This is a genomic window from Pseudonocardia sp. OZ21 (genome assembly GCF_059359135.1).
Genome location: NZ_JCADBN010000008.1, coordinates 1 through 57671, shown reverse-complemented (window position 1 = coordinate 57671; position 57671 = coordinate 1). Strand labels below are relative to the sequence as shown.

Here is a 57671-nt window from a genome sequence, read left to right as displayed (position 1 = left end):
CCGACGACGGGGACCGCAGGGGTGACGGCGCTGCGGTGCTCGTGGCCCACACCACCGCCGACGCCGCCCGGCGGTACGAGACGGACCCCGCCGGTGCCGTCGCGCCGGTACTCGGGGTCGTCCGTGAGCTGCTCGACGTGCCCACGGCACCCTCCTGGACCGCCGTGCACCGCTGGGACCACGCAGCGCCGGCTGCTGCCCGTGACCAGCCCTTCCACCTCGGTGACGACGGCATCGCCGTCGCGGGCGACTCCTGGGGCAGCTCGCGGGTGGAGACGGCGTGGCGGTCCGGGACGCTGCTGGGGCGGGCGGTGGCCGCTCGGCTGGGCGCCTCCCGTCGCTGAGCCGCGGCAGGAGGAGCGGATCCCCCGGTCGACTGACTAGCGTCACCCTCATGGCCGTTACCTCCGACGCGTCCGCCCCGACCGATCCCGTCGTCGCCGACCTGCTCGCGGCGCTTCCCGCCGACCGCGTGCTCCTGGATCCCGACGTCCTGGCCACCTACGAGCACGACGAGGCGGAGTGGGCGGAGTTCGGGCGGGCCGCCGCGGTGGTCCGGCCGCGCACCACGGCGGAGGTCGCCGCGGTGGTGGCCGCGTGCGCCCGGCACGCTCGCCCGCTCGTGCCGCGCGGTGCTGGCACGGGCCTGTCCGGCGGCGCCAACGCGGTGGACGGATGCGTGGTGCTGTCCACGGAGCGGATGCGCGAGATCGTCGAGATCAACGCGGCGGAGCGGCTCGCCGTGGTGCAGCCGGGGGTCGTGAACGACGACCTGCGCGCGGCCGTCGCCGAACACGGTCTGTGGTACCCGCCCGACCCGGCGAGCTCCCCGTGGTCGACGGTCGGCGGCAACGTCGCCACCAACGCGGGCGGCCTGTGCTGCGTGAAGTACGGGGTGACGCGCGACTACGTGCTCGCGCTGGAGCTCGTCACGGCGGCGGGCGAGGTGGTGCGCGTCGGCCGCCGCACCGCGAAGGGCGTGGCCGGGTACGACCTGGCCGGGCTGATGGTCGGATCAGAGGGCACACTCGGCGTGATCACCGAGGTCACCGTGAAGCTGCGGCCGTTGCGCACGAGCCCGCGGCGCACGGTCGTCGGGTTCTTCGACACTCTCGCCGCGGCGGGCGACGCCGTCTCCCGGGTCACCGCGCGCGGCGTGCAGCCCGCGGCGTTCGAGCTGATCGACCGGGTCTGCCTGCACGCGGTCAACTCGTGGAAGCACGCCGGGCTCCCGGAGGACGCCGCGGCGCTGCTGCTCGCCCAGACCGACCTCCCCGATCCGGCGGGCCAGCAGGAGGCCGAGGCCATCCACGCGGAGTTCGTGGCGGCAGGGGCGAGCGACGCGATGCTGTCCACCGACGAGGTGGAGGCCGACGCGCTGTTCGAGGCCCGCAGGCTCGCCTACCCCGCGATGGAGCAGCTCGGTGGGGCCGTCCTCACCGAGGACGTCTGCCTGCCGCGTGGCGAGCTCGCGGAGATGCTCACCCGCATCGAGCAGATCGCGGCCCGGCACGACACGCCGATCGCCACCGTGGCGCACGCGGGCGACGGCAACCTGCACCCGATGCTGCTCACCAGGCACGGTGACGAGGCCGCGAAGGTGCGGGCGCAGGCGGCGTTCGAGGACATCGTGGACGCCGCGCTGGACCTCGGTGGCACCGTCACCGGGGAGCACGGCGTCGGGCTGCTGAAGCTGTCCGGCATGCGCCGTGAGCTCGGCCCCGAGGTCGTCGCGATGCAGCGGGCGATCAAGGCGGCCCTCGACCCGCAGGGAATTCTCAATCCGGGCAAGGTGGTCGGGTGACCCGTCTCCTTCCCCACCTTCACGACCCGCAGGACCGTCCCGCGTTGCGCTTCGGCGTCGGTGACTCGAGCCTCGCCCTGAGCTACCCGGAGCTGGCTGCTGCCGCCGGTTGCCTCGCCGGTTCCCTGGTCGGGCGCAGCCGGGTGGCAGTGCACGCCACGCCGACCCTCCACACCGCGGTCGGGGTGACCGCGGCCCTGCTGGCAGGCGTCACCGCCGTGCCGCTGAACCCGAAGCTGGGGGAGCGGGAGCTCGGGCACGTCCTCACCGACTCCGCGCCCGAACTCGTGCTGACCGCTCCCGACGCCCAGCTCCCCGGGCCCCTCGCGGCACTTCCCCGGCTCGACGTCGACCTGGCCGGCTCCGGCGCGGTGCCTGCCGAGGAGCCGCCGGCGGGTGCGCCCGCGCTCGTGATCTACACCTCGGGCACGACCGGTCCGCCGAAGGGAGCCGTGCTCTCCCGCGGCGCCGTCGCGTACAACCTCGACGCGCTGGCCGACGCCTGGGCCTGGACGACCGAGGACCGGCTGGTGCACGCGCTGCCCCTGTTCCACGTGCACGGCCTGGTGCTCGGGGTGCTCGGGCCGCTGCGCCGGGGCGGGAGCGTGCACCACATCGGCACGCTGGACGCGCCCACCCTGGCCGGGGCAGGCGCCACGATGGTCTTCGGGGTGCCGACGCAGTACCACCGGCTGGCCGACCAGCTCGAGGCGGACCCGGATGCCGGTGCCGCGATCGGCCGGGCGCGGCTGCTGGTGTCCGGCTCCGCGGCGCTCACCGCCGTCGACCACGCCCGGCTGCGACGCACCACCGGGCTCGCGGTCCGCGAACGCTACGGGCTCACCGAGACCCTGATCCTCACCGCCGCCCGCGCGGAGGACGAGCCGGAGCCCGCCACGGTCGGGCGGCCGCTGCGGGGCACCGAGGTGCGCTTGACGCCGCTGGCCGGCGAGCAGGGTGACGGTCTGGGCTCCGTCGAGGTGCGCGGGCCGGGGCTGTTCGACGGCTACCTCAACCGGCCCGACGCCACGGCCGCCGCGCACACCGCGGACGGCTGGTTCGTCACCGGTGACATCGGGCGCTGGACGGCGAGCGGCACCCTGGCTCTCGTGGGACGCAGCGCCACCGACCTGATCAAGTCGGGCGGCTACAAGATCGGCGCGGGGGAGATCGAGAACGCGCTGCTCGAGCACGCGGGCGTCGCCGAGGCGGCGGTCGTCGGAATGCCCGATGACGACCTGGGAGAGCGGATCGTGGCGTTCGTCGTGCCGGCCGGCGTCGCGCCTGCCGAGCGGGAACTCGTCGACCACGTCGCCGCTCTGCTCGCTCCCCACAAAAGGCCTCGCGAGGTACGGTTCTGCGAGGCGCTGCCCCGCAATGACATGGGCAAGGTGATGAAGGCCCGGCTCCCGCGGGACTGAGGCGCCGCTTGGTGCGGCCGAGTGATCCTGGCCGCAGACGGCACCACGGACCGATTGACGAAACGTCACTGGGGGCACCCGATCGAATGACGGACACGACGACGCGCACCTGGAACCGCACCTACCGCGGACCCGCAGGCACGGGAGCCCCTCGCCTGGCAGCACTTCTCGGCGTCCATCGAGACGATGCCGCGCCTGCGCTGGTGCTCGAGACGGAGCGGTTCGACACCGACGACCATCGACTGAGCGCGGCCGGCATCAAACTCACCCTGCACCGCGGCGGGGAGGGCCAGGACCAGTGGCACCTCGACCTGCCGGACGGTGACGAGGCCGAGCAACTGCGTGTCCCGCTGGCCTCCGACGCCGGGGCCGCCCCCGAGGTGCCGGGTGAGCTGCAGGAACTGATCCGCGGGGTCGTGCGTGACCGCGCGGTCCGGCCGGCCGGCCGGATCCGTCGCGTCCGCGCGGAGACCCGTCTGCACGGCGACGCCGACCGGCTGCTCGCCGTGGTCGTCCACGACGACGTCACGCTCGCCACCCTTGGCCGTGCCACGGAGGTCGAGGCCTGGACCGAGGTGGAGCTGCATCGCGCGGAGGCCGACAACGCGCTCGTGACCGAGCTCGAGAAACGCTTCGCCGAGAGCGGGCTGCGGCCCGCCGCGCCCGCTGCCGAGGACGAGCTCGAACGCCTGCTCCGTCCGGCGCCGAAGGTCCGCAAGCGGCGCAGCGGTCCGCGCGGCTCGGCGGGAGCGGTGTTGCTGGAGTACCTCGCCGCCCAGGCCGACCGCCTGGCCGCCGAGGAGCTCCGGGTGCGCCGCGGCGGACCCGACTCCGTGCACCAGTTGCGCGTCGCGTCCCGTCGGATGCGCAGTGCGCTGCAGGCCTACCGCCCGCTGCTCGACCGCAAGCGCACCGACCCGATCGTCGACGGACTCCGGGAGCTGGGCCAGGAGCTCGCCCCGGCCCGGGACGCCGAGGTACTGCACGAGCGGATCTCCGACGGGCTCGCCGGGCTTCCGCCCGAGCTGCTGCTCGGACCGGCGCAGGCGCAGATGACGCGCCACTTCGCCCGCGTCGAGGCCGAGGCCACGGCCGCCGTTCTCACCGCGTTGGACGGTGAGCGCTACGCCACGCTGCGCATGGCCATCGACGCGCTGCTGGAGCGGCCCCCGCTCACGAAGCGCGCCGCCCGGCCCGCCCGCAAGGAGCTGCCCGCGCTGGTGGCGCGCACCGCCCAACGGCTGGAGGAAGCGGTCGGCATCGCCACCGACCCCACGGCGCCTGCCGACCACCGCGACGCCGCGGTGCACACCGCCCGAAAGGCGGGCAAGCGCCTCCGGTACGCCACGGAGGTGGCCGAGCCGGTAGCGGGGAAGGACGCCCAGCGGTTCGCGAAGTCGCTCAAGGGCTTCCAGGCGGCACTCGGTGAGCACCAGGACACCGTGGTCGCCCGCGAGGCGCTGCGTGAGCTGGGCTCCGTGGCCCACCCGGCCGGGGAGAACGGCTTCAGCTTCGGACTGCTCTACGGGCGCGACGCCGCCCGCGCCGAGCAGATCGAGCGCGAGCTCCCGGAGCTGTGGGCGACCGCCTGGTCGCGCCGCAACCGCCGCTGGCTCCGCTGACGTCCCCACCCGCCCCTCACAGGGAGGGTGACTCGCGCGCCCCAGACCGGGCGACTCGCGCGCCCAGATCGGGCGACTCGCGCGCCCAGATCGGGCGACTCGCGGGCCCGGGACGGGCGACTCGCGCACGCGGAACGGGCGACTCGCGGGGTGGCCGGTTCGGGTGCTCCGCGAGTCGCCCGTTTCCATCCCGCGAGTCGCCTCTTTGCGTTCCGCGAGTCGCCCGGGATCCGGGCACGAGTCGCCCGGGTCCGCGAGTGACGGGGGACGGGGGTTCCGCCTCGTGCGACGATCGCCGCTGTGAGCGAACCCCGGGACGCCGTGGCCGACCTGCGACGGATCGCCTTCCTGCTCGAGCGCGCACACGAGTCCACCTACCGCGTGCGGGCGTTCCGTACCGCGGCCGCGGTGCTGGGCGGACGGGACGCCGACGAGGTCGCCGGCCTCGTCCGGTCCGGTGAGCTGGTTCGGCTCAAGGGCGTGGGTGAGGTGACCGCGCGCTGCGTCACGGAGTCGGTGGCGGGGGAGGAGCCGGTGTACCTGCGCAGGCTGGAGGCCACGGAGGGCACGCCGCTCGACGAGGCCGCCACGGCGCTGCGGTCGGCCATCCGCGGGGACTGCCACAGCCACACCGATGCCTCCGACGGCGGCTCCCCGCTGCGGGAGATGGTGCAGACGGCGCGGGAGCTGGGCCACGACTACCTGGTGATCACCGATCACTCGCCCCGGCTCACGGTCGCCAACGGGTTGTCGGCCGACCGCCTGCGTGCCCAGCTCGCCCAGGTCGCGGAGCTCAACGTCGAGCTCGGCGACGGCTTCCGCGTGCTCACGGGGATCGAGGTCGACATCAATGAGGACGGCTCACTCGACCAGGACGAGGACCTGCTCGCCGAGCTGGATGTCGTCGTCGCGTCGGTGCACTCGAAGCTGCGGATGCCCCGGATCGAGATGACCGAGCGGATGCTCACGGCGGTCGCGAACCCGCTCGTCGACGTGCTCGGGCACTGCACGGGCCGGATGGTCACGGGCACCCGCAAGCGGCCGGAGTCGGAGTTCGACGCGGGCGAGGTGTTCGCCGCCTGCGCGGAGTACGGCGTTGCGGTGGAGGTGAACTCGCGACCCGAACGGCTCGACCCCCCGAAGCGGCTGCTGCGGCTGGCCGTCGAGGCGGGCTGCTCGTTCACCATCGACACCGACGCCCACGCGCCGGGGCAGCTCGACTGGCTGGGCAACGGGTGCGAGCGCGCGGCCGCCTGCGGGGTGCCGTCGGACCGGGTGCTGAACACCTGGCCCGCCGAGCGGTTGCTGGCGCGCACCCGCTGATCGGGGCCGTGCGCCGGCGGATGCTGCTCTCCGGTGTGACGCAAATCGACCCGACCGAGTGGTCGCCCTGTGCACCGGCGCGACTACCGGGGAGGATGATCGTCTACATCATCAGGGGAGGGGTGGCAGGCCGCCACGGCCGACCGATAGGTTTTCCGCCCCGGTCCGGTGACCCTGATGGCGAATGTGGACGACGTCGGAGAGGCTGGCACGGGACAGCACGACCACCCACCGGAGTGCGCGCTCGCCGCGCGCTCCAGGTCGGACCCTCGGGTAGAGCCGGGGACCACGAGCCGTGGGCGGCGGGGGGCGAAAGGATCTGGGGCCGTCACCCGCCGCCCACGTACCACGAGTCATACCTGCCGGGCGAGCAGATCGTCGGCGGAGGGCGGGTCGGCGCCGCGGCGGGAGCAGGTGATCGCCGCGGCGGTGACGGCCTCGTCGAGCAGTGTGTCGAGCGTGTCGGCGCTTATCGCCCGGAGCTCGGCCCGAGCGGGCGCGCCGAGCAGCCCCCGCCGGTGAAGCCCCGCGAGCAGGGTGGCGGAGAACGTGTCGCCCGCCCCCACCGTGTCGATGACGTCGACCGTGACGCCCGGGCGTCGTGACCGCACGCCGGCCGCGGTGCCGGCGAGCGCGCCCCCGGCGCCGAGGGTGACGGTGACGAGGGCGGGTCCGCGGCCGAGCCAGTCCTCCAGCACGGCCTCCGGCGTGGAGCCGGGGACGAGCCACTCGAGATCCTCGGAGCTCACCTTGACCACGTCGGCCACGGCGAGCAGGTCGTGGGCGCCGGCGAGCACGTCGCGCGGGTCGCCCATGAGCAGCGGACGGCAGTTGGGGTCGTAGCTGATCGTGGCGGTGGCCGCGGAGCGGGTGAGCAGCTCGCGCAGGACGCGCGCGCCGGGCGGCGTGGTCAGGGCGAGCGACCCGGAGTGCAGCGCGACGACGGGCCCGTCGAGTGCGCCGGCGAGCTCGTCGGGTGTCCACTGCCAGTCGGCCGTGCCCGCGATGCGGAAGTCATAGCTCGGCACGCCGTGGGCGTCGACGGCGACCATCGCGAGCGACGTCTGCTCCTGCGCGCGCACCGCGTGGTCGAGCTCCACCCCGTTGCCGGTGAGGTGCTCGCGGACGCGGCGGCCGAGCATGTCGTCGGCGATGCGGGCCAGCAGCCGGGACGGCACGCCCAGCCGGGACAGGGCCACGGCGACGTTGGCGGGGCTCCCGCCCGGCGCAGGCTCGAGGTAGTCACCGACGGGTGCCGGGACGAGGTCGACGAGCGCCTCACCCGCCACGGCGACGATGCCGGTCTCGCTGGGTGGACTGATGACGGCTCCCATCGTCGGGGCGGATCCGCGCCCGCCGCCGATCATGCTGACGGGTGAACGACGATCTGCGCCACTGCGCGCTGTCGATCCGGTGATCAGCCCGGCGGTCTCGCGGCGGTGGAGGCGCGCACCACGAGCTGGGGGCGCAGCCGCTCGGACTCCACCTGCTCACCCCGCAGCAGCCGGGTCAGCAGCTCGACCCCGCGCCGGCCCACCTCCCGCATGGGGGAACGCACGGTGGTCAACGGCACCGGCAGCTCGGCCGCCAGCGGGGTGTCGTTGAAGCCGGCCACGGAGATGTCCGTCCCCGCCGGCAGGCCGCGGTCCCGCAGTGCGCCGAGTACGCCGATCGCGGCGAAGTCGTTCACCGCGAAGATCGCGCTCGGCGGCGGCCCGCAGGCCAGCAGCTGTTCCGCCGCCGCGCGGCCGCCCGGCGCGTCGAACCCGGACGGGACGATCCGCCGGGCAGGGATCTCGATGCCGGCGTCGGCGTAGGCGGCGACGAAACCTGCGGTGCGGTCGATCCCGGTACTCGCGTAGGGCTCGCCGGCGACGACAGCGACGTCCCGGTGCCCGAGCGCGAGCAGGTGCTCGCCGACCATCCGGCCGCCGAGATGGTCGTCGCAGGTCACCGACGGCAGGTCGCCGGCGCGTCGGCTCACGAGGACGAAGGGCACGCCCCGCGCGGTGACCTCGGCCAGGAACCGCGCGTCGGCGTAGGCGTCGCCGAAGATCATCCCGTCCACCCGGCGGGAGAGCACCATCTCGGTGCGGCTGCGCTGGGTCGCCGGATCGTCGCGCGTGTTCGTGACGAAGGTGGACAGCCCGTGGTCGGCCGCGGCCTCCTCGATGCCCTCGTAGATCAGCGCGAGAACGATGTCGCTCAGCCGTGGGACGAGTACGCCGATCAGGTTGCTGCGCCTGGTCCGCAGGCCCGTGGCGTGCGGGTTGGGCCGGTAGCCGAGCTCGTCGGCCAGCCGGCGAATCCGTTCGACCGTGGCCGGGGAAGCCGCCCGCCCGCTTTCGCCGGACGTTCCGTGCAGAGCCCGCGAAACGGTCGACACATGCAGTCCGAGTTGATCAGCGATCATCCGCAGCGTGACCGGAGATGATCTGTTCGCGCTCATCGACCGCCGTCCCCCGATTTTTTGCGACCGAAACGACAGACCATTGACATCCTCCGTCGCGGGTTGGAACGTTACCCGAACGTTTGGGTCGCGAACGTCCCTCGTCGCCGCCCATGAGAACCGGAAGGACCGATTTATGCCCAAGGAAATATTCGTCGCTTTCGGTGTGGATGTGGACGCTGTGGCCGGGTGGCTCGGCTCCTACGGCGGGGAGGACTCACCGTGCGACATTTCGCGCGGCATGTTCGCCGGAGAGGTGGGGGTGCCACGGCTGCTGCGAATGTTCGAGCGCAGGAACCTGCGCACCACGTTCTTCGTCCCCGGGCACTCGCTCGAGACCTTCCCCGACCAGACCAGGATGATCGTGGACGCCGGGCACGAGGTGGGGGCGCACGGCTACTCGCACGAGAACCCGATCGCCATGACGCGCGACCAGGAGAGCGCGATCCTGGACCGCAGCATCGAGCTCATCGAGAAGCTCGCCGGCAACCGCCCGACCGGCTACGTGGCGCCGTGGTGGGAGTTCTCCCCGGTCACCAACGAGCTGCTGCTCGAGCGGGGCGTCAAGTACGACCACTCGCTGATGCACAACGACTTCTCCCCGTACTACGTGCGGGTCGGCGACAGCTGGACGAAGATCGACTACTCGAAGCCGGCCGAGGAGTGGATGAAGCCACTGGTGCGCGGCGAGGAGACCGGCCTCGTCGAGATCCCCGCGAACTGGTACCTCGACGACCTGCCTCCGATGATGTTCGTCAAGGCGAGCGCCAACAGCCACGGATTCGTCAACCCGAGGCAGCTCGAGGAGATGTGGCGCGACCAGTTCGACTGGGTGTACCGGGAGATGGACTACGCGACGTTCACGATCACGATCCACCCCGACGTCTCCGGGCGACCGCAGACGCTGCTGATGCTGGAACGGTTGATCGAGCACATCAACGGGCACGACGGGGTGCGCTGGGCCACGTTCAACGAGATTGCCGATGACTTTCTGAATCGTTTCCCACGGTCCTGAAAGTCCGTTCTCCCCGGTTCCGACAAATTCTGAAGAGGGCACCGCCATGTCCGCTGTACCCGAGACGGGCACCACACGCGCGACCAATACGTTTCGGCGGGTAGGGGTTCGAGCCACCCGTAAGGCGACGATCATCGCCTTCTTCGCCTGGCTGTTCGCCGTCTTCGACTACATCATGTTCGGCACCTTGCTGCCGCAGATCGCCAGCAGTTTCGGGTGGTCCGACGCCACGGCATCGCTGGTCTCCACCCTCGTGACCGTGACCACCGCGGTCGTCGCACTGGCCGTCGGCCCCATCGTCGACCGCATCGGGCGTCGCAAGGGGATGATCCTCACCGTGTCGGGCACGGCGGTCGCGTCGGCCCTCTCGGCGGTGACGCCGGGCGCGGGCTATCTCATCGGGGTGCGGTCGCTCGGGGGCCTCGGGTTGTCCGAGCAGGCCGTCAACGCCACCTACCTCAACGAGATCTACGCGGTCACCGACGACGAGGTGATCAAGAGGCGGCGCGGGCTGGTGTACAGCCTGGTGCAGGGTGGCTGGCCGCTCGGCGTGCTCCTGGCCTCGGCGTGGGTCGCCATCTTCCTGCCGTTGATCGGCTGGCGGGGCTGCTTCCTGCTCGCGGTGTTCCCCGCGCTTCTGATCGCCCTGATGCGCCGAGGGCTGCGCGAGAGCCCGCAGTTCGAGCTGGAGATGGAGCTGCGCACACTGCGCAAGAAGGGCAGGGCCGCCGAGGCCACCGCGCTCGCCCGCTCCTACGGCGTCGCCGAGGAGGACTCCGCCCCGATGACGGCGATCTTCCGCGGTCAGGCCCTGCGCAACACACTGGTCCTGGGCCTTGCGATCTTCATCAACTGGTTCGGGATCCAGGTGTTCAGTGTCCTGGGTACCACCGTGCTCACGCACGGCAAGCACGTCAGCTTCACCAACTCGCTGCTGCTCCTCATCGTCATCAACGCTGTGGGCTATGTGGGCTACGTCGCGCACGGCTGGATCGGCGACAAGCTGGGCCGCCGCAACGTGATCGCATTCGGCTGGCTCCTCTCCGGGGTGCTGTTCGCGCTGATGCTGACGGTCGCAACCAGCACGCTCAGCGTCGTGATGCTCTACTCGCTCGGCATGTTCTTCCTGGTCGGCCCGTACTCGGCGCTGCTGTTCTACATGGGCGAGTGCTACGACACCCGCTGCCGGGCCTCGGGCATCGGTTTCCTCAATGCGCTGTCCCAGCCGGGCGCGATCCTGGCCGGCGTGCTCGTCACCTCGATGCTCGCGACCGGCGCCGACTGGGGCCACGCCGCGCTCGTCGTCGGTGCCGTGGGCACGTTCGTCTCGGGGTTCGTCATGTTCGGCGCCCGCAAGGTGTCGGTACTGCAGGGCTGATCGGAGAGAGGAGCACGATGTCCGAGGTTGCGATCATCACGGGTGCAGCGAGCGGGATCGGTCGCGCGCTGGCCGTGTCCTACGCGGAGGCGGGGGTGCGCACGGTGGTCGGCACCTTCCCCGGCGACCCGCACGACCCGCACGAGACCGCGAGGGCGGTGGCCGAGGCGGGCGGCGAGTGCGTCGTCCACGAGGTGGACGTGCGCGATCCGCAGCAGGTCGACGCGTTCGCCCAGCGTGCCGTCGACGAGTGGGGACGGCTCGACATCGCGGTGGCGGCCGCAGGCGTGCTGCGCCGCGCGGCGCTGGCGGACCTGACCGACGACGCGTGGGACGACATGCTGTCGGTCGACCTCACCGGGGTGCTGCGCACGTTCCGGTCGGCCGCGGCGCGCATGGACGGTGGAGCGATGGTCGCCGTGTCGTCCATCGCCGGCGGCGTCTACGGCTGGGGCGACCACGCGCACTACGGCGCGGCCAAGGCCGGGGTGCTCGGGCTGTGCCGGAGCCTCGCGGTGGAGCTCGCACCGCGCGGGATCCGGGTCAACACGGTGATCCCCGGCTACGTGGTCACACCGCAGTCCCTGGACCCGGTGAACTCACTGGGACCGGAGGGCCTGGACCGCGCCGGGCGGGACATCCCGCTGGGGCGGGTGGGCCGTCCCGACGAGGTGGCGTCGGTGATCCGGTTCCTCACCTCGGAGCAGGCGTCGTACGTGACCGGCCAGACCATGGTCGTCGACGGCGGGCTCACCGTCCGCATGCCCGCATGACGACGGCGTCCGATGACTGAGACCCGTCAGCCGCACGAGCACGGCGTCCTGTCCGGCCGGACGGCGCTGGTTGTCGGCGGCGGCAGCGGGATCGGCCGGGCCATCGCCGAGGCGTTCACCGCGGCCGGTGCGGACGTGGTGACCGCCGACCGGAAGAACGCGCAGGTGGTCATCGACGTCACCGACGAGGAGTCGGTGCGCACCGCGGTCGCCGAGGCGTCGGCCCGGCTGGGCCGGATCGACGTCCTGGTCAACTCCGCGGGCATCCTGACCGAGTCGCCCCTCGTCGAGATGGATCTGGCCACCTGGTCCGAGACGCTCGCGGTCGACCTGACCGGGGTCTTCCTCTGCTGCCGGCACGTGGTGCCCGGCATGGTGGAGCGCGGCTTCGGCCGGGTCATCAACATCGCGTCCCAGCTCGGCATCAAGGGTGGCCACGGCCTCACCCACTACTCCGCGGCCAAGGCGGGCGTCATCGGCCTGACGAAGTCACTCGCCCTCGAGGTCGCCGAGCACGGGGTGCTCGTCAACGCCATCGCGCCGGGACCCATCGAGACGCCGCTGGTGGAGGGCATCACCGCGGAGTGGAAGGCGGCGAAACGGAAGGAGCTTCCGCTCGGCCGGTTCGGGCTGCCCGAGGAGGTCGCGCCCACCGCGGTGCTGCTCGCGAGCGATCCCGGTGGCAACCTGTTCGTCGGCCAGACGCTCGGACCCAACTCCGGGGACGTGATGCCGTAGTGAGGCGCCACTGATGTGCGGGGCATGCGGGGACCGGACCGCGGCGGACTGGGGGAGGCCCTGGTTCGCCGACCTCGCGGCGCGGACCGCCGCGGTCACGGCGCTGCTGCGGCTGGTGACCCGGCCCGGCGTGCGGGCCGCCGCCCGCAGCGGCGGCTGGTTGGTCACCGGACCGACCGGCGCGACCACCGTGTGCGGCGGCCTGAGCGCCCTCGTCGCCGCCGTCCGGCCGTTCGGACCGGCCGTCCCCCAGTTCGACCCCGCCGCGTCCGGCCGCCTGGCCGTTCCCGAGCAGGACGGCCGCGAGGGGCTACGCCTGCGCGTGGATCCGGGCGCACCGCGGACCGTCCTGTGCCCGGGCCTCACCGCGATGGTGGTGCCCGACGACGACGCCGCGCTCCGGGTGCTCGCCGCGCTCTCCACCCCACCGTGGTCGCTGCGGTACTACCTGCGCGAGGTGACCGGCGTCGGCGCCCCGTGGGGCAGTCCCGGCGCCCTGTTCACCGGCACCGCGGTCGACGTCGTGGTCTGGCTGGAGTGGGCGAGGCAGGCGGGCGCCTTCGACGACGAGGCGGTCGCGGCGCGCTGCCCGCTCGACGACAGCCGGGAGCTCGACGTGGAGATCCGCGCCGGTCACGTCGTGCGCGCCCGCTGGGAGCCGGTCGCGTCCCCGACGATCTGACCGGACTCAGCTGCGCACGACCCCCACGAGGTTGGACAGCACCCCGTCGTGGATCCGCTGCAGTCCCTTCGGTGCGAACGTCCGCTCGAAGAAGCCGCCGATCCCGCCGGCGCCGTTCCACGTGGTCTCCACCGACACGACGCTGCGGTCGGTGCCGGCCGGCGTGACCGTCCACGTCGTGACCATGCTGGAGTTCGTGTCCCGCTCGACGATCCGGTCCTCCGCCGGGACGCCGACCTCGACCAGTTGGTCGCGCACCCGCTTCTTCGTCGCCTGCAACGTCCAGTGCACCCGCGTGCCTGCTCCCGTGCCACCTGCCTCCACGCGGTAGTCGCGGTAGTGCTCCGTGAGAATCGTCGGCCGCACGGTCTCGTAGTCCGCGAGCGCCGACCGCACGCGCTCCGCCGGGGCCTCGATGGTGCGTGTCGACCGGGCTGTCACCTGTGCCATGGCCCCATCCTGCCCCGGCGCCGCGCTGCGGTCCGACCGGGATCAGGGTGTGGCGGGCGCCTTCTTGCCCTCCGGGGTGGCCGCGAACCACTTGTCGCCCACACCCTGGCCCGTCGCGGCGCCCGGGGCGCTGTCGCCCGTGTAGCGGTAGAGCGCCCAACCGGCCAGCGTGAGCTGGCTCGTGCCGTCGGAGCGTTGCACCATGCCGATGAGCGACTGGTCCACGCCCTGCAGCGAGAGCTTGCCCTCGGGGTCGACGATGATCGGCGGCCACTTCGCCGCGCACTCGCCCTCGCACGTGGCCGTCGGCGGCTTCGCCTTGTCCTGGTCGAACCGGTAGAGGGTGAAGCCGTCCGCGTCGGTGACGACCGGGCCGACCTCGGGCAGGACGCGCGCGGCCAGCACGGTGCCGCCGGTGGCGCCGACGCCGGCGCCGGAGGCACCACCCGCGTTGCCGGACGGGGACTGGGGGGGTGCCGACAGCGGGGAGGGGGACGAGCTGTAGCCGTATCCGTCATCACCGCTGGTGATGCCCCCGCACGCGCTGAGCGCGAGCGTGAGGGCGGCCAGTGCGGCAATCGGCAGGATGCGGGGTAGGCGCATGGGGAGCTCCTCGATCAGGCGGCCGGTTCGGGGCCGGCCGTCTCCTCACACACGTATGTCCGGCGGGGTGGGTTCACCCGTTTTCCGGGTGCCGCGCAACGGGGCGGTCAGCGGGCGGGCGGCTGCTCGGACGGCGGCTCGTCGAGCTCCGCGCCGGAGAACTGCTTGCCGGCCTCCGTGACCTCGGCCGCCGGCACCTTCTCGAGGGAGTCGTGCATGTAGGGCGCCGTGGCCCGTGCCTCGACCATGGCGTGGCGCATGCCGTCGACGAGCCCGCCCACCGTCTCCCCGGCGCCCGACAGCACGTCGAGCAGCCGGGAGAGATGCTCGGTGATGTGGCGCGCCAGTCGGTAGGCCTCCACCGCGATGGCGGTGATCGCCACTGCCGTGGACGCGGCAACGGTCACCGCAGCGGTGGCCAGCGCGGAGATCGCCTGGCGCACGGCCCAGGCGAGGAAGTCGGCGATGAGGTCCCGGACCAGGGCGCGGATGGTGCCGACGGCCGCTCCGCTGCTGAGCACGACGTCCGCCAGCCCGTCGGCCTGCCCGGCGACGTCGACGACCGATCGCGTGTAGCGGTGCACCGCGTCGCGGTAGGCCTCGCCCGCCCGCCCGCTCCAGCCGGGGACCTCGGCAGCGGTCTGGTCGGCGGCGATGCTGCGCAGCTCCGACGCGATGTTGCTCCACGTCCGGGCCTGGGCGGTGACCTGCTGGGGGTCGCCCGCCAGCGCGTCGAGGGGCTCGCGCAGGAACCAGACGTGCTCGATGAGCCAGCCCGCTGCCGACGACAGGACCTCGTGGAACGGGTCGGCGACGGCCCCGAGCGTGTCGAGCCCCGCACCGGCCGCGGCGAAGGCGATCGCCAGGCCGTCCGGTTGTTCCGCGGCCACCGCCTCCCCGAGATCGGTCCAGCTCGACGCCAATCCCGTGCCCTCCAGAGCGGAGGTCTGCCCGTCGGGCTCCGCGACGAGCGTGCTGCTGCCCGGCGGGTCGTGCTGCGCCGGCGGTGCGGGCTCGCTCACCGCCCACCTCCCCACCCGGCAGCGGTGCCGTCCTCGATCTCCCGGTAGGCGGCGCCGCTGGCCCGCACCCCGTGGGCGATCGCGCCTGCCTGCTCGGCCAGTGCGGTGACCACGACCGAGCCGGCGCGGGCCGCCTCGCTCGCGGCGCCGGCGAAGGCCTGGCCGATCACCCCGTAGGCGGCCGGGTCGAGCGGCCGGGCAGCAGCAGCCACCGCCCGCATCCGCGCGGCCAGTGCGTCGACCTGCCCGGCGTGGGCGTGGAGCACCGCATCGTCGACCTCGAACCCGGCGGTCATCGCTCGCCCTCGCCGCGCTGGGCAGGCAGGTAGGCCCGCAGCATGCGCGCGGCATCGGGGCCGATCAGCGGGGAGACGGCCGCCGCGGCGCGCCGCGCCGCCTCCGCCCTGGCCTCGTTGGCCGTGGCCACCACCGCCGCGGCGAGCTGCACGCGCGTCATGGCTTCCGTGCGCTCGGACAGCACCAGCCGGTGCAGCGCGCCGGCCGGGTCGACCGTGACGGTGACCGCCCCGTCGCGGCTCGTCACGGTGGCCGAGGCGTCCGCCACCGCCTTCTGCACCTGTGCCGCTCTCGCCCCGAACTCCTGCAGCCGCTCCTGGTAGGAGGCCAGCCACTGTGCTCCGTCCATGAGGCGGACGGTACGGCGGGGAGCAGCGCCCCCGAGGCGATTCGGCAGAACTCGTCGGGATCACGCGCCGACCGCGCGCTGGACACGTTCCTCGCAGAGCCCACGGGCTCTGCGAGGAACACAGCCGGCGCGCGTCTCCCCCTTACCGCGGTACGGGCTCCGGGGCGGGTGTCATGCCGTGCAGGTGGTAGAGCCGGGCATAGCCGGGACTGGCCGCGAGGAGTTCGGTGTGGGTGCCGGCCGCGGCGATGCGGCCGTCCTCGAGGTACAGGATCCGGTCGGCGTCGGTCACGGTGAGCAGGTTGTGCGAGATGACGATCGTGGTCCGCCCGGCCATGAGGCGGCGCAGTGGCACGAGGATGCGCTGGGCCGACTCGGCGTCGAGACCGGTGGTGGGCTCGTCGAGCAGCAGCACCGGGCTGTCGCGGATCATCGCCCTGGCGATGGCGACCCGCTGTCTCTGCCCTCCCGAGAGCAGCCGGCCGCGTTGTCCGATGCGGGTGTCGTAGCCCCCCGGCAGCTGGTTGATGAAGGAGTCCGCGTCGGCGGCGGTCGCCGCCTTGACGACCTCCTCCTCGGTGGCGTCGGGGCGGCCCCACAGGATGTTGTCGCGGATGGTGCCGTCGAAGACGAGCGTCTCCTGCAGAACGGGTGTGATGTTGCGCCGGAGATCGGTCAGGGTCAGCTCCCGCAGATCGCGCCCGTCAAGGGTGATGGAGCCCGAGTCGGGGTCGAAGAAGCGCAGGATCAGCTTCGCCAGGGTCGACTTGCCGGCCCCGCTCGCGCCGACCAGCGCGAGCCGCTGACCCGGTTCGACGACGAAGTCGACGCCGGACACGGCCGGGCGCCCCGCGTCCTCGTACCGGAACGAGAGGCCACGCACCTGTAGCGAACCACGGGCCCGGGTCAGCGGCGCCGGGTTCGCGGGCTCCACGACGGTCGGGGTGAGGTCGAGGAGCTCGATGACCCGCTCGGCGCCTGCGCTGGCGGAGAACAGCCGGTTGGTCAGCTTCCCGAGTCCCTGGATCGGCCCGTAGAGCTGGGTCAGGTAGGCCACGAAGGCCAGCACCCCGCCCAGAGTGATGTTGTTGTTGGCGAGCTCCCACACGGCGAACCCCACCACCAGCAGGACACCGACCACCTCGAGCAGGTTGGTCAGCGGGGCGAACAGGGCCTGCAAGCGCGTGGCACGCAGCTGGGCGCGATAGGCGGCGAGGTTCTGCGCGTCGAACCGGCTCTGCTCCTCGTCCCAGCGGTCGTAGGCGCGCACCAGCGCGGCGTTGCTGAAGCTCTCCTCGGCGACCGCGGTGATGGAACCGGCCTTGCGTCGCTTCTCCCCGGACGCGATCTTGATCCGGCTGGAGAAGGACCGGGCGACGAGGATGAATCCCGGCGTGGCGACCAACGAGACCAGCGCGAGGCGCCAGTCGAGGTAGAACAGCGCGGCGATGAAGAACGCGAGCTCGAAGACGTAGGTCAGGCCCGATGCGACGCCGGAGAGGATGAGCTGCTCGATCGCCGTGATGTCGCCGGTCAGCCGCGAGAGGATGTCGCCCAGCTCGTTCCGGTCGAAGAAGGCCGACGACTGGCGGTGCAGATGACCGAACACCCGGCTCCGCAGGTTCAGGATGAACCTTCCGCCGACCCAGGCCGCCAGGTACTCGTCGAAGAAGCCCACGATGCCGCCGACCACCGTCAGCACGAGGTAGGCGGCTGCGACCTGCGGGAACAGGTGGAAGTCATGCGGTTGGAGCACGTCGTCGATCAGGATCTTGAGGAGATAGATCGTAGCGGCGCTCAGCAACGGACCGACCATGACGAGCAACAGGCTGGTCCACACCCAGCCCCGATACGGGCGGGTGTCGGGCCAGAAGCGACGGAAAATGCTGGTCAGGCTCACCGGTGGGGCCTCCGGCAGGAGGTCCGTGGCCACCAGTAGCCGTGTGACGGACAGGCGCGGCGCCGATGCGTCGGGCGCCTGCGTGGTGTGGTGTGCGTTCATCATCTCAACCCAGGGCCGGCGGAATCGGGACCGGCGGCCATGGCTGTAGCCGCCGCAGTGGAAGTTGCCGTGGTGATGGTTCGGCGCGAGAAGAATCGGGCAATGCAAAATTGCGAGCGCGACTGTTCCAGCGGGACGCAAGTGGTCCGGGCTGGGCCGGCCGGCTCGTTCCGGGCGAAGAAAGTCGCTATCCGGAAAGCGGGCGGGCGGCGCGCGGCTCCTTCACGACACTGGAGCGGCATCGGACGCACGGAAAGATGGTGTACCGATGGACCCTCGCCGACCCGGAACGATCACGGGTCGTCGGTGAATCCGCTGGTACCGCCTCCGTGTGAGGCAGGGTGGCCCCGCACATCGCGGGCGGGGCCACCCCGTCGGTCTATCTGTCAGTCGTTGTCATCGCCGTCGTCATCGTTGTCGTCGTCGTACCAGTAACCGTCGTGCCACTTGTGGTCGTTGTCGTACCAGCCGGAGTGCCACCGGCGTTTGCTGGCCCTGCCGATAACGAGGAGACCGATCCTGCGAGCCCTCATGTTCTAGACCCTCCTGCTTTGTTTCCGAGCACCGTGTGGCGCTCTATTGCAGGGAACGTGACCCGCGGATGCATGGATCAACAATTCTGTGGGTGTCACCCGAATAGACTAAATCATTGCCCCGCTCTTCGGGGGTTCTTGGTTCAGCAATTGTGCAAAGCCCACATGGGTGTCGTTCATGATATCGATCAGCAAAGACGGTCAGTGCGAATCGAGTGCCAGCACCGTCGGCAGGGGCTCCGTCGAGGGTTCCAACTCCGCCTGGACGGGCGGCGTCCTCTGCAGGTGGTAGAGCCGGGCGTAGCCGGGACTGGTCGCGAGGAGTTCGGTGTGGGTGCCGGCCGCGGCGATGCGGCCGTCCTCGAGGTACAGGATCCGGTCGGCGTCGGTCACGGTGAGCAGGTTGTGCGAGATGATGATCGTGGTGCGACCGGCCATGAGCCTGCGCAGCGGCTCGAGGACGCGCTGGGTCGACTCCGCGTCGAGACCGGTGGTGGGCTCGTCGAGCAAGAGCACGGGCGCGTCGCGGATCATCGCTCGGGCGATGGCGACCCGCTGGCGCTGGCCCCCCGAGAGCAGCCGGCCCCGTTGCCCGACACGGGTGTCGTAGCCGTCGGGCAACTGCATGATGAACGAGTGCGCGTCGGCCGCCGTCGCCGCCCGCACGAGCTCGTCCTCGGTGGCGCCGGGGCGTCCCCAGAGGATGTTGTCGCGGATGGTGCCGTCGAAGACGAGTGTCTCCTGCAGCACCGGGGCGATGTTGCGCCGGAGGTCGGCCAGTGCCAGCTCACGCAGGTCGTGGCCGTCGAGGGTGACGGATCCGGTGTCGGGGTCGAAGAACCGCAGCAGCAGCTTCGCCAGTGTCGACTTGCCGGCGCCGCTCGGCCCGACCAGAGCGATCCGCTGCCCCGGCTCGACGGAGAAGTCGATCTCGGACAGCGCCGGGTGATCGGCATCCTCGTAGTGGAACGAGAGGTTGCGCACCTCCAGCGCGCCGTAGGCCCGGGCCAGCGGCGCGGGGTTCGCGGGCTCGACGACGGTGGGGGTGAGGTCGAGGAGCTCGATCACCCGCTCGGCGCCTGCGCTGGCGGAGAACAGCTCGTTGGCCAGGTCGCCCAGTGCCTGGATCGGCCCGTAGAGCTGGGTCAGGTAGGCCACGAAGGCCAGCACCCCGCCCAGGGTGACGTTGCCGTTGGCGAGCTCCCACACGGCGAACCCCACCACCAGCAGGACGCCGATCACCTCGAGCAGGTCGGTCAGCGGGGTGAACATGGCCTGCAGGCGGGTGGCCCGCATCTGTGCGCGGAAGCTGGCGAGGTTCTCGGTGTCGAACCGGGCCTGCTCGTCGTCCCAGCGGTCGTAGGCGCGCACCAGCGCGGCGTTGCTGAAGCTCTCCTCGGCGACGGAGGTGATGGAACCCGTCTTCCGCCGCTTCTCACCCGACGCGACCTTGATCCGGCTCGAGAAGGACCGGGCGACGAAGAGGAACCCCGGCGCGGCGATCAACGCGGCCAGCGCGAGGCGCCAGTCGAGATAGAAGAGCGCGGCGGTGAAGAACACCAGCTCGAAGACATAGCTCAGCGCCGACCCGACGCCGGAGAGGATGAGTTGCTCGATCGCCGTGATGTCGCCGGTCAACCGGGAGAGGACGTCGCCCAGTTCGTTCCGGTCGAAGAATGTCGAGGACTGCCGGTGCAGGTGGCCGAAGATCCGGCTCCGTAGGTTCAGGATGAACCGTTCGCCGACCCAGGCCGCCAGATACTCGTCGCAGAAGGCCACGATGCCGCCGACCAGCGTCAGCCCGAGATAGGCGCCTGCCACCACCGGGAAGAGGTGGAAGTCGTGGGGCTGGAGCACGTCGTCGGTCAGGATCTTGAGGAGATAGATCGTGGCGGCGCTCAGCAGCGGACCCACCGCGACGAGCGCCAGGCCGATCCACAGCCGGCCCCGATAGGGACGGGTCTCCGGCCAGAACCGACGGAAGATGGTGCGGAGGCTGACCGGCGGCGCCTCCGGCAGGAGGTCGGTTGCCACCAGCAGGCGGGTGACGGACAGGCGCGGCGCCGGCGGTTCAGGCGCTTGCGTGGCGTGGCATGCGTTCATCGTCTGAGCCCGGGCCCACCGGGTGGCCCCGTCCGTGAGGACGGGGCCACCCCGGTAGATCAGCGGTGGTAACCGTGGTCGCCGTAGCCGTGGCCACGGCCACGGCCGCGGTAGCCGTGGTCGCCGTAGCCGTGGCCCCGGCCGCGGTAGCCGTGGTCGCGGTAGCCACCGCGGCCGTACCTACGCCGGAAGTCGGCGATGAGCTTGATCTTTGCACTCATGAGAGTGCTCCTTTCTCTTTCCGTTCAGAACACCGCATGGCGTTCTACTTAACGAACATACCTGCGACCGGAGTTCATTCCGGCGGCGGCGCATCAATTATTGACGTGACACTCTTCACGCCCTGCTTGCGTACGCAATTATTAAAGAAGTGGTCGAGACTTTGTTTCGCGGAGCCGGTGGTTCCACCTCGGCGAACGTCTGACGTGCGGTATTTCCATGCGGCCGTGTTGTGGAGTCGGCGGCATGGCGGCTGCCTGTGCGCCGAGTGGCCCGGCGCGGCCGCCAAAGAACCGCGGTATCGCCCGGCGCGGCCCGCTGTGAGGCGACTGCTGCAATCAGCGGGCGTGGCCAGAATGCAGGACCCGGCGGCTCGGTCGGTCGCTTTCCGGCCTCGGACGTGACAATTCACGGAGTACCGTGGCGACGACGGCGGGAATGGGTCGCGTACCGGGCGACCGTGGGCCCGGACCCGCTGACGCGTGGTCCACGCCTGGCCCGGTGCGGCACCACGTCGTGCTGGAGACGACGGAGGTCGTGGACGAACCTGCTGGTAGTAGCCCTTACAGGGGAGGCCGGGAGGCGGCCCCGCCCGTAATGGGCGGGGCCGGCTGGTCCGTCAGTAGTTCTCCCAGTAGCCGCGGTGGTAGTGGCGGTACCGGTCCCAGTACGGCTTGCGCCAACGACGACGACGACCCCTGGCGACCACGATCTTCATCGCGATACTCCCTTCGATTTCACTTCCGAACGCTGTGTTGCGTTCTAACTCTAGAACGTACCTGGAGCCTCGGCGGATCCGGTTTTCGACCAGCATTACCCGAATGGACTAGCATCGCTTATTGCGAGCGAGGTGTGCACAATACTCCGATCCGTGGGTCGTGATCATGTGTGCCGCATATGAATCTCTTGAGTAAAGAGATCGTCGAGTGCTACCCAGATTCAGGAAATGCGGCCCCTCTTGACCAGGCATTTCCTGCTGTCGTCGGGATGAGTCGGCCGGGTTCGGTCGAGGCGGTCCGGGCCGAATCCGTACGAATCGCGCGCACCGATCGGATCGGGCTGATGGGATGATCGAACCGGATGTCGCGGCCCGGTGCGGACATCGATGTGTCCGCCATCGCATCGATCCCGAGTGGCCCTCGGTGTGTCGCGTCGAAACGGTCGGTCGCAGATTGCTCGACTCGGATGTCTTTCACGCAATTCGTGTGAAACCGGTCCGGGACGGCGAAACGGCGGACCGCGCTCATCCGTGATGATCAGGCAGGCACGCCGAGGTCCGCAGCGGTCCGCCGGAGCGCGGCCCACGTGTCGACGGGCAACGGCACGCCTTCGGCGAGCCGCGCCGCACGGGTCCGGGCCTCCGGGTCTCCCGGCGCGAGCACCGGCAAGTCCGGGTCGATCGGGTGGGCGCCGAGAACCCAGTCGAGGTACTCCCGGCCGATCCGCTCGAACTCGGCCTGCGTGCCGAAGTGCGCGGGGGAGAGGTAGACCGAGAGCATCCCGTTGGCGATGCCGCGCCGTTCGCCGTCCAGCGGCCCCGCGCACCCACCCCCGGTGAGGGCGCCGGCGAGCAGTTCGCACATCAGGGCCAGACCCGAGCCCTTGTGCTCCCCGAACGCGCGGATGGCGCCCGCGCCTCCGCCGGGACGGCGGATATCGGTGCTCGTGTACTCGCCGTACAGGACATGGGGGTCGCCGGAGCGCTCGCCGTCCGGGCCGATGAGGGCATCCGGCGGCAGCGGCTTGCCGCCGTAGGAGGCCACCTGCACCTTGCCCTCGGCCACCAGCGACGTGGCGAAGTCCAGGACGATCGGGCGTTCCGGGAGCGGCAGCCCGATCGTGAACGGCGCCGTGGAGAAGCGGCGCTCGACCGCCCCGAACGGGGCCACCAGCGGCGAGCCCGCGACGTTGACGAAGTGGATCGAGATGAGCCCCGCCGCGATCGCGGTCTCCGCGTAGGCGCCGACGCGTCCGATGTGCCCGGCGCTGCGCAGCGCCACGATGCAGGTGCCGTGCTGCCGGGCCCGCTCGATCCCCAGTTCCACGGCCTGTGCCGCGACGGTCTGGCCGAAGCCGTGCTGACCGTCGAGCACCGTGAACGCGCCGCCGTCGGTCACCACCTGCACGTCGCGTCCGGGATGGACGTACCCGGCGCGCATCCAGTCGACGTAGATCGGTACGCGCACCACGCCATGGCTGTCGTGCCCGGTCAGGTTGGCGCCGACGAGCTCACGGGCGATGCGCCCGCCCTCCTCGTCGTCGCAGCCTGCCGCCACGAAGATGTCGCGCACCATCGATTCCAATGCGCCCGCCGCAACCAGCTGCACCCGGGCGTCTTCCACCGTGTCTGCCTCATTGCTTGCCACGGCCACCAGGATGGCGGATCACCGCCCGGATCATCAGTCCTGCGGTTCGTCGGACCACGCACCGAGGCAGAGCCGCGAGATGTCGTCCCACCGGCCGGCCCGCACCAGGTCGGACGGCGTCAGCCAGCTCCCGCCGACGCAGGGGACGTTCGGCAGCGCCAGGTAGTCGCCCGAGTTGGTGGCGTCCACGCCCCCCGTCGGGCAGAAGCTGATCTCGGGCAGCGGCCCGGCGAGCCCCTTCAGATACCCCGGTCCGCCTGCCGGGCCCGCCGGGAAGAACTTCATCTCGGTGATGCCGTGGCCGAGCAGGGCCAGCGCCTCGGTCGCCGTGGCCACCCCCGGCAGCACGGGCACGCGCTCGGCCAGCATCGCGGTGACCAGTGGCTCGGGGGAGCCGGGGGAGACCAGGAACCGGGCGCCCGCCGCCACAGCCATGGCGGCCTGCTCGGGCCGGGTGATCGTGCCCGCCCCGACCAGCATGTCGGGCACCTGCTCGGCCACCCGGGCGATCGACTCCAGCGCCGTCGGTGTGCGCAGGGTGATCTCCATGACGGGGACGCTCCCGGCGAGGAGCGCCCGCGCGAGCGGGACGGCGGCGTCGGCGTCGTCGAGGACCACGACCGGGATCACCCGGCTGCAGGCCATCACATCAGCGGCCGATGTCGACATGCGGAACCTCCTCGGGGTCGGTGGGCACGGTCGAACGGGTCATGCTGTTCCGGCGTGCGCGCGGACCTGCTGCAGGTCGGCGATCAACCCGGTGCCACCCTGCCCGCCGACGGCGAGCGACGCGGCCGCGGTGCCCAGCCGCACGGCGTCCCGCAGGTCGTCACCGAGGGCGAGGCGGGCCGCGACGGTGCCGACGAAGACGTCGCCCGCCCCGGTCTGGTCGACCACGGCGGGGGCCGGGACGGCCGGGACCCACTGGTCCGGCGCACCTCTGCCGGGTGAGACGTGGACGCCCCGCTCCCCGCAGGTGACGGCGACCGCACCGGCGCCGAGCTCCCGCAACCTGGTGACAGCGGCAGCGGGATCGCCGGTGCCGAGCAGGGCGGCGGTCTCGCCAGGGGCCGACGGGGTGAGCAGAGCGGCGAGGGGAGCGACCTCGGTGAGCACGGCCGCCGCGGCGGCCGAGGTGGTGAGCCGGGGACGGAAGTTCGGGTCGTAGACGAACCGGCGGCCCAGCTTCGCCGCGGCGAGCACGGCGTCCCGGGCCGAGGCCGAGAGCGCCGCCGTGATCCCGCTCGCGAGCACCGCGCCCGCTGCGGCGAGCGTGCCGGCGTCGAGGTCGGAGGGGGAGAGCCCCGCCCCTACCGAGCCCGCCCTGGCGTAGCTGAACTGCCGCTGTCCGGACGGGTCGCTGTGCAACAGGTAGACGCCCTGCTGGCCGCGGACCCGGTGCACCAGCGCGTCGTCGACGCCGAGTGCGCGGATCCGCGCGACGACGGCGTCGCCGAGTTCGCCGGTGGCGACCCGCGCGACGATCGCCACGCCGGCTCCGGCAGCGGCCGCCGCGGCGGCGGCGTTGACCACGTCGCCCGAGACGCCGAGGGTGGCAGACACCCCGTGGCCGAACGGTTCGGTGGTGGCGACCTCGACGAGCGGCTCGCCCAGGAGGACCACGTCGTAGTGCGCGCTCACCAGTCGTGCACCGACCCGTCGAGGCGCCGGTTCACCGGCAGCTGCCGCGGGTCGTACGGGAAGCGGGCCGCCGCCTCCTCGTCGACCTCGACGCCCAGACCTGGCGCGTCCCCGGGATGCATGTATCCGTCCTTGAAGGTGTAGGAGGTGCGGAACACCTCGCCTGCGGGTTCGCGGTGGCCCATGTACTCCTGGATCCCGAAGTTCGGTACCGACAGGTCGACGTGCAGGGCGGCGGCCATCGCCACCGGTGAGAGGTCACCCGGCCCGTGGGAGCCGGTGCGCACCCCGTACAGGTCGGCGAGGGAGAAGATGCGGCGCAGGTGGGTGATGCCGCCGGCATGGGTCACCGAGGTGCGGATGTAGTCGATCAGCCGCTCGGTGATCAGCTGCTGGCAGTCCCAGATCGAGTTGAACACCTCGCCGACGGCCAGCGGCGTGGTGGTGTGCTCCCGGATCACCCGGAACGCGGACTGGTCCTCCGCCGGGGTCGGGTCCTCGAGCCAGAACAGGCGGTGCGGTTCGAGGTCGCGGCCGAGCCGGCCCGCCTCGATGGGGGAGAGCCGGTGGTGCACGTCGTGCAGCAGGTGGAAGTCGAACCCGAAGCGCTCCCGGACCGCACCGAGCATCTCGGGTGCGAAGCGCATATAGGGCCCGGTGTCCCAGAGGTGCTCGGCGGGCAGCGACGACGAGGCGGGCTCGTAGAGCTTCCCGTCGGGGGCGGGGACGCCGTACGTCCCCTCCAGCCCGGGCACCGCCGCCTGGGCCCGCACCGCAAGATAGCCCTCGTCGAGATGGCGCGCGACGTCGTCGAGCAGGGCGGGGACGTCGGAGCCGCTGGCGTGGCAGTAGACGAGCACACCGTTGCGCGCCGCGCCGCCGAGCAACTGGTAGACCGGCAGCCCGGCCACCTTCCCCTTGATGTCCCACAGCGCCATGTCGACCGCGGCGATCGCCGTCATCGTCACCGGTCCGCGCCGCCAGTAGGCGCCCCGGTAGAGCAGCTGCCAGGTGTCCTCGATGCGGGCCGGGTCGCGGCCCACGAGCAGCGGGCACACGTGCTCGGTGAGGTAGGCCGCCACGGCGAGCTCGCGGCCGTTGAGGGTGGCGTCGCCCCAGCCGACGACGCCGTCGGACGTGGTGATCTTCAGGGTCACGTAGTTGCGCCCCGGGCCCGAGACGAGCACACGGGCATCGGCGATCGTGGTCACGAGTCCTCCTTGTTGCCTCGGCCGGTCCAGTCGGCGTACTCGCGGCCTCCGAGCAGCCTCGGTGCGGTCTCCGGCATCCGGAGGAGCGCAACGATACTGATCATGGTCAACGCGGCGACATAGACCGCGACCCAGGTGAACGCGCCGTCGGCCGCCACCAGCAGGGCGGCCGCCACCACCGTGAACGGACCGCTGGCGATCATCGCCCCGAACTGCCAGACGATCGAGACCCCGCTGTAGCGGGCCGAGGACGGGAACAGCTCGGGGAAGTAGGACGCCTGCGGCGCGTACGTCCCGCCGTGCCCGAGCGCGAGACCGGCGACCAGCAGCAGCGTGATGACGGCGACGTCGCCGGTGCGGACGGCGAGGAAAGCGGGCACCACGAGCACGAGGTTGAACACGGCGGCGCCGAGGAAGACCGGGCGCCTGCCCACCCGGTCGGTGAGCCTGCCGATGATCGGGATCAGGATGAGCTCGGCGATGATCGCGATGATCACCGCGTCGAGCACGATCGCCGTGTCGACGCCCTGGCTCTTGGCGTAGGTGACCAGGAAGATCGTGTAGAACGGGAAGACGGCGGCCTCCACGAACTTCGCCAGCGTCCCGCCGATCACCTCGCTGCGGTTGTCCCGCACCAGCGTGGCGAGCGGGGACCGGGTGGGCTGCCGCTCCTTGACCGCCCGGAACGCCGCCGACTCCGGCACCCGCAGGCGGATGTAGAGCCCGATCACCACCACCACGGCACTGAGCAGGAACGGCACGCGCCAGCCCCACGAGAGGAACTGTTCGTCGGTGAGCCGGGCGTCGAGCACGGCGAACAGCGCCGTCGGGATGAGGTAGGCGGCGGGGGAGCCGAGCTGGACGAAGCTGGTGACGAAGCCGCGGCGCTCCGGCGGGGACGCCTCCGCGGTCAGCAGCACCGCCCCGCCCTGCTCGCCGCCGACGCCGAACCCCTGCACGAGGCGTACGAACACGAGGATGACCGCGGCCCAGATGCCGATCTCGTCGTAGGTGGGCATCAGGCCCACCACGAACGTGCCGATGCCCGTCAGCAGCAGGGTGAAGACGAGCGTGCGCTTGCGGCCGATCCGGTCGCCGACCCAGCCCCAGAAGATCCCGCCGAACGGACGGGCGAAGAAGCCGACGGCGTAGGTGGAGAACGCCGCGAGCGTCCCGACGAGCGGGTCGACCTCGGGGAAGAACACCGTGTTGAAGACCAGCGCCGAGGCCGTGCCGTAGATGAAGAAGTCGTAGTACTCGGCGATCGTGCCGATCACCGACGCCGCGACCGTGCGGCGCAGCATGGCCGGGGTCCTGGCGGCCGCCCCGGGGTGGTCCCCGCCGGGTGCGGGATCGAGTTCGGTCGGCATCGACCCTCCTGTGGCAGCGCGGGCATTGTCATACGATCCACTGCCATACAAGCACTACCATACTGGCGGTGGCAACCGGTACGGTGACCCGGTGGGACGGGGGGAGCCAGGGCGCCGATCGGCCCGCGTCGTGGTGTACGAGCAGCTGCGGCGCCGGATCATCAGCGGCGAGCTGCCGCCTGGGGCCCCGTTGTCGGAGAACGACCTGGCCGCCGAGCTGTCCGTGTCCCGCACCCCGGTCCGCGAGAGCCTGATCCTGCTCGCCGACGAGGATCTCGTGCAGGTCTTCCCGCAGCTCGGTTCGTTCGTCTCCCGGGTCGACATCCGCCACGTCGCCGATGCGCAGTTCATCCGGGAGGCGATCGAGATCGCCTCCCTCCGCGACGCCGCCAACCGCCTCGACGCGCCGGCCCTGGCCGCCCTGCGGGACGTGCTCGCCCGGCAGCGCGCCGCGGGCGACGACGTCGAGGAGTTCTTCCGGCTCGACGAGGAGTTCCACCAGATGCTGCTCGCCGTCGGCGGTCACGCCGGGGCGTGGCGGGCCGTCGAGTCGGCGAAGGTCCACCTCGACCGCGCGCGCCGGCTCGGGCTCCGCACGGTGAGCCCCGTCCCCACCCTGGTCGCCCAGCATGCGGCCGTGGTCGACGCCCTCGCGGCCGGCGACCCGGGGGCGGCCGAGGTGGCGATGCGGGAGCACCTGCGCGCGGTGTTCACCGACATCGAGCGCATCCGCGAGCGCTCCCCCGAGCTGTTCACGAGCGGCGAGGGAAGCAGCCGCCCGGCGCGCCGCAACATCACCGTCTGGCGCTGACCCCCGCCGCCCCGCCCCCGCGAGTCGCCCGGAACGGGCCCGCGAGTCGCCCGAAACTGGTGCGCGAGTCGCCCGGTGATCGTGACGAGATCCGCGGGTCGGCCCCTCGGAGGGCGATCAGGTGGATCTCGGGGTGATCAGTGGGTGGTCGGTGGGGCCGCCGGGTGCTCGTGCGCGAGTCGCCCGGAACGGGCCCGCGAGTCGCCCGGAACCGGTGCGCGAGTCGCCCGGTGAACGTGACGAGATCCGCGGATCGGCCCTGTGGAGGGCGATCAGGTGGATCTCGGGCCGATCAGTGGGTGGTCAGCGGGCCGCGGAGTGCTCGACCACGACCGGGCGTGGGTCGGCGGGCGGGGCGGCGCACGAGCCGCGCACCACGAGCCGGGTGGGCAGTCGCACGTGCGTCTCGGGGAGGTCGTGGCCGGCCAGCAGCTCCACGAGCATCTCGATCGCGCGCTGGCCCATCAGCTGCAGCGGCTGCTCGATCGTGGTGAGCCCCGGCTCGGTCATCGCGCTCTCGGGGACGTTGTCGAAGCCGATGACCGACAGGTCGCCGGGTACCTGCAGGCCCAGCGCCATGGCGACGTCCATGGTCGTGATCGCGGAGACGTCGTTGGCGGCGAAGATCGCCGTGGGTCGCTCGGGCAGGGTCAGTAGCTCGCGGGCCGCGTCCTCGGACACCGAGTCGTCGTAGCCACCTGCGCGCACCAGGTCCGGGTCGGGGGTGATGCCGGCGGCCTGGAGGGCGCTGCGGTAGCCCTCCTCGCGCTGCGGGCCGGACTCGAGGTCGCGCGGTGGCCTCCTGAGTAGGCCGATGCGCCGGTGCCCCAGGCCCAGCAGGTGCTCGACGGCGAGCTGGGCGCCGCGGAAGTTGTCGGAGTCGACGGTGGGGACCTCCGAGCCGGTGTGCGGGTCGACGGCGACGACGGGGGTGGAGAACGGGGCGGTGTCCACCGTGGGCGTGACCATCACCGCGCCGTCGATCAGCGTGCCGGAGAGCCGGGACAGGTAGCGGTGCTCCCAGCCCATGCGCTCGGCGCCCTTTCCGCCCGCGGCGTAGACCACCAGCTCGTACCCGGTGCCCTTGATGGCGCGCGCCGCGCCCTTGAGCAGCTCGGCGCTGTAGGGCTCGATGTCCCACACCAGTACGCCGATGACGTTCGTGCGGTGGTTGCGCAGGCTGCGCGCCACCAGGCTCGACTCGTACCCGAGCTCGGCGATCACCGCGCGCACCCGGTCGACGGTGCTGGTGGCGACCCCGTAGCGGTCGTTGAGCACTTTGGAGACCGTCGAGACCGACACGCCGGCCCGGGCGGCGACATCGTGGATGGTCACGCGGCTGTAGCTCACGGGGGCAGACTGTAGCGCGTTGAAAACGTTATCGATAACGATTGACACGACTCCCGACGCGTTGCAAGATCCCTGCAGTTCCAGTCCAGCGGGCTGAGATTCCACCTAGCGGAAAAGTTCGGCAGGGCACCGGTGCCAGTCGTCTGACGTCGGCGCCGCGCGATCACCGACGTGCCCCGGGTCCACCGTCGGGACCGGGGTCAGAGAGGCGGACAGAGTGAAGGCATCGGTCAGTGCACGGAGGGCCGTGGCCGCGGTGGGAGTCGCCGTGGCGCTCGCCTGCGCCGCGGCCTGCGGGACCGCGGGGCCCCAGGCGAGCGGTGGGGGCAGCGCCTCGGTCTGGGTCATCAGCGGGGTCACCGAGAAGGCGTTCGACAACTCGTTCGACGCCTGGAACTCGGCCCATCCCGACCAGAAGTTCGCCACGCAGTCGTTCGCGAACGACCCCTACAAGCAGAAGATCCGCACGGCCGTCGGCGCCGCCGACGCGCCGACCCTGATCTACAACTGGGGCGGCGGCGTGCTCGACTCCTACGTCAAGGCCGGCTCCGTCGACGACATCTCCGACCTCGCGGCCGACCCCGCGCTGAAGGACCGCTTCCTGCCCTCGGTGGCGGCGGTCGGGAAGGTCGACGGCAAGACCTACGCGGTGCCCAACAACGGGGTGAAGCCCGTGTTGATGTACTACAACAAGGACCTGTTCGCGAAGATCGGCGCCCAGCCCCCCACCACGTGGGGGGAGATGATGGCGCTGGTGCCGCGGTTCCAGGCCGCGGGCATCGCGCCCTTCGCCGTGGCGGGCCAGCCCAAGTGGCCGCTGCTGCCGTGGTTCGCCTACCTCGTCGACCGCATCGGCGGCCACGACGTGCTGAACGGGATCGTCGCGAACAAGCCGGACAGCTGGTCCGACCCCGCGGTGCTCCAGGCGAACCGGATGATCCAGGACCTCGTGAACAAGGACGGGTTCATCAAGGGCTTCGCCTCCATCTCCACCGACAGCGGCGCCGACGTCGCGCTGCTCTACACGGGCAAGGCCGCGATCACCCTCGGGCTGCCCGCGACCTACCAGACGGTCAAGACGGGTGACGCGCAGTTCGTCGCGGACGGCAAGCTCGGCTACTTCGCGTTCCCCGCCGTGGAGGGCGGCAAGGGTGACCCGGCCGACGTGGTGGGCAACCCGTCCAACTACTGGTCGATCTCCGCGAAGGCCACGCCGCAGGAGAAGCAGGTGGCGCGCGACTACATCAAGAGCAACCTGCTGAACGACCAGTACGCGGCCGACCTGCTCGCCGTCGGCAACGTGCCCCCGGTGGCCGGCCTCGACGACAAGATCGCGGCGTCGACCGACCCCGACTACTTCCGGACGATCTACGACGTCACCGCGAAGGCGCCGAACTTCCAGCTGTCGCTCGACCAGGCGTTGAGCCCCGCTCAGGGTGACGCGCTGCTGACCAACCTGCAGCAGGTATTCCTCGGCCAGATCACCCCCGAGCAGTTCTCCACCGCCATGAACGCGACGATCGGCAGCTGAGCGCCATGGTGGTCTCGACTGCATCGACTCGCGCCCCGGCGCCGGCACCCGCGCCTGTCGGCCGGTCCCGCCGCACGGGCGCCAGCGGGCTGCTCGCTGTGCCCGCGCTCGCGTTCTTCGTGGTCTTCGCGCTCGTTCCGCTCGCCGGTGCCGTGGTGCTGAGCTTCGCCGACTGGGACGGGCTGGGCGAGGTCGGCTGGGCGGGCTGGAGCAACTGGGCCGGTGTGCTCACCGACCCCGTCACCGGCCAGGCCCTGCTGCTGACACTGAAGATCATGGTGGTGTCCTGGCTGGTCCAGACGCCGATCAGCCTCCTGCTCGGTGTGTTCACGGCGGGGACGCAGCGCTACCGCGCGCTCCTGGCGGTGCTCTACTTCGTGCCGCTGCTGCTGTCCTCGGCCGCCGTGGCCATCGCGTTCAAGGCGATCCTCGACCCGAACTTCGGGATCGGCGGTGCGCCAGGGCTCGGCTTCCTGGCCCAGGACTGGCTCGGCGACCCCGACCTCGTGCTCTACGTGGTGATCTTCGTGATCGCCTGGCAGTTCGTGCCGTTCCACACGCTGCTCTACCAGGCGGGCGTGCGGCAGATCCCGACCTCGCTCTACGAGGCGGCAACGATCGACGGCGCGAGCACCTACCAGCAGTTCCGCCACATCACGCTGCCGCAGCTTCGCTACACCATCGTCACGTCCTCGACGCTGATGCTGACCGGCTCGCTGACCTACTTCGACGTGGTGTTCGTGCTCACCGGCGGCGGTCCGGGGACGGCGACGCGGTTGCTGCCCCTCGACATGTACCTCACCGGGTTCGCGGCCAACGACATGGGCGGGGCCAGCGTGCTGGCCGTGATCCTCGTCGTGGCCGGGCTGGGACTGGCCTTCGTGCTGACCAGGTTCTCCGGCTTCGCCCGCATGAGCAGCGAGCAGGAAGGGCTCTAGATGGCAGTCACGATCACGGCGGGGGAGCGGTCGGTGCGACAGCGCCCCGGGCCGGCACCCGTCCGTCGCTCACGCGGTCTGCGGCGCCCGCCGAACGTGCTCGCCGGGCTCGGCGGCTTCATCTGGCTGGCGGTGATCATCCTCCCGATCTACTTCGTGGTGATCTCCAGCCTGCGCAGCCAGGCGGGGTTCTTCTCCACGAACCCGCTGGCCCCGCCCACCGACATCACCTTCGACAACTACCTGCTGGTGCTGCAGAGCGGGTTCGGCCTGTACTTCCTCAACAGCGTGATCATCACGGTGTCCGCCGTGGCGGCCACGGTGGCGATCTCGCTCATGGCCGCCTACGCGGTGGTGCGGGGCAACGGCCGGTTCGTCCGCTCGACGTTCTCGGTGTTCCTGCTGGGCCTGGCGATCCCGACCCACGCGACGATCATCCCGCTCTACTACATGATCACCAGGACGCACCTGTACGACAGCCTCGCCGCGCTGGTGCTGCCGTCGATCGGGTTCGCCGTGCCGATCACCGTGCTGATCCTCGCGAACTTCATGCGGGACATCCCGAACGAGCTGTTCGAGTCGATGCGGCTCGACGGCGCCGGTGACTGGCGCATCCTGTGGAACCTCGTGCTGCCGCTGGCCCGCCCCGCGCTGGTGACCGTGGCGATCTACGACGGCCTGCACGTGTGGAACGGGTTCCTGTTCCCGCTGATCCTCACCCAGAGCGCCGACAAGCGCGTGCTGCCGATGGCGCTGTGGACGTTCCAGAGCGAGTTCACCGTGAACGTGCCCGGCGTGCTGGCGGCCGTCGTCCTGTCGACCCTGCCGATGCTCGCCGCGTACGTCCTGGGCCGCCGCCATCTCGTGCGCGGCCTCACCGCCGGCTTCGGCAAGTGACCGGAGATCCGTTCGACGAAGGAGAGTCCCACCCCATGCACGACGAGTCCGTGATGATCCGGGTCGACGGCGACCACCTGGCCACCGCAGCAGGTGTTCCCGTGCGGCTGCGCGGGGTGGGGCTGGGCGGCTGGATGAACATGGAGAACTTCATCACCGGCTACCCCTCCACGGAGGAACTGCACCGCAGGGCGATGCGCTCGGTGCTCGGCCCGGAGGTCGCCGACGCGTTCTTCGACCGCTTCCTCGATGTGTTCTTCACCGACGAGGACGCCCGGTTCCTGGCCGAGCGGGGGATGAACTCCGTGCGGCTGCCGTTCCACTACCGCCACTTCGAGGACGACGCCCGGCCGCTGGAGTTGAAGGAGGAGGGCTTCCGGCTGCTGGACCGGGCGATCGACGCCTGCGCCCGCAACGGCCTCTACACCGTGCTGGACCTGCACGCGGCGCCCGGCTTCCACAACCAGCGCTGGCACAGCGACAACCCGACGCACCGGTCGTTCTTCTGGACCCACCGCCACTTCCAGGACCGGGTGGTCCACCTGTGGGAGGCGCTCGCCGACCGCTACAAGGACAACCCGTGGGTGGCCGGCTACAACCCGCTCAACGAGCCCGCCGACTCCGACGGCGAGTCGATCGGCCCGTTCTACGAGCGGCTGCACAAGGCCATCCGCGCGGTGGACCCGCACCACGTCATCTTCCTGGACGGCAACCGGCACGCCACGGAGTTCGACGCGTTCGCGGAGCCGTGGGAGAACACGGTCTACACGGTGCACGACTACGCGCTGGCCGGGTTCGCCGACAGCGGCGACTACCCCGGGACCTCCCGGGGGCAGTACGTCGACCGCGACTACGTCGAGCAGCGCTTCCTGCAGCGTTCGGAGTACATGCGCCGCACCGGCACGCCGATCTGGGTGGGCGAGTTCGGCCCGGTGTACAGCGGCGACCCGGCCCGTGACGACGCGCGCTACCGGGTGCTCGACGACCAGCTCGACATCTACGACGAGCACGCCGCCGGCTGGAGCCTGTGGACCTACAAGGACATCGGGCTGCAGGGCCTGGTCCACGCCGCGCCGGACTCCGCGTACCTGCAGCGGATCGCGCCCGTGCTGGAGAAGAAGGCCCGGCTCGGCGTGGACGTCTGGGGCGGCGTCGACACCGGGGTGCGCCACATCCTCGACCCGATCGAAGCCACGGTGGCCGAGGAGTTCCCCGACTTCGACCCGCTGCCGTTCGGGCAGCAGCAGTGGATCCATGTGCTGGTGCGTCACATCCTGCTGGCCGAGCCGATGGTGCACGACTTCGCCCGCTGTTTCGCCGGGATCGACGCCGACGGGGCGCGGGCGCTGGCCGACTGCTTCGCGTTCGGGCAGAGCGTGGTGCGCACCAGGCTCATCGAGGTACTGGAGAAGCACCTGTGAAGATCACCCGGATCGAGACGCTCGTCCGCGGGCCGCTCGCGATCGTGCGGGTCGCCACCGACGACGGCGTGGTCGGCATCGGGCAGACCGCGCCCTACGAGGCCGCCACCAGCGCACACGTCCTGCACGCGATGGTGGCCCCGCTGTTCCTCGGCCGGGACCCCTGGGATGTCGAGGCGCTGGTCGACGAGTGCCTGCGGGTGCACTACAAGTTCCCGAGCAGCTTCCTGCACCGTGCGCTGGCCGGGGTCGACACCGCACTGTGGGACGTGCTGGGCATCGTCACGGGGCAGCCGGTGGCGAAGCTGCTGGGCGGGCACGCGCGGGCGTCCGTTCCGATGTACGCCTCCAGCATGCTGCGCTCGGTCACGCCGGAGCAGGAGGCCGAGCGCCTCGCCGGGTTCGTCGCGGAGCAGGGCTTCCGCGGGGTGAAGATCCGGGTGGGGGAGGCGATGGGCCGTGACGTCGACGCGGCACCCGGCCGGACGGAGCGGATCGTCCCGCACGTGCGCGCGGTGCTGGGCGACGGCGTCGACCTCTCGGCGGACGCGAACGGCGGCTTCTCCGTGGGCCGCGCGATCCGCGTGGGCCGGCTGCTGGAGGAGCACGGGTACTTCCACTTCGAGGAGCCGTGCCCGTTCCCGGAGCTGGAACAGACCGCGCAGGTGGCCGCCGCGCTGGATATCCCCGTGTCGGGTGGCGAGCAGGACATCTCGCTGACGCAGTTCCACCGCATGATCACGGGACGGGCCGTCGACATCGTGCAGCCCGACATCGGCTACATCGGCGGGATCTCGCGGGCGCGGAAGGTGGCTGTGCTGGCCGAGGCGGCAGGCATCCCGTGCACGCCGCACTGCGCCAACGACTCGCTGCTGCAGGTGTTCTCGCTGCACCTGGCGGCGGCGATGCCCGCGTGCACGCAGTACCAGGAGTGGAGCATCGAGACCACGCCGTGGACCCGCGGGGTGTACGAGCCGATGCTCCGGGTGGTCGACGGCCACATCGACGCACCCACCGCCGCGGGGTGGGGAGTGCGGCTGGACCCGGCGTTCGTCCGGGATGCCGAGCTCACCACCTCGGCGGCCTGAGCTCCCCCCGTGGTTCGGCGAAGTCGACGTGAGAGTGGCAGGCCGGCGGGGGTCCGCCACTCTCCTGTCGATCTCGACGGGTCAGCGATGTCGGGGGGCTGCTACGCCGTCCAGCAGTACCGTCAGGCCGGCGGACAGGGCAGCGCGTGCCTCGCGTTCCTGGTGGGGGGTGGGGTCGTCGGCCGGGTGCCCGACGCCCCCGCTCCCGAGCCAGGTCGACTGGGGGAAGCGCTCGGCGAAGTCGGGTACGAGCTCGGCGAGTACCGCAGCGCGGCCCGCCCACCACTCCTGCTCGGACACGCCGCCTGCCGTCGCCGCGGCGCGTGACTCCGCGATCGTCGCGGCCGTCCCGCGGACGATGTGGAAGAGCATGCTGACCACCCGGCGCAGCATCTCCGGGCTCGACCCGGTGGAGCGCAGGATTCCCACCACGTCCTCGAGCACCGCCTGCTCGTGCGGCCCGAGCACCGGGCGCGCGAACGACACCTGCAGCGCCCACGGGTGGCGCACGTAGAGCGCGACGAGGTCCTCGGCCCACTCCGTGACGGCCGCGCGCCATTCCGCGGGACGTGCGTGGTGGCCGGTCAGCTCGGCGTGGACGCCGTCGTAGATCAGGTCGATCAGCTCGGTCTTGCCCGGCACGTACGTGTAGAGCGCCATCGCCGTGACGCCCAGCCGCTCGGCCACCGCGCGCATGGACAGCCCGGCCACACCGGCTTCGTCGGCCGCCGCGACGGCCGCCGCCACGATCGCGTCGACGCTGAGGGCCGGTCGGGGCCCGGGGCGCCGCGCCGGTGGAGCCGTCTCCCGCCAGAGCAACGGCAGTGACCGTTCGGCGTCGCCGGAACCCGCGAGAACAACCACGACGACAACTCCTTACGCCGTAAGCTAATGTGCGCTCCCTGTTTCTCTACAGCATAAAGAGTTGGGAGATGCCGGATGCCGATGCACCGAGCGCAGCTGCACGACGGGGCGAGCATCGAGGTGGAGGTCCGGGGCACCGGGCCGGCGGTGCTCCTGCCGGTGAACCCCCACCCGGTCGAGGGGCCGCAGGCCGACGCGTTGCGCGCGTGGGGTGCCGACCCGGCACTCGGGCGAGGGCTCGTCGACGGGCTGGCCGACGCGTACCGGGTGGTGGCCTTCGACTACGAGGGTCACGTGTTCGCCACCCCCAAGCCGCACACGCTGACGCCGGCGAACGTCGTCGGGGACATGCTGGCCGTTGCCGACGCCGCCGGTGTCGACCGGTTCGCCTACTACGGCTACTCGTGGCTCGCGCTCTGCGGGCTGCAGATCGCGATCCGCACCGACCGGCTCCGGGCGCTCGCGATGGGAGGGTTCCCGCCGATCGGCGGCCCGTACGCCGCGATGCTGCAGGTGACGCGGGCGACCCATCGGATCGCCACCGAGCCCCGCGCCGTTCCGGCGCCGTCGGGAGCCGGGCCGTCGCCGGACGAGATCGACTGGTCCACGGTGGAGGCCGCGGTGAGCGAGCCGCAGGCCCGGCAGTTCGTGACGCTGTACGAGGCTCTCCAGGGCTTCGACGACGCCGGCGCGCAGTCGCGGCTCACGTGTCCACGACTCTGTTTCGCCGGCTCGGCCGACGAGATCGAGTACGGCGAGCGCTGGGGCGGCGTGCACGTGAGCATGGCCGGCCCGCTGGTGGACCGGCGCGCCGAACTGGAGTCCTCGGGCTGGGAGGTGCACGTACTTCCCGGGCTGGACCACACGGCGGCGATGCAGGTCGCGAACGTGCTGCCGATCCTGCGGCCGTGGCTCGCGGCGGCGGAACCGGTTTGTTAATGAGTGCACGCTCATTTACCGTGCGTGTGTGAGCTCCGACGGCAGACGCGCCCCCCGGATGGCGCCCGACGACCGCCGGGCCGCGATCGTGGCCGCCACGCTCCCGCTCGTGCTGCGCCACGGGTACGCGGTGACCACCCGCCAGATCGCCCAGGCGGCCGAGATCGCCGAGGGCACGATCTTCCGGGTCTTCCCCGACAAGGAGTCGGTGGTCCAGGCCGTGGTGGCGGAGGCGTTCGACCCGGCGCCCACGCTGCGCGACCTGGCCGCCGTCGACCGGGCCCTGCCGCTCCGCGAGCGGCTCACGGCAGCCGTCACCATGCTCCAGCGTCGTCTGACGGACGTCTTCGGCCTGCTCAATGCGCTGGGCTGGACCGGGCCGCCGAACCGGGAGGGGCGAGCGGCCGCGCCCCAGCACCCGCCGGGCCGGGCCAACCCGACCGAGATCAACGAGAGGTTCCGGGCCGCCGTCGCCGACCTGGTCGGCCCCGACGAGTGCCGGCTGCGCGTGCCGGCCACCGAACTCGCCCATGTCCTGCGGCTGCTCGTCTTCTCCGGCACCCACCCGCTCATCGCCGACGGGCGCCAGCTCTCCGCCGAGCAGATCGTCACGGTGCTGCTCGACGGCCTCTCCGCGCCGCTCCCCGCGCTCCCCGACCCAGAGGACCACCCATGCTGATTCGCCTCTTGCGCGAGCGGCTGCGCCCCTACACCCGGCCGTTGCTGTTGGTCGTGGTGCTGCAGCTGCTCGGGACGATGGCGTCGCTCTACCTGCCGAGCCTCAACGCCCGCATCATCGACCAGGGCATCGCCCGCGGCGACACGGGATACATCGTGACCACCGGCGGGTGGATGCTGCTCGTCGCGCTCGTGCAGATCGTGTGCTCGATCGCGGCCGTGTACGTCGGCTCCCAGACCGCCATGGGCTTCGGTCGGGACGTGCGTGGCGCGTTGTTCCACCGGGTGGGCGAGTTCTCCGCGCGTGAGGTCAACCGGTTCGGTGCCCCGTCGCTGATCACCCGCGGCACCAACGACGTCCAGCAGGTCCAGATGCTCGTGCTGCTGTCCTGCACGATGCTGGTGACGGCGCCGATCATGTGCTTCGGCGGGGTGATCATGGCCCTGCAGGAGGACGCGCAGCTGTCCTGGCTGGTGCTGGTCTGCGTCCCCGTGCTGGCGGTCTCGATCGGCGCCGTGATCGTGCGGATGGTCCCGGGCTTCCGCAGCATGCAGACGCGCATCGACGACGTGAACCGCATCCTCCGTGAGCAGATCACCGGAATCCGGGTGGTCCGGGCGTTCGTCCGCGAGCCGGAGGAGACGGCGCGGTTCGCCAAGGCCAACACCGACCTCACGGACGTGGCCCTGCGGGTCGGGCGCCTCCAGGCCAGGATCTTCCCGATCGTCATGCTCGTGCTGAACATCTCGAGCGTGGCGGTGCTGTGGTTCGGCGCCGGGCGGATCGACACGGGGCAGATGCAGGTCGGCGCGCTCACCGCGTTCCTGACCTACCTCACCCAGATCCTCATGGCCGTCATGATGGCCACCTTCATGGTGATGATGATCCCCCGCGCGGCCGTCTGCGCGGAGCGCATCAACGAGGTGCTCGACACCGAGTCCTCGGTGGCCCTGCCGGAGAATCCGGTCGAACCGCAGGTCGCCACCGGCGTGCTGGAGCTGCGGGGCGCGGGCTTCGCCTATCCCGGCGCCGCCGAACCCGTGCTGCGCGACGTCACCTTCACCGCCCGGCCGGGCACCACCACGGCGATCGTCGGGAGCACCGGCGCCGGCAAGACCACCCTGCTCGGGCTCGTGCCCCGCCTGTTCGACGCGACGAGCGGCGCGGTCCTCGTCGACGGCACCGACGTGCGCGACCTCGATCCAGAGTACCTCTGGGGCCGGGTCGGGATCGTGCCGCAGAAGCCCTACCTGTTCTCCGGCACCGTGGCGAGCAACCTGCGCTACGGCAACCCCGACGCCACCGACGACCAGCTGTGGGCGGCGCTGGAGGTGGCCCAGGGCGCCGACTTCGTGCGCGCCATGCCCGAGGGCCTCGACGCGCCGATCACCCAGGGCGGCACGAACGTCTCGGGTGGACAGCGCCAGCGGCTCGCGATCGCCCGGCTGCTGGTCAGGGCCCCGCAGGTCTACCTCTTCGACGACTCGTTCTCCGCGCTCGACCTGGCCACCGACGCCCGGCTGCGTGCGGCGCTGCGACCCGTCACGACGACGGCGACGGTGCTGGTGGTGGCGCAGCGGGTGGCCAGCATCCGGGACGCCGACCAGATCGTCGTGCTCGACGACGGTGCCGTCGTCGGCATCGGCAGCCACGACGAGCTGCTCGCCGCCTGCCCCACCTACGTCGAGATCGTCGCGTCGCAGTTCAGTGCAGAAGAGTTCGGTGCCGCCCGGATCAGTGCAGAGGAAATGGCATGACCAGCCCGTCCCCGACCACCGTCCCGCCGGGCAAGGGCGGCGACGACACCGGCCGCGCGGCACGGGAGATGACGGCCGCCCGCCGGGGCGGCGGGCCGCCGTGGGCGTCGGCCGGGATGCCGGCGGAGAAGTCGATGGACTTCGGCCCGTCGGCGCGCAGGCTGTTCGGCAGGCTCGCGCCCGAGCGGGCCGGGGCGATCGTGGTGGTCGTACTCGGCATCATCAGCGTGACGCTCTCGGTGATCGGCCCGAAGATCCTCGGCCACGCCACCGACGTGATCTTCGCCGGTGTGATCGGGCGGCAGCTGCCTCCCGGCATCACCACGGCCGAGGCGGCCGACGCCGCGCGTGCTGCGGGCAACGAGACCTTCGCCAACGTGATCGAGGGGCAGTCGGTGGTGCCCGGGCAGGGCATCGACTTCGGGTTGCTCGGTCAGGTGCTGCTCGGTGTCGTCGCGATCTACGTGGCCGCCTCGCTGTTCGGCTGGGTGCAGGGGTACCTGCTCAACGGGATCGTCCAGCGCACGATCTTCTCGTTGCGCCGGGAGGTGGAGGACAAGCTCAACCGGCTGCCGCTGCACTACTTCGACCGCCAGCAGCGGGGCGAGGTGCTCAGCCGGGTCACCAACGACATCGACAACATCTCCCAGACCCTGCAGCAGACCATGAGCCAGCTGCTGACGTCCGTGCTCACGGTGGTCGGTGTGCTGGCGATGATGCTGCTGATCTCGCCGCTGCTGGCGCTGGTCGCGCTCGTCACGATCCCGGTCTCGGTGCTCGTCACCCGCGCCATCGCGAAGCGGTCGCAGAAGCAGTTCGTGGCGCAGTGGCGCAACACCGGCGCGCTCAACGCCCACATCGAGGAGGCGTTCACCGGTCACGAGCTGGTGCGGGTGTTCGGGCGACGCCGTGAGGTGGAGGCGGACTTCGCGACCAAGAACGAGCGGCTGTACGACGCCAGCTTCCGCGCACAGTTCATCTCCGGGATCATCATGCCGTCGATGATGTTCATCGGGAACCTGAACTACGTGCTGGTGGCCGTCGTCGGAGGCCTGCGGGTGGCGTCGGGCTCGATGAGTCTCGGCGACGTCCAGGCCTTCATCCAGTACTCGCGCCAGTTCACCCAGCCACTGACCCAGGTGGCCTCGATGGCCAACCTGCTGCAGTCGGGGGTGGCATCGGCCGAGCGGGTGTTCGAGCTGCTCGACGCCGAGGAGCAGGTGCCCGACCCGTCCGTGCCCGCAGTGCCGGCGACGCGCCAGGGCCGCGTGGTCTTCGAGCACGTCTCCTTCCGGTACCAGCCGGACGAGCCGCTGATCGACGACCTGTCGCTCACGGCGGAGCCGGGGCAGACCATCGCGATCGTCGGGCCGACCGGGGCGGGCAAGACCACGCTGGTCAACCTGATCATGCGGTTCTACGAGCTCGACTCCGGCCGGATCACGCTCGACGGCGTGGACACCGCGACGATGGACCGCGCCACCCTGCGCTCGGGCGTCGGGATGGTGCTGCAGGACACGTGGCTGTTCGGCGGCACGATCCGCGACAACATCGGCTACGGCGACCCCACGGCGAGCGAGGAGCAGATCCTCGCGGCGGCCCGGGCGACCTACGTCGACCGGTTCGTCCGCAGCCTGCCCGAGGGCTACGACACGGTGATCGACGACGAGGGTGGCAACGTCAGCGCGGGCGAGAAGCAGCTGATCACGATCGCGCGGGCGTTCCTCGCCGACCCCACGCTGCTCATCCTCGACGAGGCCACGAGCTCGGTGGACACGCGTACCGAGGTGCTGGTGCAGCGGGCGATGGCGGCGCTGCGGTCGGACCGCACCAGCTTCGTGATCGCCCACCGGCTCTCGACGATCCGGGACGCCGACCTGATCCTCGTGATGGAGTCGGGGCGCATCGTCGAGCAGGGCACGCACGACGAGCTGCTGGCCGCCCGGGGGGCGTACCACGAGCTGTACGCCGCACAGTTCTCCGCGGCGGCGGCGCAGGACGACTGAGCCCGGCGGTGCCGGGGAGGGTCAGGCGGGGTCGGGGACCATCTTGACGAACGTGACGTCCTCCACGGGCACCTCGCGACCGGTGTCGTCGATGAACCCCACGTGCACCGGGCGGTCGCCGTCCACGGTGCGCCGCACCGCCGTGGGTCCGAGCTCGTAGGGCCGGTGCTCGTCGCCCCACTGCTGCAGGGCGCCGAGCACCAGCCGCAGGTCGCGGCCCGCGGGCGTCAGGTGGTAGCTGTCGCGCACGCGCGCGCCCGGCTCGCGATAGGGGTACTTCTCAAGCACGCCCGCCTCAACTAACGTGGCCAGCCGGTTGCTGAGCACGTCAGGGGCCACGCCGAGCGTGGCGCGGAAATCGGCGAACCGGGTGATGCCCTCGAGGGCCTCCCGCAGGATCAGGAACGTCCAGCGTTCGCCCAGCACCTCGAGCGAGCGGGCGATCGAGCACATCCTGTTCTTCTCCGCGGGTGTCATGTGTCCAGTCTAACCCTGACTTGCCATACCCTACTGAGCTAGCTTACTTTGAAACTACTACTCAGGTTGACGGTCAGGACACAGGAGGACGGCATGGACATCCAGAACTCGGTCGCGGTGGTCACCGGTGCGAACAGGGGGCTCGGCCGGCATCTCGCGGCGCAACTCGTGAAGCGTGGGGCGAAGGTCTACGCCGGGGCGCGCAATCCTGCCTCGATCGACCTGCCCGGCGTGGTACCGCTGCAGATCAACATCACCGACCCGGCGTCGGTGGCGGCGGCCGCGGCCGTGGCGGGCGACGCGACCCTGCTCGTCAACAACGCCGGCATCGACACGTTCACCGACCTGCTCGACGGCGACCTCGACAAGATCCGGCTCGACATGGAGACGTCCTACTTCGGCACGCTGCAGGCCACCCGTGCGTTCGCGCCGGTCATCGAGGCCAACGGGGGCGGCGCCGTGCTGAACGTGCTGTCCGTGCTGTCCTGGGTGCACGTCGCGCCGCACGAGGCGTACTCCGCGGCCAAGGCCGCGAGCTGGGCGATGACCAACGCCCTGCGACTGCGGCTCGCGCCCAAGGGCATCACGACCACCGCTCTGCACGTCGGCTACATGGACACCGACATGGCAGCGAACGCCACCCTCCCGAAGAGCGACCCGGCGGTGGTCGCCGCCCTCGCGCTGGACGGCGTCCAGGCCGGCGCCCACGAGGTGCTGGCGGACGAGCTCAGCAAGAACGTGCAGGCCGGCCTCGCCGGCGGCGTCGCGGCGCTGTACCCGCAACTGGTTGCCACCTCGTCCTGAGTTCGCACCGCCGGCCGGAGTCGGACCGGCGGGGGCTCGGGCAGTTCGAGGTTGAACCTGGTCGACGAGCAGAGCCGGGAGATCGGGGCCACGGTCCCCGCCCTCGGCCGGGGGGAACAGGCGCCTCCGGTCGGCCGTTCTCGTCCTTGTGGATTCGACGCTCGGACCTGTCCCCGGTGACTCGGGCTCCCGCCTCCCGTCCTCGGCGGAGGACTCCGACTTCTTCCGGCTGCTCGTGGACAGTCACCAACGGTTCGTCGGAGCGCCGCTCGTCGACCCGGCGGCCACCGCGCGCTGGCTCTACGAGGACGCGCCGTTCGGCCTGCTGGCGCACGACGCCGGGGCGGACCCCCGCTTCATCTACGCGAACCGGACAGCGCAGCGGTGCTTCGAGTACGGTTGGGACGAGTTCACCGGACTGAGATCCCGGCTCTCTGCCGAGCCGGACCGGCAGGAGGACCGCAACCGGTTGCTCACCGAGGTCCGGGAGCACGATTTCTCCACCGGCTACCGGGGGCTCCGCATCGCGAAATCCGGTCGGCGTTTCTGGATTGAAGACCTCACCATGTGGAACCTCGTGAGTATCGGCGGTGTCCGGATCGGACAGGCAGCTGTTTTCTACCGACACGCCGACGCGTCGACAACCCGGCAGGAGGTTGGGCGGACCGCTTTCTAGGAAAGCAGGAACAGCGACGTGAGGTTCGGGCTGGGTCTTCCCCAGCGCACCGATCGGTACGACATCGAGACTGATGTGGCGCGCATCGCCCGGGCGGCGGAGCGCGCGGGGTACTCGAGCCTCTGGGTCTACGAACGGGTGCTGTTTCCCCTTCCGGCGGCCGGAGGTCAGAACGGCGTGCCGGGCCTTCCGTGGTCGGACGGGTACCGGACCTGTGCCGACCCCTTCACCGTCCTCGCGCTCGCATCGGTGGCGACGCAGGACGTGCGGCTGGGCACCGGCGTCATCGTGGCCCCGTTGCACCCGTCCCTGCAGCTGGCCAGGGCGCTGGCCACCCTCGACCTCGCGAGCGGTGGACGGGTGATCGCCGGCTTCGGCTGCGGCACGTCGAGTGACGAGTACCGCGGAGCCGGCGCGGACTTCGTCCAACGCGGCCGGTCCCTCGACGAGGCGGTCGACGCTTGCCGTGCGCTGTGGGGGCCGGACCCGGTGTCGTACCGCGACTCACGGATGGTCATCGAGAACGCCCTCGTGTCGCCGAAGCCGGCGGCGCTGCTCCCGGTGCTGCTGGGCGACGGGAACACGCGCCGGTCGATGGAGCGCATTGCAGGCAAGGCCGACGGTTGGCTGCCGGCGGGCGCATCCGCAGCAGTGATCGAGAGGAGCTGGAAGCAGATCCGGGACCGCGCGGCCGAGCTCGGTCGCGACCCCGATCTCCTCGAGCTGATCCCGCGCGCGAACGTCGTCTTCCGGCCACCGGTCGCCCGCGCCGACCGGCAGCCGTTCCACGGATCGTTACAGCAGGTAGTCGACGACATCGCCGATCTCGCCGAGCTCGGCGCCACCGAGGTCCTCATCGATCTCACCTGGACGGCCCGGGGCGGGGAGGAGCTGCTCGACCTGGCACTCCAGGTACTGGGTGAGCTCGACGCGGCTGGACTGCACTGATCAGCGGTTACATGGCTTGGGTCACAAAGTGCGTGAGTGTTGAACTACTTCTTGGCGGAGGCCGTTCTCCGTTGTGTGACCGCATCTCAGAGCGCCGTTCACGCGGAGACGTTCGTCCGAGCGCTGTACGAGGACGTCGCCGGGCCGCTCTACGGTTACGTTGTGCGTTTGACCGGTGACCGGGCCAGAGCTGAGGAAGTCGTGCAGGAGACCTTCGTCCGGGCCTGGCGCCGTGCACACACGCTCAACCGTGGCCCCGAGGAACTGCGCGGCTGGCTGTTCACCACGGCCCGCAACCTCGTCACCGACCTCTGGCGCTCCGACGCCGCGCGCCCGACGACCGTCTCGGACGAGCGGGCCCTTGGCGCGGCACCCGCTGCCGACGACCTCGAACAGGCGGTGCAACGCTGGACGGTCGCCGACGCGCTCCATCGCCTGAGCCTCGAGCACCGCATGGTCCTCGTCGAGACGTACTACGAGGGGCGGTCGGTGAACGAGGCCGCGGAACGGCTCGGCATTCCACCCGGCACCGTCAAGTCCCGCACGTACTATGCGCTGCGCGCGCTCCGACTGGTGCTGGAGGAGATGGAGGTGGCCAGGTGACCGACGGCGAGTGCAGGCGACTCGAACTCGGCGCCTACCTCGTCGGCAGCCTCGAACCGGGCGAGCGTGCCCTCGTCGACCGGCACATCGCCGACTGCGGCGAGTGCCTGGCCGAGCTGGCCGAGCTGGCGCCGATCCCGGCGCTGCTCGGGAGCCTCAACCCCGCTGAGGCACGCCAGCGGCTGTTGGTGCCGAGCCCCGCCCTCCTGTCGCGGGCACTCGAGGCCGTGAACGAGGACGATGGTCTCCAGCGTCGCCGGCTGCGCGGATGGAAGCTGCTGGCCTCGGCGGTCGCCGCCGTGGCCATCGCGGCCGCGCTGCCCCAGGTGATCCCGACCGCCGCCGCCACGCCACTGGCCGTCATGACCGGTGTCACCGCGGCGGGCATGGGCACCATGGAGCCACGGACATGGGGCACCGCCGTTCAGCTCCAGCTCACCGGGCTGCCTCCCGCCCTGGGCTACCGCGCGTACGCCACCGCCCGCGACGGGCACTCCGAGGTGGCGGCCAACTGGGGGGCCACCCCGGGCGGCCGGGTCACCATCAGCGGGGCCACCGCCATCCCCCGCAGCCAACTGGCCTTCATCCAGGTGCGCACGATCGACGGGCGACCGTTGATGACGCTGCCCTGCTGAACCCTCCTCCAGGGGAATTCGGTCCGCTGTACCCGCGTCGCGAGGATTGCGATCGTTCCTGTGGGGAACGTTGCGTCAGGTAGCGCGACGCGAACGGGAGACGATCGATGAGCAAGGACCAGTTCAGCCAGCAGGACCCCGGTGAGCAGCACGACGCCCCGGGAAGTGGCAACGAGACCGTGGCCTACCCGGGCCGCACGGGAGAGCTGGACGTGCGGCCCGACCACGGTGAGGAGACGTACCGGGGTACCGGGCGCCTGGAGGGCCAGAAGGCCGTGATCACCGGCGGCGACTCCGGAATCGGCCGGGCCGTTGCGCTCGCGTTCGCCCGGGAGGGCGCCGACGTGCTCATCTCCTACCTGGAGGAGGAGGAGAAGGACGCCCAGGAGACCGTGCGGCTCGTCGAGGAGGCCGGCCGCACGGCGGTGACCGTGCCCGGTGACCTCCGCGAGGAGGCGCAGTGCCGGGCGGTGATCGACCGGGCGGTGCAGGAGTTCGGCCGGATCGACGTGCTGGTGAGCAACGCCGCGTACCAGATGTCGCAGGACGGCGGCATCGACGCCATCACCACCGAGCAGTTCGACCGCGTGATGAAGACGAACGTGTACGCGATGTTCTGGCTGTGCAAGGCGGCGATCCCGCACATGGCGGAGGGGTCGTCGATCATCACGACCTCCTCGGTGCAGGCCTTCAACCCCTCGCCGCACCTGCTGGACTACGCCACGTCCAAGGCGGCGATCGTCAACTTCACCAAGGCGCTGGGCAACGACCTGACCGAGAAGGGCATCCGGGTCAACTCCGTGGCTCCCGGTCCGGTGTGGACACCGCTGATCCCGGCGACGATGCCGGAGGACAAGGTCGAGTCGTTCGGGCAGCAGTCGCCGCTGGGGCGGGCCGCGCAGCCCGCGGAGCTCGCACCCATCTACGTGTTCCTGGCCTCCCAGGAATCGAGCTACATCACCTCGGAGGTGATCGGCGTGACCGGGGGTTCTCCGATCACCTGATCGGCGTTCGAGGGTGACCCGTCACGGGTACCGACAGTCGTGGGGATGATCGGAAAAGTCGACGACTACCAGCGACGACACCGCTGGCTCGGGGTGCCGCTCGCCGTCGTCTACAAGTTCGTCGACGATCAGGGTTCCTACCTGGCCGCGCTGATCACCTACTACGGCTTCCTCTCGATCTTCCCGCTCCTGCTGGTCATGTCGACCGTGCTCGGGTTCGTGCTCCCGGGCAACCCCGCGCTGCAGCAGCAGTTGATCGACAGCGCGCTGTCGCAGTTCCCGATCATCGGCGACCAGCTCACCAGCACGGCCAAGCCCCTGCGCGGGTCGGGCTTCGGGTTGGCGATCGGGATCGTGGTGTCGCTGTACGGCGGCCTCGGGGTGGCGGTCGCCGTACAGAACGCCCTCAACCAGGTGTGGGGCGTGCCGATCAACAAGCGGCCCGACCCGTTCCGCGCGCGCCTGCGGAGCCTGCTGATGCTCGCCCTGCTCGGCCTCGGCGTGCTGGTCACGACGGTGCTGTCGGCGCTCGCGGCGGGCGCGGGCACCATCGGTGCCGGGTTGGGAGTCGGGCTGCGCGTACTGGCGATCGTGGTGTCGGTCGCGGCGATCTGCGGGCTGTTCGTGCTCGGCTTCCGCGCGCTGACCGTGCGGGACGTCAGCGTCCGTGACGTGCTGCCCGGCGCGATCATGTCGGCGGTCGCCTGGCAGATCCTGCAGTCGCTCGGCGCCTTCTTCGTGAGCCACGGGCTGATGGGGTCGACCCAGGTGTACGGGCTGTTCGGCATCGTGCTCGGGCTGCTCGCCTGGATCTATCTGGAGGCGACGATCATCGTGCTCGCCGCCGAGCTCAACACGGTGCTCAGCAGGAGGCTGTACCCGCGCTCGCTGCTCACCCCCTTCGTCGAGGACGTCGACCTCACCCACGCCGACCGCCGCAGCTACACCTCCTACGCCAGCACCCAGCGGTTCAAGGAGTCGCAGACGATCAACGTCGAGTTCGAGCAGCGGGACAGGAGCGACCAGGAACGCCGGAAGTCTCCTGCGGAGTGACGCCGGTGCGCCTGCGGGTCAGTCGCGGTCCCGGGGGTGTTCGAGGAAGAAGCGGACCATCTCGGCGGACGCATCGGGGCCGTCCGGGTCGGTGTACGAGCCGGCCGCGTCGCCTCCCGACCAGGCGTGCCCGAGCCCGTGCACCAGCCACGACTCGGCGACGACGGACCCGTCCTCGCCCTCGACGAGGATCTGGGTGCTGGACCGGCGGCCGGTGGTGGTCACCTCGCGCATCATCGCCGTGGTGGGTCCCGCGCCTGCCGCGAGGCGCGCCTCGACCAGGTGCTCGGCGTTGACCGGGGCCACGACGTTGTCGGCGTCGCCGTGGAAGACGACCAGTGGCAGGTCGGCACCCGTGCGGCGGGTGCCGCCGCCCCGCATCGCGGCGAAGGCCGAACCGGCGTCGTGCGCGGCTCCGTAGGCGACGCCCGAGTGCACACCGACGGCCGCGTAGAGGTCGGGATCGGTGACGGCCAGCACCGCGGCCATCGCACCCCCTGCCGAGAGCCCCGCGACGTACACGCGGCGGGGGTCGGCACCGTGCTCGCCGATGATCCGCCTGGTGATCCCGGCGAGGACGGCGGGCTCACCCGCCCCGGCGTGCTGGTCGGCGGGGGAGAACCAGTTCCAGTACCTGCCGCGGTTGGCCGCGGTGGACTGCTCCGGGTACGCCACGAGCATGCGGTGCTGCTCGGCGAGCCGGTCCATCCGGGTGCCGAGCGCGAAGTCGGCGGCGTCCTGCGTCCCACCGTGCAGCATGACCACGAGCGGCGGCCGTTCGCCGGGGCGCAGGGACGAGGGGACGTAGAGGTCGACGTTCCGGGTGCCCGCCGCCTCGGTGTCTGTCAGGTGCAGGGTCCGGCCCGCTGCCTCGGTGGACGGGGGGCGTTCGTCGTCCTGACGGGACCGCAGCAGGCCGCGGTGCACGCGGCTCGACAGGTCGGCCCCGGGGGCCGGGGACGGCGCGGCAGGGTGCGGTGAGCCGCTGCCGGCGCCGTTCAGGGTGCTCTGTATGACGGCGACCGCCTCGGTCAGCCGTCCTTCCCGGGTGAGTCGCAGGGCCGCTTTGATTCCGGCCTCCGGATGCTCCATGTCGCTCCTTGGCCGCGCTCCTGAGCCGGGGCGGCTGCCCCGCTGACGGGAAAGTAGGCACGCCCTGATAAGTATGTCAAACAGGGGCGCCGGGATCCCGCACGGTCGTCCAGTTCTTCAGCAGGTCGCGCGCCCGCTGTGGTCCTCACAGCCCTCACGGGCTCTGCGAGCACCGGGCTCGGCGCGCGGAACGGCCCTGATCGGGGGTGTCCGACGTTCCCGCCCGGCGGGAGGATGGCCCCTGGAGCTCGTCGGACGTGAGGATGTGCACATGGCCGAGGAACTGCCCGACACCGCTGCCGAGCACGCAGCGAGCGTTCTGGGCCCGGAGTCCGAACTGTTCGAGGACCTGGACGCCGCCGGGTTCGGCGAGGCGCTGACCCAGGCTGTCCGCGCGAGCCTGTCCAGTCCGGGTGACACCGCGCTGGCGGGTATCCGGCTGGCCACGGACCTGGCGCGGATCCCGTTCATCGCCACCACCCGCTGGCTGGGTGGCGAGGCGGAGGCTCCGGAGCCGCCCGATCCGAAGGACCGCCGGTTCGCCGACCCGGCGTGGGACGCCAACCCGGTGTTCTACTCGGTCCGCCTGGCCTACCTGGCGGCGTGCCGGTTCGCCCGCGACGTGGTCGGCTCCGCGGACCTGGAGGCCGACGCCGCGCGCAAGGCCGCGATGGCGCTCGACCTGCTGCTGGACGCGCTCGCCCCCACCAACTTCCTCGCCACCAACCCGGCGGCGCTCAAGCGCGCGTTCGAGACGGCGGGCGGCAGCCTGCTCAAGGGCGCCCAGAACTTCCTCGACGACCTGGTCCACAACGACGGGCGGCCCCGTCAGGTGGACGCCAGCGGGTTCGAGGTGGGCCGCAACCTCGCCTGCACGCCTGCGAAGGTCGTCTACCGCAACGAGCTCATGGAACTGCTGCAGTACGAGCCGCGCACCGAGCAGGTGCACGCCAACCCGATGCTGTGCAGCCCGCCGTGGATCAACAAGTACTACGTGATGGACCTCGCGCCCGACCGCAGCTTCGTCCAGTGGGCGGTGGACCACGGGCGCACGGTCTTCGTGATCAGCTACAAGAACCCGTCGAAGGACATGTCCGGCACCACCATGGACGACTACCTCGTCAACGGTCCGCAGAAGGCCCTCGACGTCATCCAGGAGATCACCGGCGCCGAGACGGTCGACATCGTGGGGCTCTGCCTCGGCGGGGCACTCACGGGCATCACCGCGGCGTACCTCCAGCAGGCAGGCGACCGCCGCATCGGCGCGTTGACGCTGCTCAACACGATGCTCGACTACGCCGAGCCGGGCGCGCTGGGCACGTTCACCGACCGGCGCACCATCGAGAAGCTCGAGAAGAAGATGCGGCGCGAGGGAACACTGGAGGGCCGGTCGATGGCCGGCACGTTCGACGTGCTGCGCGCCAACGACCTGATCTTCAACTACGTCGTGTCGAACTGGCTGATGGGCAAGAACCCGCCGGCGTTCGACATCCTCGCCTGGAACGCCGACAGCACCCGCATGCCCGCCGAGATGCACGCGTTCTACCTGCGGAACTTCTACCTGGAGAACAAGCTCGCCGCTGGTGAGCTCGAGATCGCCGGGAAGAAGATCGACCTCAGCGTGATCAAGTCGCCCACCTATGTCGTGAGCGCGATCAACGACCACATCGTGCCGTGGCAGTCGGCGTACCGGACCGTCGGACTCGTCAGCGGCCCGGTCCGGTTCGCGCTGAGCAGCGGCGGCCACATCGCCGGCATCGTGAGCCCGCCCGGACCGAAGGTGTGGCACATGATCGCCGAGACCGAGTCGCTGCCGGCCACGGCGCAGGGCTGGCGCGAGATCGCCGAACGCCACGACGGCTCGTGGTGGGAGGACTGGGCGCGCTGGTCCACGGCCCACTCCGGCGCGTTGCAGGACCCGCCGCGGATGGGCAGTGCCCAGTACCCGGTGCTCGGCGACGGGCCCGGCGAGTACGTCCGGACCTGACCCGGACGTCCACAGCGGCCTGACCGAGGTCGCGATCCACCACGGATGATGTTGCCCGCACATCCGCGGAGCAGCCGACCGGCCCCGTTCATGAGATCGCGGTCGCCATGCCGCATAACGGTCATGTCCGGAATTAACGATCTTCCTGTCGCCGCACAGGAGGATCTTGATGTCGTCACGCATCTCCCCGCTCTCCCGACGCAGGTTTCTCGGAGTCGGCGGTGCCGGTGCCGCCGCCGTGCTGCTGGGCACGGGTGCCTGGAACGCTTCCGGCGCGTACGCCGCGACACCGTCGATGGGTAACCCGTTCACCCTCGGCGTGGCCTCGGGTGACCCCGCGCCCGACGGCGTGGTGCTGTGGACGCGGCTGGCCCCGGATCCGTTCGTGCCCGACGGCTCCGCCGGCATGCCGGCTCGACCGGTCCGCGTGGAGTACGAGGTGGCCACGGACGACCGTTTCCGGAAGGTGGTCAACGGTGGGAGCGTGATCGCCACCCCCGAGCTCGGACACTCGGTGCACCCGGAGATCAACGGCCTGCTCCCCGACCGGGAGTACTACTACCGGTTCCGGGTCGGCGGGGAGATCTCACCCGTCGGGCGGACGAGGACGGCGCCACGGGCGGGGTCCTCGCTGCACGAGCTGAACTTCGCGTTCGCCTCGTGCCAGTCGTGGGAGGACGGGCTCTTCACCGCCTACGACCACCTGGCCGCTGAGGACCTGGACCTCGTCGTCCACCTCGGGGACTACATCTACGAGAACGGCGTCACCGGGCAGAAGCGCGGGACCCCGGTCGGGGCCCAGTTCAGCGGGGAGACCTTCGACCTGGCGCGCTACCGGCTGCAGTACGCGCTCTACAAGGCGGAGAAGCCGTTGCAGGCCGCGCACGCCAACTTCGCGTGGATCCATGTGAACGACGACCACGAGGTGGAGAACAACTGGGCGCGGGACATCTCGCAGGCCGACACGGAGCCCGACCAGGACCCGGCGGTGTTCCGCAAGCGGCGCGCCCAGGCCTACCAGGCGATGTACGAGAACCTGCCCTACCGCCACGCTCAGCTCCCGGCCGGCCCGGACATGCACCTGCATCGCCGGATCGCCTACGGCGACCTCGCCGACTTCACGATGCTCGACACCCGCCAGTTCCGCGACGACCAGCCCTGCGGTGACGGGACCTCCGCGACCTGTACCGACCGGCTGGACCCGAAGCACACCATCCTCGGCGCGCAGCAGCGTGACTGGCTGTTGGACGGGTTCTCGCGGTCACGGGCCCGCTGGCAGGTGATCGGCAACCAGGTCCCGATGGGACAGACCGACCTGGACCCGGCCGACCCCACGGAGGTCTACCTCGACCCGTGGGACGGCTACGTCGCCGATCGCAACCGCGTGCTCGCGGCCGCGCAGGACCGCAAGGTGCGCAACCTCGTCGTGATCACCGGCGACCGGCACCAGAACTACGCGTGGGACCTCAAGCGCGACTACGCCGACCCCGGCTCGCCGACGGTGGGTAGCGAGTTCGTCGGCACGTCCATCACCACCGGCGGCAACGGTGCCGACATGACGGCGGACGGGCAGGCGCTGCTGGCTGCCAACCCGCACATGAAGTTCTTCAACAGCCAGCGCGGCTACGTCCGGGTCAACGTGAACCAGCAACGCTGGCGCAGCGACTTCCGGGTGATCCCGTCGGTCACGACGCCCGGTGCCCCGATCAGCACTCGCGCGAGCTACGTGGTGGAGGACCGGAAGCCGGGGGTCCAGGCGGGGTAGGCGAGGTGGTCAGCCGTCCGGCGGGAGTGGCCTGCCGAACAGGTGGGTGATCTCGTCCCATGGCGCGGACCGGGCGTAGAGCCAGCCCTGAACCGTGTCGCAGTCGCTCGCCCGCAGCCGGTCGGCCTGCGCCGGGGTCTCGACGCCCTCGGCGGTGACGGCGAGCCCGAGGGCGTGGGCGAGGGTGATCAGGCTGCTGACGATGGGGTCGGCACCCGTCGCGGGGTTGCGCAGGCCGTCGATGAACGTGCCGGCGAGCTTCAGGGTGTGGAGGGGGAGCCGGGGGAGGTAGCTGAGGTTGGAGTACCCGGTGCCGAAGTCGTCGACGGCGATCCGGATGCCCATCTCGGCCAGCGCCGTGATCGCCTCGACGGGGCGCCCGGCCGGGCCGAGCAGGGCGCTCTCGGTGAGCTCGAGCTGCAGCAGGTGCGGCGGCAGGCCGGTGTCCTTCAGGGCGCGCGTGACGTCGGCGACCAGCGCGGGGTCGTGGGCCTGCCGCACGGCGAGGTTGACGCTGATGAACAGGCCGGCGTCGGAGTGGGCGGCGTGCCACTCGGCGCCCCGCGCGCAGGCCTCGTTCAGCACGTGGCGGCCGAGCGCGACGATCGAGCCGGTCTCCTCGGCGAGGTCGATGAACTGGTCGGGACTGAGCAGCCCGAGTGTGGGATGCGCCCACCGGACGAGCGCCTCGACCCCGTGCACCCGGCTGTCGGCGAGCCCGACGATCGGCTGGTACTCCACCCGGAACTCGCCGCGCTCGAGGCCCGGGAGCAGGTTGGCCGACAGGGTGTAGCGCGTCATGTCGCGCGCGTTGCGCTCCGGGTCGAAGCGGGCCCACCGGTTGCGGCCGTCGGACTTCGCCCAGTAGAGGGTGACGTCAGCGGCCTTGAGGATCTCCGCAGGTGTGGTCTCGTCCACGGAGCATTCGATCACCCCGATGCTGGCCGAGACCGAGAGCCGGTGTTCGTCGACGTCGATCGGTTCGGCGAGCACGGCGAGCACGGTGTCGGCGAGGATCGCCAGCTCACCCTCCGGCGGGTCGTCGACGAGGATGACGAACTCGTCGCCGCCCATCCGGGCGACCAGGTGTCCCCGCGTGGACACGCACTTGTCGAGGAGGCGGGCCACCCCGATCAGGAGCGTGTCGCCGACGTCGTGCCCGAGCCGGTCGTTCACGGCCTTGAACCGGTCGAGGTCGAGGTAGCAGATGCCGACCCGGCCCCCTGGCTGGGCGAACGCCGCGGCGAGCCGGTCCTGGAAGAGCGCGCGGTTGGGCAGCAGGGTCAGCGGGTCGTGCAGCGCCTGGCGGCGCAGGCGTTCCTGCAGCTCGCGGCGGGTGGTGATGTCCTCGACCATGGCGACGATGAAGACCGGCGTGCCGTCGGCGTCCCGGATCAGTGAGGCTGTGAGGTTGGTCCACACGATGTGCCCGTCGCGGTGCCGGTAGCGCTTCTCCACCTGGCCGCTCTCGCGTCTGCCCTCGAAGATCTCCTCGTAGAGCTCCCACATGTCGGCGGCGTCGTCCGGGTACATGAAGTCGCCCACGGTGAGCAGGCGGAACTCGGCGATGGTGTACCCGAGCATCGAGGCCAGTGCCGCGTTCACGTCGACGATGCGCCCGTCGGTGTCGGCGATGGTGATGCCGATCGCCGCGTTGGCGAAGATGGCGCGAAAGCGGGCCTCGCTGGAGCGCAGTGCGCCCTCCATCTGGTAACGGGCCTTGACCTCCGTCCTGCGCATCAGTTCCTGCTCGTCGAGGATCCGGGCCCGCAGCTTCGCCACGTAGCCGTCGGCCACCGCGGCCTCGACGGTCGGCGCGGTCTCGTGCGGCCGGTCGGCACCGGCCGACCGCGCGGCCTTGGGGAGGTTGCGGGCCAGCGCGCTCACCGTGATCGGCAGGACGTCCGCGGCAAGCAGTCCGGCGTCGACCATCGATGCGCCGACCTGCCGGGCCGCGTCGAGATCCACCGGGTCGACGGCCGCGGCGAGCGCCACCCGCGATGCCGCGCGCGTGAGGAACTCGTGCAGGTCGTCGCGGGACAGCGGCAGGTACGGCACGCGAGCGAGATCCCCGGCCCAGGACGCCACCAGCGCAGTCACATCCGGTGCGCGATGGAAATCCCGCTGGCCGCTGGTCATTGGCCCAAGGATACGGCCGAATGCGTCAGACTTCTCCCCCGAGTAGAACGTGCTGTATCCGGCGCTCGGACGGACCAGTTATGGTTGCGCTGTCGAGTAACCAGTGAGGGGCGGTGTCATGGGGCGGCCGAACTGGGTGTCTGCGGAAATTGATCTAGAACGGCCGAGCGGGGCCCGCGTCTGCGACTACTTCCTCGGTGGGGCCCACAATTTCGCAGTGGATCGGGAGCTGGCCGAGATCGTTTCGCGCATGACCCCCGACATCGGCGACGCGATGCGCGCCAATCGGGCCTTCCTGCGCCGCGCCGTGCGGTTCATGGCAGACCACGGCATCCACCAGTTCCTCGACCTGGGGTCCGGGATCCCGACGCTCGGCAATGTCCACGAGGTGGCTCAGCGAGCCGATCCCGCGGCCCGCGTCGTCTACGTCGATGTCGACCCCGTGGCCGTCTCCCACAGCCGGATGATCCTCGACGGCGATCCCCGCACCGCCGTGGTGCAGGCCGACGCCCGGGAGGTCGAGTCCATCCTCGCTGCTCCGGAGAGCCGGCGGCTCCTCGACCTCGAGCAGCCGGTCGGAGTGCTGATCCTCGGCCTGCTGCACTTCATCCCCGACGCCGACGACCCGGCAGGCGTAGTCAAGCGCCTGCGTGAGGCGGTTGCCCCCGGTAGCTTCGTCGCTCTGGCCAACGTCACCCACGAGGACCAGCCTCCGGAGGTGATCGAGGGTCAGAAGCTGTCGAACCAGATCGACACACCGATCTGCCTCCGCTCCCGCACCGAGTTGCTCGAGCAGTTCCACGGGCTGTCGCTCGTCGAGCCCGGGCTGGTGCACATCCCGCGCTGGCGTCCGGACTCGCCCCTCTACGTGGACGAGCGCCCGGAACGGTTCGGCGTACTCGGCGGGGTCGGCTGGAAGGATCCCGAGGAGAGCCGGAACGGAACCGCGCACTAGGCGCACCGCCGGCCCGGTGGAGCGGCTGCTGGAAAACGATCAGATGTCACGTTCGCGTCGTCGATCCGCATCGCCTCCGGCCGCCGGCGTCAGCCGGTCGTGACCTTTTCCCGACTCGCCACCGACAATAGAGTCCGCCGGGAACCCAGAGGCCGCGAAGACATCGGGACAACCTGTTCCGAGATCCGCGCGGCGCCTCGAAGCGGATGGTGTGTCGTCATGACCGATGTGGCCGATGCGCCTCGGGAACAGAAGACGTTCTTCGGTCAGCCGCGGGTTCTGGCGAACCTGTTCGGCGTCGAGATGTGGGAGCGCTTCTCCTTCTACGGCATGCAGGGCATCCTGCTGATCTACCTCTACTACTCCGCCGCGGAAGGCGGGCTGGGGATCGACCAGACGGCGGCCACGAGCATCGTCGGTGCCTACGGCGGTCTGGTGTACCTGTCGACCATCCTCGGGGCGTGGCTCGCCGATCGCGTGCTCAGCGCGGAACGGACGCTCTTCTACAGCGCGATCGTGGTGATGACCGGGCACGTGGCGCTGTCGTTGCTGCCCGGGCTCCTGGGGGTGGGGGTCGGCCTCGTGCTGATCGGTGTCGGCAGCGGTGGTGTGAAGGCCACCGCGACGTCACTGGTCGGCACCCTCTACGCGCCCGGTGACCCGCGCCGCGACGCCGGCTTCTCCCTCTACTACCTCGGGATCAACCTGGGCGCGCTCGTCGGGCCCATCCTCACCGGGCTGCTCCAGACCAACCTCGGCTTCCACTACGGGTTCGGGCTCGCCGCCGTCGGCATGGCCATCGGCCTGGTGCAGTACAGCTTCGGTCGCAAGCATCTGACCGGGTCGGCCCGGATCGTGCCGAACCCGCTGCCGGCCTCTCGCCGGCCGATGATGGTGGCCGGGGCCCTCGCTGCGGTCGTGGTGATCGCCGTGCCGGCGTTCACCGGGATCCTCACGGCCGACCGGCTCGCGAACATCGTGGTCGCGCTGAGCGCGCTCGCGGCGGTCAGCTACTTCGTGGTCATCCTGCGCAGCGGCCGCGTCACGCCGATCGAGCGGCGCCGCGTGCTCGCGTTCATCCCGATGTTCCTCGCCAGTGCCGCGTTCTGGTCGCTCTACCAGCAGCAGTTCACCGTGGTGACGATCTACGCCGACCAGCAGCTGAACCGGAACATCCTCGGCTGGGAGATGCCGGTCTCCTTCGTCCAGTCCATCAACCCGGTGTTCGTCATCGTGCTCTCCGGCGTGTTCGCGGCGCTGTGGACGAAGCTCGGCACCCGGCAGCCGTCGAGCCCGATCAAGTTCGCACTCGGCACGCCGTGATGGGCGTGGCGTTCCTGCTGTTCCTGCCGATGGCCGACGACCAGCCGGGCACCTCACCGCTGCTCGGGTTGACCGGCATCCTGTTCGTCTTCACGATCGCCGAACTGCTGCTGTCCCCGGTCGGGCTGTCGCTGTCCACCAAGCTCGCCCCCGCGGCGTTCCGCACGCAGATGGTGGCCCTGTTCTTCCTGTCGGTGGCGCTGGGCACAGCCATGTCCGGGGTGCTGGCCGAGTACTACAGCACGGCCACCGAGTCGATGTACTTCGGCGTGCTCGGGGTCGTCGCGATCGCGCTGGGCGGCGTCCTCGCGCTCATGAACCCGCTCCTGCGGCGCCTGATGGGCGGGGTGACCTGACCTTCCCGGTGAGGTGGGCCGGCCGGACGGTCAGTTCTTCGAGATGTCGGCCTCGACGTTGTCGAAGGTCTGGTCGTCGAACTCCGGGACCGCGGCGAAGCCGCCCGTCAGCATGACGCCCGTGTGGTTGCCGAAGATGGTGTTGCCGGTGAGGTCGAAGGTGCCGTCGCCGTCGACGTAGACGCCGTAGCGGGTGTTCTCA

The 57671-nt window shown here is 71.1% G+C and carries 51 protein-coding genes and 1 pseudogene (1 of these 52 running past the window's edge); 31 read left to right on the top strand and 21 right to left on the bottom strand.

Translation table 11 applies throughout. From position 1 onward, the window contains the following. The 5 genes from AC5L35_RS19280 to AC5L35_RS19260 all read left to right on the top strand — a co-directional run. Nucleotides 1-344 carry the final stretch of an NAD(P)/FAD-dependent oxidoreductase gene (locus AC5L35_RS19280; RefSeq protein ID WP_495061049.1) on the top strand. The gene continues 607 nt to the left of window position 1, outside the view, so only the last 344 of its 951 coding nucleotides appear in the window; its start codon lies beyond the left edge, outside the window; its stop codon occupies nt 342-344. A gap of 50 nt (nt 345-394) precedes the next feature. Beyond that, entirely contained in the window at nt 395-1804 is a 1410-nt protein-coding gene (locus AC5L35_RS19275; RefSeq protein ID WP_495061048.1) for an FAD-binding oxidoreductase, read from the top strand. After that, the gene (locus tag AC5L35_RS19270) at nt 1801-3225 is read left to right on the top strand and encodes an AMP-binding protein (protein ID WP_495061047.1); all 1425 of its coding nucleotides are present in this window, start codon (nt 1801-1803) and stop codon (nt 3223-3225) included. Before AC5L35_RS19275 ends, AC5L35_RS19270 begins: the two co-directional genes overlap by 4 nt. 86 nt (nt 3226-3311) lie before the next feature. Continuing rightward, nucleotides 3312-4847, top strand: a complete 1536-nt coding sequence (locus AC5L35_RS19265; RefSeq protein ID WP_495061046.1) for a CYTH and CHAD domain-containing protein — start codon at nt 3312-3314, stop codon at nt 4845-4847. A 300-nt stretch (nt 4848-5147) separates the two neighbouring features. Continuing rightward, on the top strand, nt 5148-6170 hold the full coding sequence (locus AC5L35_RS19260) for a PHP domain-containing protein (protein WP_495061045.1): 1023 nt from the start codon (nt 5148-5150) through the stop codon (nt 6168-6170). Nucleotides 6171-6523: 353 nt separating this feature from the next. Here AC5L35_RS19260 and AC5L35_RS19255 read toward each other — a convergent pair whose 3' ends face one another. Both AC5L35_RS19255 and AC5L35_RS19250 read right to left on the bottom strand, forming a co-directional pair. Then, complete coding sequence (locus AC5L35_RS19255) at nt 6524-7504, bottom strand: carbohydrate kinase family protein (protein ID WP_495061044.1); 981 nt, start codon at nt 7502-7504, stop codon at nt 6524-6526. A gap of 83 nt (nt 7505-7587) precedes the next feature. Further along, a complete protein-coding gene (locus AC5L35_RS19250) occupies nt 7588-8583 on the bottom strand; it encodes a LacI family DNA-binding transcriptional regulator (RefSeq protein ID WP_495061288.1) in 996 nt (331 codons plus the stop codon). A 172-nt stretch (nt 8584-8755) separates the two neighbouring features. Here AC5L35_RS19250 and AC5L35_RS19245 point away from each other — a divergent pair, with 172 nt between their 5' ends. From AC5L35_RS19245 to AC5L35_RS19225, 5 genes are read left to right on the top strand one after another with little or no spacing between them, the layout of a single operon-like run. Further along, the gene (locus AC5L35_RS19245; protein ID WP_495061043.1) at nt 8756-9634 is read left to right on the top strand and encodes a polysaccharide deacetylase family protein; all 879 of its coding nucleotides are present in this window, start codon (nt 8756-8758) and stop codon (nt 9632-9634) included. A 46-nt stretch (nt 9635-9680) separates the two neighbouring features. Beyond that, nucleotides 9681-11012, top strand: a complete 1332-nt coding sequence (locus AC5L35_RS19240; protein WP_495061042.1) for an MFS transporter — start codon at nt 9681-9683, stop codon at nt 11010-11012. 17 nt (nt 11013-11029) lie between these two features. Beyond that, nucleotides 11030-11785, top strand: a complete 756-nt coding sequence (locus AC5L35_RS19235; RefSeq protein WP_495061041.1) for an SDR family NAD(P)-dependent oxidoreductase — start codon at nt 11030-11032, stop codon at nt 11783-11785. Nucleotides 11786-11797: 12 nt separating this feature from the next. Next, on the top strand, nt 11798-12523 hold the full coding sequence (locus AC5L35_RS19230) for an SDR family NAD(P)-dependent oxidoreductase (protein WP_495061040.1): 726 nt from the start codon (nt 11798-11800) through the stop codon (nt 12521-12523). A gap of 13 nt (nt 12524-12536) precedes the next feature. Further along, a complete protein-coding gene (locus AC5L35_RS19225) occupies nt 12537-13205 on the top strand; it encodes a hypothetical protein (RefSeq protein ID WP_495061039.1) in 669 nt (222 codons plus the stop codon). A gap of 6 nt (nt 13206-13211) precedes the next feature. Here the strand turns inward: AC5L35_RS19225 and AC5L35_RS19220 are convergent, their stop codons facing one another. The 14 genes from AC5L35_RS19220 to AC5L35_RS19155 form a co-directional block, all read right to left on the bottom strand. Then, nucleotides 13212-13655 (bottom strand): SRPBCC family protein, encoded by a 444-nt coding sequence (locus AC5L35_RS19220; RefSeq protein ID WP_495061038.1) that lies wholly within the window; start codon nt 13653-13655, stop codon nt 13212-13214. A 42-nt stretch (nt 13656-13697) separates the two neighbouring features. Next, nucleotides 13698-14258: a hypothetical protein gene (locus AC5L35_RS19215; protein ID WP_495061037.1), complete on the bottom strand. Its 561-nt coding sequence runs from the start codon at nt 14256-14258 to the stop codon at nt 13698-13700. A 107-nt stretch (nt 14259-14365) separates the two neighbouring features. Then, a complete protein-coding gene (locus tag AC5L35_RS19210; protein WP_495061036.1) occupies nt 14366-15280 on the bottom strand; it encodes a WXG100 family type VII secretion target in 915 nt (304 codons plus the stop codon). Further along, on the bottom strand, nt 15277-15576 hold the full coding sequence (locus AC5L35_RS19205; protein ID WP_495061035.1) for a type VII secretion target: 300 nt from the start codon (nt 15574-15576) through the stop codon (nt 15277-15279). Before AC5L35_RS19205 ends, AC5L35_RS19210 begins: the two co-directional genes overlap by 4 nt. Next, a complete protein-coding gene (locus AC5L35_RS19200) occupies nt 15573-15926 on the bottom strand; it encodes a YbaB/EbfC family nucleoid-associated protein (RefSeq protein ID WP_495061034.1) in 354 nt (117 codons plus the stop codon). Before AC5L35_RS19200 ends, AC5L35_RS19205 begins: the two co-directional genes overlap by 4 nt. A 142-nt stretch (nt 15927-16068) precedes the next feature. Next, a complete protein-coding gene (locus AC5L35_RS19195; protein WP_495061033.1) occupies nt 16069-17928 on the bottom strand; it encodes an ABC transporter ATP-binding protein in 1860 nt (619 codons plus the stop codon). Nucleotides 17929-18314: 386 nt separating this feature from the next. Further along, nucleotides 18315-18461: a hypothetical protein gene (locus AC5L35_RS19190; RefSeq protein WP_495061032.1), complete on the bottom strand. Its 147-nt coding sequence runs from the start codon at nt 18459-18461 to the stop codon at nt 18315-18317. A gap of 201 nt (nt 18462-18662) precedes the next feature. After that, a complete protein-coding gene (locus tag AC5L35_RS19185; protein WP_495061031.1) occupies nt 18663-20495 on the bottom strand; it encodes an ABC transporter ATP-binding protein in 1833 nt (610 codons plus the stop codon). Nucleotides 20496-20623: 128 nt separating this feature from the next. Then, nucleotides 20624-20785, bottom strand: coding sequence for a hypothetical protein (locus AC5L35_RS19180; protein WP_495061030.1), 162 nt, complete (start codon nt 20783-20785; stop codon nt 20624-20626). 1254 nt (nt 20786-22039) lie between these two features. Then, complete coding sequence (locus AC5L35_RS19175; protein ID WP_495061029.1) at nt 22040-23149, bottom strand: malate/lactate/ureidoglycolate dehydrogenase; 1110 nt, start codon at nt 23147-23149, stop codon at nt 22040-22042. 33 nt (nt 23150-23182) lie between these two features. Then, complete coding sequence (eda, locus tag AC5L35_RS19170) at nt 23183-23818, bottom strand: bifunctional 4-hydroxy-2-oxoglutarate aldolase/2-dehydro-3-deoxy-phosphogluconate aldolase (RefSeq protein ID WP_495061028.1); 636 nt, start codon at nt 23816-23818, stop codon at nt 23183-23185. 39 nt (nt 23819-23857) lie between these two features. Continuing rightward, entirely contained in the window at nt 23858-24790 is a 933-nt protein-coding gene (locus tag AC5L35_RS19165) for a PfkB family carbohydrate kinase (RefSeq protein WP_495061027.1), read from the bottom strand. Beyond that, nucleotides 24787-26001, bottom strand: a complete 1215-nt coding sequence (gene manD, locus AC5L35_RS19160) for a D-mannonate dehydratase ManD (protein WP_495061026.1) — start codon at nt 25999-26001, stop codon at nt 24787-24789. The genes AC5L35_RS19165 and manD overlap by 4 nt, the downstream gene beginning before the upstream one ends. Then, nucleotides 25998-27371, bottom strand: a complete 1374-nt coding sequence (locus AC5L35_RS19155) for an MFS transporter (protein ID WP_495061025.1) — start codon at nt 27369-27371, stop codon at nt 25998-26000. The genes manD and AC5L35_RS19155 overlap by 4 nt, the downstream gene beginning before the upstream one ends. Nucleotides 27372-27462: 91 nt before the next feature. On the opposite strand from AC5L35_RS19155, the gene AC5L35_RS19150 reads away from it, so the two are divergent. Continuing rightward, complete coding sequence (locus tag AC5L35_RS19150; protein ID WP_495061024.1) at nt 27463-28182, top strand: GntR family transcriptional regulator; 720 nt, start codon at nt 27463-27465, stop codon at nt 28180-28182. Nucleotides 28183-28485: 303 nt separating this feature from the next. Here the strand turns inward: AC5L35_RS19150 and AC5L35_RS19145 are convergent, their stop codons facing one another. Beyond that, nucleotides 28486-29532 (bottom strand): LacI family DNA-binding transcriptional regulator, encoded by a 1047-nt coding sequence (locus AC5L35_RS19145; protein WP_495061023.1) that lies wholly within the window; start codon nt 29530-29532, stop codon nt 28486-28488. Nucleotides 29533-29779: 247 nt separating this feature from the next. On the opposite strand from AC5L35_RS19145, the gene AC5L35_RS19140 reads away from it, so the two are divergent. From AC5L35_RS19140 to AC5L35_RS19120, 5 genes are read left to right on the top strand one after another with little or no spacing between them, the layout of a single operon-like run. Beyond that, nucleotides 29780-31063: an extracellular solute-binding protein gene (locus AC5L35_RS19140; RefSeq protein ID WP_495061022.1), complete on the top strand. Its 1284-nt coding sequence runs from the start codon at nt 29780-29782 to the stop codon at nt 31061-31063. A gap of 5 nt (nt 31064-31068) precedes the next feature. Beyond that, nucleotides 31069-32001, top strand: a complete 933-nt coding sequence (locus tag AC5L35_RS19135) for a carbohydrate ABC transporter permease (protein ID WP_495061021.1) — start codon at nt 31069-31071, stop codon at nt 31999-32001. Then, entirely contained in the window at nt 32002-32898 is an 897-nt protein-coding gene (locus AC5L35_RS19130) for a carbohydrate ABC transporter permease (RefSeq protein ID WP_495061020.1), read from the top strand. A gap of 35 nt (nt 32899-32933) precedes the next feature. Next, the gene (locus tag AC5L35_RS19125; protein WP_495061019.1) at nt 32934-34319 is read left to right on the top strand and encodes a glycoside hydrolase family 5 protein; all 1386 of its coding nucleotides are present in this window, start codon (nt 32934-32936) and stop codon (nt 34317-34319) included. After that, nucleotides 34316-35407: a mandelate racemase/muconate lactonizing enzyme family protein gene (locus AC5L35_RS19120; protein WP_495061018.1), complete on the top strand. Its 1092-nt coding sequence runs from the start codon at nt 34316-34318 to the stop codon at nt 35405-35407. The genes AC5L35_RS19125 and AC5L35_RS19120 overlap by 4 nt, the downstream gene beginning before the upstream one ends. An 81-nt stretch (nt 35408-35488) precedes the next feature. On the opposite strand, the gene AC5L35_RS19115 is transcribed toward AC5L35_RS19120, so the two are convergent. After that, nucleotides 35489-36271, bottom strand: a complete 783-nt coding sequence (locus AC5L35_RS19115) for a TetR/AcrR family transcriptional regulator C-terminal domain-containing protein (protein WP_495061017.1) — start codon at nt 36269-36271, stop codon at nt 35489-35491. A 75-nt stretch (nt 36272-36346) separates the two neighbouring features. On the opposite strand from AC5L35_RS19115, the gene AC5L35_RS19110 reads away from it, so the two are divergent. From AC5L35_RS19110 to AC5L35_RS19095, 4 genes are read left to right on the top strand one after another with little or no spacing between them, the layout of a single operon-like run. Further along, nucleotides 36347-37210, top strand: coding sequence for an alpha/beta fold hydrolase (locus AC5L35_RS19110; protein WP_495061016.1), 864 nt, complete (start codon nt 36347-36349; stop codon nt 37208-37210). A gap of 28 nt (nt 37211-37238) precedes the next feature. Then, nucleotides 37239-37889: a TetR/AcrR family transcriptional regulator gene (locus AC5L35_RS19105; RefSeq protein ID WP_495061015.1), complete on the top strand. Its 651-nt coding sequence runs from the start codon at nt 37239-37241 to the stop codon at nt 37887-37889. Continuing rightward, a complete protein-coding gene (locus AC5L35_RS19100; RefSeq protein ID WP_495061014.1) occupies nt 37883-39646 on the top strand; it encodes an ABC transporter ATP-binding protein in 1764 nt (587 codons plus the stop codon). Before AC5L35_RS19105 ends, AC5L35_RS19100 begins: the two co-directional genes overlap by 7 nt. Next, a complete protein-coding gene (locus AC5L35_RS19095) occupies nt 39643-41652 on the top strand; it encodes an ABC transporter ATP-binding protein (protein WP_495061013.1) in 2010 nt (669 codons plus the stop codon). Before AC5L35_RS19100 ends, AC5L35_RS19095 begins: the two co-directional genes overlap by 4 nt. A gap of 21 nt (nt 41653-41673) precedes the next feature. On the opposite strand, the gene AC5L35_RS19090 is transcribed toward AC5L35_RS19095, so the two are convergent. Further along, the gene (locus tag AC5L35_RS19090; RefSeq protein WP_495061012.1) at nt 41674-42129 is read right to left on the bottom strand and encodes a winged helix-turn-helix transcriptional regulator; all 456 of its coding nucleotides are present in this window, start codon (nt 42127-42129) and stop codon (nt 41674-41676) included. Nucleotides 42130-42222: 93 nt separating this feature from the next. On the opposite strand from AC5L35_RS19090, the gene AC5L35_RS19085 reads away from it, so the two are divergent. The 7 genes from AC5L35_RS19085 to AC5L35_RS19055 all read left to right on the top strand — a co-directional run bounded on the left by AC5L35_RS19085 (nt 42223) and on the right by AC5L35_RS19055 (nt 47852). Further along, complete coding sequence (locus AC5L35_RS19085; protein ID WP_495061011.1) at nt 42223-42933, top strand: SDR family oxidoreductase; 711 nt, start codon at nt 42223-42225, stop codon at nt 42931-42933. 148 nt (nt 42934-43081) lie between these two features. Next, nucleotides 43082-43609 (top strand): MEKHLA domain-containing protein, encoded by a 528-nt coding sequence (locus AC5L35_RS19080; RefSeq protein WP_495061010.1) that lies wholly within the window; start codon nt 43082-43084, stop codon nt 43607-43609. An 18-nt stretch (nt 43610-43627) separates the two neighbouring features. Further along, entirely contained in the window at nt 43628-44557 is a 930-nt protein-coding gene (locus AC5L35_RS19075) for a TIGR03619 family F420-dependent LLM class oxidoreductase (protein WP_495061009.1), read from the top strand. 36 nt (nt 44558-44593) lie between these two features. Next, nucleotides 44594-45160, top strand: a complete 567-nt coding sequence (locus tag AC5L35_RS19070; protein ID WP_495061008.1) for a sigma-70 family RNA polymerase sigma factor — start codon at nt 44594-44596, stop codon at nt 45158-45160. After that, entirely contained in the window at nt 45157-45795 is a 639-nt protein-coding gene (locus tag AC5L35_RS19065) for an anti-sigma factor family protein (RefSeq protein ID WP_495061007.1), read from the top strand. Before AC5L35_RS19070 ends, AC5L35_RS19065 begins: the two co-directional genes overlap by 4 nt. A 107-nt stretch (nt 45796-45902) precedes the next feature. Further along, entirely contained in the window at nt 45903-46799 is an 897-nt protein-coding gene (locus AC5L35_RS19060; RefSeq protein ID WP_495061006.1) for an SDR family oxidoreductase, read from the top strand. A 45-nt stretch (nt 46800-46844) separates the two neighbouring features. Further along, entirely contained in the window at nt 46845-47852 is a 1008-nt protein-coding gene (locus AC5L35_RS19055) for a YihY/virulence factor BrkB family protein (RefSeq protein ID WP_495061005.1), read from the top strand. Nucleotides 47853-47870: 18 nt separating this feature from the next. Here the strand turns inward: AC5L35_RS19055 and AC5L35_RS19050 are convergent, their stop codons facing one another. Beyond that, nucleotides 47871-48944 (bottom strand): extracellular catalytic domain type 1 short-chain-length polyhydroxyalkanoate depolymerase, encoded by a 1074-nt coding sequence (locus tag AC5L35_RS19050; RefSeq protein WP_495061004.1) that lies wholly within the window; start codon nt 48942-48944, stop codon nt 47871-47873. A gap of 271 nt (nt 48945-49215) precedes the next feature. Between AC5L35_RS19050 and AC5L35_RS19045 the strand changes: the two genes are divergently transcribed. Beyond that, entirely contained in the window at nt 49216-50931 is a 1716-nt protein-coding gene (locus tag AC5L35_RS19045) for a PHA/PHB synthase family protein (RefSeq protein WP_495061003.1), read from the top strand. A 169-nt stretch (nt 50932-51100) separates the two neighbouring features. Next, nucleotides 51101-52696 carry an alkaline phosphatase D family protein gene (locus AC5L35_RS19040; RefSeq protein ID WP_495061002.1) on the top strand — a complete coding sequence of 532 codons (1596 nt, stop codon included), beginning with the start codon at nt 51101-51103 and terminating at the stop codon, nt 52694-52696. A gap of 9 nt (nt 52697-52705) precedes the next feature. Here the strand turns inward: AC5L35_RS19040 and AC5L35_RS19035 are convergent, their stop codons facing one another. Further along, nucleotides 52706-54835: a putative bifunctional diguanylate cyclase/phosphodiesterase gene (locus AC5L35_RS19035; protein ID WP_495061001.1), complete on the bottom strand. Its 2130-nt coding sequence runs from the start codon at nt 54833-54835 to the stop codon at nt 52706-52708. Between the two features lie 118 nt (nt 54836-54953). Here AC5L35_RS19035 and AC5L35_RS19030 point away from each other — a divergent pair, with 118 nt between their 5' ends. Next, complete coding sequence (locus tag AC5L35_RS19030; RefSeq protein ID WP_495061000.1) at nt 54954-55790, top strand: SAM-dependent methyltransferase; 837 nt, start codon at nt 54954-54956, stop codon at nt 55788-55790. Between the two features lie 219 nt (nt 55791-56009). Continuing rightward, a pseudogene (locus AC5L35_RS19025) lies at nt 56010-57469 on the top strand (peptide MFS transporter). The last annotated feature ends 202 nt before the right edge of the window (nt 57470-57671 follow it).

Bases quoted from the DNA above. Each gene is read 5' to 3' on its own strand.
- AC5L35_RS19030 (WP_495061000.1), top strand. From the start codon at position 54,954: ATGGGGCGGCCGAACTGGGTGTCTGCGGAAATTGATCTAGAACGGCCG.
- AC5L35_RS19050 (WP_495061004.1), bottom strand. From the start codon at position 48,944: ATGGAGCATCCGGAGGCCGGAATCAAAGCGGCCCTGCGACTCACCCGG.
- AC5L35_RS19180 (WP_495061030.1), bottom strand. From the start codon at position 20,785: ATGAGTGCAAAGATCAAGCTCATCGCCGACTTCCGGCGTAGGTACGGC.
- AC5L35_RS19035 (WP_495061001.1), bottom strand. From the start codon at position 54,835: ATGACCAGCGGCCAGCGGGATTTCCATCGCGCACCGGATGTGACTGCG.
- AC5L35_RS19240 (WP_495061042.1), top strand. From the start codon at position 9,681: ATGTCCGCTGTACCCGAGACGGGCACCACACGCGCGACCAATACGTTT.
- AC5L35_RS19200 (WP_495061034.1), bottom strand. From the start codon at position 15,926: ATGGACGGAGCACAGTGGCTGGCCTCCTACCAGGAGCGGCTGCAGGAG.
- AC5L35_RS19040 (WP_495061002.1), top strand. From the start codon at position 51,101: ATGTCGTCACGCATCTCCCCGCTCTCCCGACGCAGGTTTCTCGGAGTC.
- AC5L35_RS19055 (WP_495061005.1), top strand. From the start codon at position 46,845: ATGATCGGAAAAGTCGACGACTACCAGCGACGACACCGCTGGCTCGGG.
- AC5L35_RS19265 (WP_495061046.1), top strand. From the start codon at position 3,312: ATGACGGACACGACGACGCGCACCTGGAACCGCACCTACCGCGGACCC.
- AC5L35_RS19215 (WP_495061037.1), bottom strand. From the start codon at position 14,258: ATGCGCCTACCCCGCATCCTGCCGATTGCCGCACTGGCCGCCCTCACG.
- AC5L35_RS19095 (WP_495061013.1), top strand. From the start codon at position 39,643: ATGACCAGCCCGTCCCCGACCACCGTCCCGCCGGGCAAGGGCGGCGAC.
- AC5L35_RS19135 (WP_495061021.1), top strand. From the start codon at position 31,069: ATGGTGGTCTCGACTGCATCGACTCGCGCCCCGGCGCCGGCACCCGCG.
- AC5L35_RS19110 (WP_495061016.1), top strand. From the start codon at position 36,347: ATGCCGATGCACCGAGCGCAGCTGCACGACGGGGCGAGCATCGAGGTG.
- AC5L35_RS19230 (WP_495061040.1), top strand. From the start codon at position 11,798: ATGACTGAGACCCGTCAGCCGCACGAGCACGGCGTCCTGTCCGGCCGG.
- AC5L35_RS19250 (WP_495061288.1), bottom strand. From the start codon at position 8,583: ATGATCGCTGATCAACTCGGACTGCATGTGTCGACCGTTTCGCGGGCT.
- AC5L35_RS19255 (WP_495061044.1), bottom strand. From the start codon at position 7,504: ATGGGAGCCGTCATCAGTCCACCCAGCGAGACCGGCATCGTCGCCGTG.
- AC5L35_RS19245 (WP_495061043.1), top strand. From the start codon at position 8,756: ATGCCCAAGGAAATATTCGTCGCTTTCGGTGTGGATGTGGACGCTGTG.
- AC5L35_RS19090 (WP_495061012.1), bottom strand. From the start codon at position 42,129: ATGACACCCGCGGAGAAGAACAGGATGTGCTCGATCGCCCGCTCGCTC.
- AC5L35_RS19235 (WP_495061041.1), top strand. From the start codon at position 11,030: ATGTCCGAGGTTGCGATCATCACGGGTGCAGCGAGCGGGATCGGTCGC.
- AC5L35_RS19275 (WP_495061048.1), top strand. From the start codon at position 395: ATGGCCGTTACCTCCGACGCGTCCGCCCCGACCGATCCCGTCGTCGCC.
- AC5L35_RS19045 (WP_495061003.1), top strand. From the start codon at position 49,216: ATGGCCGAGGAACTGCCCGACACCGCTGCCGAGCACGCAGCGAGCGTT.
- AC5L35_RS19225 (WP_495061039.1), top strand. From the start codon at position 12,537: ATGTGCGGGGCATGCGGGGACCGGACCGCGGCGGACTGGGGGAGGCCC.
- AC5L35_RS19205 (WP_495061035.1), bottom strand. From the start codon at position 15,576: ATGACCGCCGGGTTCGAGGTCGACGATGCGGTGCTCCACGCCCACGCC.
- AC5L35_RS19195 (WP_495061033.1), bottom strand. From the start codon at position 17,928: ATGAACGCACACCACACCACGCAGGCGCCCGACGCATCGGCGCCGCGC.
- AC5L35_RS19060 (WP_495061006.1), top strand. From the start codon at position 45,903: ATGAGCAAGGACCAGTTCAGCCAGCAGGACCCCGGTGAGCAGCACGAC.
- AC5L35_RS19130 (WP_495061020.1), top strand. From the start codon at position 32,002: ATGGCAGTCACGATCACGGCGGGGGAGCGGTCGGTGCGACAGCGCCCC.
- AC5L35_RS19155 (WP_495061025.1), bottom strand. From the start codon at position 27,371: ATGCCGACCGAACTCGATCCCGCACCCGGCGGGGACCACCCCGGGGCG.
- AC5L35_RS19100 (WP_495061014.1), top strand. From the start codon at position 37,883: ATGCTGATTCGCCTCTTGCGCGAGCGGCTGCGCCCCTACACCCGGCCG.
- AC5L35_RS19125 (WP_495061019.1), top strand. From the start codon at position 32,934: ATGCACGACGAGTCCGTGATGATCCGGGTCGACGGCGACCACCTGGCC.
- eda (WP_495061028.1), bottom strand. From the start codon at position 23,818: ATGTCGACATCGGCCGCTGATGTGATGGCCTGCAGCCGGGTGATCCCG.
- AC5L35_RS19190 (WP_495061032.1), bottom strand. From the start codon at position 18,461: ATGAGGGCTCGCAGGATCGGTCTCCTCGTTATCGGCAGGGCCAGCAAA.
- AC5L35_RS19220 (WP_495061038.1), bottom strand. From the start codon at position 13,655: ATGGCACAGGTGACAGCCCGGTCGACACGCACCATCGAGGCCCCGGCG.
- AC5L35_RS19085 (WP_495061011.1), top strand. From the start codon at position 42,223: ATGGACATCCAGAACTCGGTCGCGGTGGTCACCGGTGCGAACAGGGGG.